This is a genomic window from Lacticaseibacillus boliensis, assembly GCF_054784775.1.
Genome location: NZ_BAAIHN010000002.1, coordinates 57672 through 114846, shown reverse-complemented (window position 1 = coordinate 114846; position 57175 = coordinate 57672). Strand labels below are relative to the sequence as shown.

At 54.7% G+C, this 57175-nt stretch carries 55 protein-coding genes and 1 riboswitch (1 of these 56 running past the window's edge); of the genes, 45 read left to right on the top strand and 10 right to left on the bottom strand.

Annotation, left to right across the window (positions count from 1 at the left end; all coding sequences use genetic code 11):
- Positions 1-7 precede the first annotated feature (7 nt).
- The 3 genes from ACYVRB_RS01675 (at position 8) to trmD (ending at position 1597) form a co-directional block, all read left to right on the top strand.
- Positions 8-262, top strand: a complete 255-nt coding sequence (locus tag ACYVRB_RS01675; protein WP_461213162.1) for a KH domain-containing protein — start codon at positions 8-10, stop codon at positions 260-262.
- A 74-nt stretch (positions 263-336) separates the two neighbouring features.
- Positions 337-855, top strand: coding sequence for a ribosome maturation factor RimM (gene rimM, locus ACYVRB_RS01670; RefSeq protein ID WP_461213160.1), 519 nt, complete (start codon positions 337-339; stop codon positions 853-855).
- Entirely contained in the window at positions 845-1597 is a 753-nt protein-coding gene (gene trmD / locus ACYVRB_RS01665) for a tRNA (guanosine(37)-N1)-methyltransferase TrmD (protein WP_461213159.1), read from the top strand. Before rimM ends, trmD begins: the two co-directional genes overlap by 11 nt.
- A gap of 46 nt (positions 1598-1643) precedes the next feature.
- Here the strand turns inward: trmD and ACYVRB_RS01660 are convergent, their stop codons facing one another.
- The 4 genes from ACYVRB_RS01660 to ACYVRB_RS01645 form a co-directional block, all read right to left on the bottom strand.
- Positions 1644-2726, bottom strand: a complete 1083-nt coding sequence (locus ACYVRB_RS01660) for a glycosyltransferase (RefSeq protein WP_461213158.1) — start codon at positions 2724-2726, stop codon at positions 1644-1646.
- Between the two features lie 139 nt (positions 2727-2865).
- Positions 2866-4182 (bottom strand): L-cysteine desulfidase family protein, encoded by a 1317-nt coding sequence (locus ACYVRB_RS01655; RefSeq protein ID WP_461213157.1) that lies wholly within the window; start codon positions 4180-4182, stop codon positions 2866-2868.
- Positions 4183-4195: 13 nt separating this feature from the next.
- Positions 4196-5530, bottom strand: coding sequence for an SLC5/6 family protein (locus tag ACYVRB_RS01650; protein WP_461213156.1), 1335 nt, complete (start codon positions 5528-5530; stop codon positions 4196-4198).
- Between the two features lie 17 nt (positions 5531-5547).
- Positions 5548-5919 (bottom strand): Rid family detoxifying hydrolase, encoded by a 372-nt coding sequence (locus ACYVRB_RS01645; protein WP_461213155.1) that lies wholly within the window; start codon positions 5917-5919, stop codon positions 5548-5550.
- A 233-nt stretch (positions 5920-6152) separates the two neighbouring features.
- Between ACYVRB_RS01645 and ACYVRB_RS01640 the strand changes: the two genes are divergently transcribed.
- The 14 genes from ACYVRB_RS01640 to ACYVRB_RS01575 all read left to right on the top strand — a co-directional run bounded on the left by ACYVRB_RS01640 (position 6153) and on the right by ACYVRB_RS01575 (position 19750).
- Positions 6153-6803 (top strand): helix-turn-helix transcriptional regulator, encoded by a 651-nt coding sequence (locus tag ACYVRB_RS01640; protein WP_461213154.1) that lies wholly within the window; start codon positions 6153-6155, stop codon positions 6801-6803.
- A 122-nt stretch (positions 6804-6925) separates the two neighbouring features.
- Complete coding sequence (gene rplS / locus ACYVRB_RS01635; RefSeq protein ID WP_461213153.1) at positions 6926-7273, top strand: 50S ribosomal protein L19; 348 nt, start codon at positions 6926-6928, stop codon at positions 7271-7273.
- A gap of 51 nt (positions 7274-7324) precedes the next feature.
- Complete coding sequence (locus tag ACYVRB_RS01630) at positions 7325-7498, top strand: hypothetical protein (RefSeq protein ID WP_461213152.1); 174 nt, start codon at positions 7325-7327, stop codon at positions 7496-7498.
- A 51-nt stretch (positions 7499-7549) separates the two neighbouring features.
- Positions 7550-7792, top strand: a complete 243-nt coding sequence (locus tag ACYVRB_RS01625; protein ID WP_461213151.1) for a DUF896 domain-containing protein — start codon at positions 7550-7552, stop codon at positions 7790-7792.
- A gap of 92 nt (positions 7793-7884) precedes the next feature.
- The gene (locus tag ACYVRB_RS01620) at positions 7885-8106 is read left to right on the top strand and encodes a YneF family protein (RefSeq protein WP_461213149.1); all 222 of its coding nucleotides are present in this window, start codon (positions 7885-7887) and stop codon (positions 8104-8106) included.
- A 173-nt stretch (positions 8107-8279) separates the two neighbouring features.
- Complete coding sequence (locus tag ACYVRB_RS01615) at positions 8280-9737, top strand: ABC transporter substrate-binding protein/permease (RefSeq protein WP_461213148.1); 1458 nt, start codon at positions 8280-8282, stop codon at positions 9735-9737.
- Positions 9730-10473, top strand: a complete 744-nt coding sequence (locus ACYVRB_RS01610; protein WP_461213147.1) for an amino acid ABC transporter ATP-binding protein — start codon at positions 9730-9732, stop codon at positions 10471-10473. The genes ACYVRB_RS01615 and ACYVRB_RS01610 overlap by 8 nt, the downstream gene beginning before the upstream one ends.
- A gap of 115 nt (positions 10474-10588) precedes the next feature.
- Complete coding sequence (locus tag ACYVRB_RS01605; RefSeq protein WP_461213146.1) at positions 10589-12124, top strand: PucR family transcriptional regulator; 1536 nt, start codon at positions 10589-10591, stop codon at positions 12122-12124.
- A 270-nt stretch (positions 12125-12394) separates the two neighbouring features.
- Positions 12395-14005, top strand: a complete 1611-nt coding sequence (locus ACYVRB_RS01600) for an OPT/YSL family transporter (protein ID WP_461213144.1) — start codon at positions 12395-12397, stop codon at positions 14003-14005.
- An 8-nt stretch (positions 14006-14013) separates the two neighbouring features.
- Positions 14014-14697: an AroM family protein gene (locus tag ACYVRB_RS01595; RefSeq protein ID WP_461213143.1), complete on the top strand. Its 684-nt coding sequence runs from the start codon at positions 14014-14016 to the stop codon at positions 14695-14697.
- Positions 14698-14710: 13 nt separating this feature from the next.
- Positions 14711-15646, top strand: coding sequence for a DUF1177 domain-containing protein (locus ACYVRB_RS01590; RefSeq protein WP_461213142.1), 936 nt, complete (start codon positions 14711-14713; stop codon positions 15644-15646).
- A 197-nt stretch (positions 15647-15843) separates the two neighbouring features.
- Positions 15844-16938 carry an MFS transporter gene (locus tag ACYVRB_RS01585; RefSeq protein WP_461213140.1) on the top strand — a complete coding sequence of 365 codons (1095 nt, stop codon included), beginning with the start codon at positions 15844-15846 and terminating at the stop codon, positions 16936-16938.
- Between the two features lie 45 nt (positions 16939-16983).
- The gene (uvrC, locus tag ACYVRB_RS01580; RefSeq protein ID WP_461213139.1) at positions 16984-18774 is read left to right on the top strand and encodes an excinuclease ABC subunit UvrC; all 1791 of its coding nucleotides are present in this window, start codon (positions 16984-16986) and stop codon (positions 18772-18774) included.
- Between the two features lie 115 nt (positions 18775-18889).
- Entirely contained in the window at positions 18890-19750 is an 861-nt protein-coding gene (locus ACYVRB_RS01575; RefSeq protein WP_461213138.1) for a TMEM175 family protein, read from the top strand.
- Between the two features lie 54 nt (positions 19751-19804).
- On the opposite strand, the gene ACYVRB_RS01570 is transcribed toward ACYVRB_RS01575, so the two are convergent.
- Positions 19805-20293, bottom strand: a complete 489-nt coding sequence (locus ACYVRB_RS01570) for a GNAT family N-acetyltransferase (RefSeq protein ID WP_461213137.1) — start codon at positions 20291-20293, stop codon at positions 19805-19807.
- Between the two features lie 115 nt (positions 20294-20408).
- Here ACYVRB_RS01570 and ACYVRB_RS01565 point away from each other — a divergent pair, with 115 nt between their 5' ends.
- Positions 20409-21416, top strand: a complete 1008-nt coding sequence (locus ACYVRB_RS01565; protein ID WP_461213135.1) for a GNAT family N-acetyltransferase — start codon at positions 20409-20411, stop codon at positions 21414-21416.
- Between the two features lie 67 nt (positions 21417-21483).
- On the opposite strand, the gene ACYVRB_RS01560 is transcribed toward ACYVRB_RS01565, so the two are convergent.
- From ACYVRB_RS01560 to ACYVRB_RS01550, 3 genes are read right to left on the bottom strand one after another with little or no spacing between them, the layout of a single operon-like run.
- A complete protein-coding gene (locus ACYVRB_RS01560) occupies positions 21484-23427 on the bottom strand; it encodes a PTS fructose transporter subunit IIABC (protein WP_461213134.1) in 1944 nt (647 codons plus the stop codon).
- Positions 23428-23436: 9 nt separating this feature from the next.
- Positions 23437-24354 carry a 1-phosphofructokinase gene (gene pfkB, locus ACYVRB_RS01555; RefSeq protein WP_461213133.1) on the bottom strand — a complete coding sequence of 306 codons (918 nt, stop codon included), beginning with the start codon at positions 24352-24354 and terminating at the stop codon, positions 23437-23439.
- A complete protein-coding gene (locus ACYVRB_RS01550; protein ID WP_461213132.1) occupies positions 24351-25100 on the bottom strand; it encodes a DeoR/GlpR family DNA-binding transcription regulator in 750 nt (249 codons plus the stop codon). The genes pfkB and ACYVRB_RS01550 overlap by 4 nt, the downstream gene beginning before the upstream one ends.
- 183 nt (positions 25101-25283) lie before the next feature.
- On the opposite strand from ACYVRB_RS01550, the gene ACYVRB_RS01545 reads away from it, so the two are divergent.
- The 11 genes from ACYVRB_RS01545 to ACYVRB_RS01495 all read left to right on the top strand — a co-directional run bounded on the left by ACYVRB_RS01545 (position 25284) and on the right by ACYVRB_RS01495 (position 38829).
- Positions 25284-26372 carry a DUF871 domain-containing protein gene (locus tag ACYVRB_RS01545; RefSeq protein WP_461213130.1) on the top strand — a complete coding sequence of 363 codons (1089 nt, stop codon included), beginning with the start codon at positions 25284-25286 and terminating at the stop codon, positions 26370-26372.
- A gap of 171 nt (positions 26373-26543) precedes the next feature.
- Entirely contained in the window at positions 26544-27830 is a 1287-nt protein-coding gene (obgE, locus tag ACYVRB_RS01540; protein WP_461213128.1) for a GTPase ObgE, read from the top strand.
- Positions 27831-27870: 40 nt separating this feature from the next.
- The gene (locus ACYVRB_RS01535; RefSeq protein ID WP_461213127.1) at positions 27871-29823 is read left to right on the top strand and encodes an acyltransferase family protein; all 1953 of its coding nucleotides are present in this window, start codon (positions 27871-27873) and stop codon (positions 29821-29823) included.
- A gap of 131 nt (positions 29824-29954) precedes the next feature.
- On the top strand, positions 29955-30905 hold the full coding sequence (gene rnz / locus ACYVRB_RS01530; protein ID WP_461213126.1) for a ribonuclease Z: 951 nt from the start codon (positions 29955-29957) through the stop codon (positions 30903-30905).
- A complete protein-coding gene (locus ACYVRB_RS01525) occupies positions 30892-31677 on the top strand; it encodes an SDR family NAD(P)-dependent oxidoreductase (protein ID WP_461213125.1) in 786 nt (261 codons plus the stop codon). Before rnz ends, ACYVRB_RS01525 begins: the two co-directional genes overlap by 14 nt.
- A gap of 17 nt (positions 31678-31694) precedes the next feature.
- Positions 31695-32030, top strand: a complete 336-nt coding sequence (locus tag ACYVRB_RS01520; RefSeq protein WP_461213123.1) for a LapA family protein — start codon at positions 31695-31697, stop codon at positions 32028-32030.
- Positions 32031-32140: 110 nt separating this feature from the next.
- Positions 32141-34750: an ATP-dependent chaperone ClpB gene (gene clpB, locus ACYVRB_RS01515; RefSeq protein WP_461213121.1), complete on the top strand. Its 2610-nt coding sequence runs from the start codon at positions 32141-32143 to the stop codon at positions 34748-34750.
- Between the two features lie 748 nt (positions 34751-35498).
- Positions 35499-35681 carry a 50S ribosomal protein L32 gene (gene rpmF, locus ACYVRB_RS01510; RefSeq protein WP_461213120.1) on the top strand — a complete coding sequence of 61 codons (183 nt, stop codon included), beginning with the start codon at positions 35499-35501 and terminating at the stop codon, positions 35679-35681.
- A gap of 101 nt (positions 35682-35782) precedes the next feature.
- Complete coding sequence (locus ACYVRB_RS01505) at positions 35783-36337, top strand: DUF1836 domain-containing protein (RefSeq protein WP_461213118.1); 555 nt, start codon at positions 35783-35785, stop codon at positions 36335-36337.
- Between the two features lies 1 nt (position 36338).
- The gene (locus ACYVRB_RS01500; protein WP_461213117.1) at positions 36339-37889 is read left to right on the top strand and encodes a bifunctional metallophosphatase/5'-nucleotidase; all 1551 of its coding nucleotides are present in this window, start codon (positions 36339-36341) and stop codon (positions 37887-37889) included.
- Positions 37890-37974: 85 nt separating this feature from the next.
- Positions 37975-38829, top strand: a complete 855-nt coding sequence (locus tag ACYVRB_RS01495; protein ID WP_461213115.1) for a hypothetical protein — start codon at positions 37975-37977, stop codon at positions 38827-38829.
- Positions 38830-38861: 32 nt separating this feature from the next.
- On the opposite strand, the gene ACYVRB_RS01490 is transcribed toward ACYVRB_RS01495, so the two are convergent.
- The gene (locus ACYVRB_RS01490) at positions 38862-39062 is read right to left on the bottom strand and encodes a YjzD family protein (RefSeq protein WP_461213114.1); all 201 of its coding nucleotides are present in this window, start codon (positions 39060-39062) and stop codon (positions 38862-38864) included.
- A gap of 84 nt (positions 39063-39146) precedes the next feature.
- On the opposite strand from ACYVRB_RS01490, the gene ACYVRB_RS01485 reads away from it, so the two are divergent.
- The 11 genes from ACYVRB_RS01485 (at position 39147) to ACYVRB_RS01435 (ending at position 51778) form a co-directional block, all read left to right on the top strand.
- Positions 39147-42434, top strand: a complete 3288-nt coding sequence (locus tag ACYVRB_RS01485; protein WP_461213113.1) for a DNA polymerase III subunit alpha — start codon at positions 39147-39149, stop codon at positions 42432-42434.
- A gap of 124 nt (positions 42435-42558) precedes the next feature.
- Positions 42559-43518: a 6-phosphofructokinase gene (gene pfkA / locus ACYVRB_RS01480; RefSeq protein WP_461213233.1), complete on the top strand. Its 960-nt coding sequence runs from the start codon at positions 42559-42561 to the stop codon at positions 43516-43518.
- Between the two features lie 58 nt (positions 43519-43576).
- Positions 43577-45340 carry a pyruvate kinase gene (gene pyk / locus ACYVRB_RS01475; protein ID WP_461213111.1) on the top strand — a complete coding sequence of 588 codons (1764 nt, stop codon included), beginning with the start codon at positions 43577-43579 and terminating at the stop codon, positions 45338-45340.
- A 782-nt stretch (positions 45341-46122) separates the two neighbouring features.
- The gene (locus tag ACYVRB_RS01470; RefSeq protein ID WP_461213110.1) at positions 46123-46584 is read left to right on the top strand and encodes a DUF441 domain-containing protein; all 462 of its coding nucleotides are present in this window, start codon (positions 46123-46125) and stop codon (positions 46582-46584) included.
- Positions 46585-46600: 16 nt separating this feature from the next.
- Positions 46601-47464: a CvfB family protein gene (locus tag ACYVRB_RS01465; RefSeq protein WP_461213108.1), complete on the top strand. Its 864-nt coding sequence runs from the start codon at positions 46601-46603 to the stop codon at positions 47462-47464.
- Positions 47465-47484: 20 nt separating this feature from the next.
- Entirely contained in the window at positions 47485-48366 is an 882-nt protein-coding gene (xerD, locus tag ACYVRB_RS01460; RefSeq protein ID WP_461213107.1) for a site-specific tyrosine recombinase XerD, read from the top strand.
- A 69-nt stretch (positions 48367-48435) separates the two neighbouring features.
- Positions 48436-48825, top strand: a complete 390-nt coding sequence (locus tag ACYVRB_RS01455) for an N-acetyltransferase (protein ID WP_461213106.1) — start codon at positions 48436-48438, stop codon at positions 48823-48825.
- Entirely contained in the window at positions 48803-49528 is a 726-nt protein-coding gene (locus ACYVRB_RS01450) for a segregation and condensation protein A (protein WP_461213104.1), read from the top strand. The genes ACYVRB_RS01455 and ACYVRB_RS01450 overlap by 23 nt, the downstream gene beginning before the upstream one ends.
- Positions 49528-50094: an SMC-Scp complex subunit ScpB gene (gene scpB, locus ACYVRB_RS01445; RefSeq protein ID WP_461213103.1), complete on the top strand. Its 567-nt coding sequence runs from the start codon at positions 49528-49530 to the stop codon at positions 50092-50094. Before ACYVRB_RS01450 ends, scpB begins: the two co-directional genes overlap by 1 nt.
- 50 nt (positions 50095-50144) lie before the next feature.
- The gene (locus ACYVRB_RS01440; RefSeq protein WP_461213102.1) at positions 50145-50885 is read left to right on the top strand and encodes a pseudouridine synthase; all 741 of its coding nucleotides are present in this window, start codon (positions 50145-50147) and stop codon (positions 50883-50885) included.
- A gap of 67 nt (positions 50886-50952) precedes the next feature.
- A riboswitch (FMN riboswitch) is annotated at positions 50953-51078 on the top strand.
- 97 nt (positions 51079-51175) lie between these two features.
- Positions 51176-51778, top strand: coding sequence for an ECF transporter S component (locus ACYVRB_RS01435; RefSeq protein WP_461213100.1), 603 nt, complete (start codon positions 51176-51178; stop codon positions 51776-51778).
- A 72-nt stretch (positions 51779-51850) separates the two neighbouring features.
- Here ACYVRB_RS01435 and ACYVRB_RS01430 read toward each other — a convergent pair whose 3' ends face one another.
- Entirely contained in the window at positions 51851-52081 is a 231-nt protein-coding gene (locus tag ACYVRB_RS01430) for a ferredoxin (protein WP_461213232.1), read from the bottom strand.
- 28 nt (positions 52082-52109) lie between these two features.
- On the opposite strand from ACYVRB_RS01430, the gene ACYVRB_RS01425 reads away from it, so the two are divergent.
- The 5 genes from ACYVRB_RS01425 to rpsA all read left to right on the top strand — a co-directional run.
- Positions 52110-53090, top strand: coding sequence for a helix-turn-helix domain-containing protein (locus ACYVRB_RS01425; RefSeq protein ID WP_461213098.1), 981 nt, complete (start codon positions 52110-52112; stop codon positions 53088-53090).
- Complete coding sequence (locus tag ACYVRB_RS01420; protein ID WP_461213097.1) at positions 53077-54489, top strand: RecQ family ATP-dependent DNA helicase; 1413 nt, start codon at positions 53077-53079, stop codon at positions 54487-54489. The genes ACYVRB_RS01425 and ACYVRB_RS01420 overlap by 14 nt, the downstream gene beginning before the upstream one ends.
- 56 nt (positions 54490-54545) lie before the next feature.
- Positions 54546-55184: a LysM peptidoglycan-binding domain-containing protein gene (locus ACYVRB_RS01415; protein ID WP_461213096.1), complete on the top strand. Its 639-nt coding sequence runs from the start codon at positions 54546-54548 to the stop codon at positions 55182-55184.
- A 620-nt stretch (positions 55185-55804) separates the two neighbouring features.
- Positions 55805-56470, top strand: a complete 666-nt coding sequence (gene cmk, locus ACYVRB_RS01410) for a (d)CMP kinase (protein ID WP_461213094.1) — start codon at positions 55805-55807, stop codon at positions 56468-56470.
- A gap of 83 nt (positions 56471-56553) precedes the next feature.
- A protein-coding gene (gene rpsA, locus ACYVRB_RS01405) for a 30S ribosomal protein S1 (protein WP_461213092.1) crosses the window boundary here: on the top strand, positions 56554-57175 show its start. The gene runs 662 nt beyond the window's last position; 622 of the gene's 1284 nt are visible here — the first part of the coding sequence; it begins with the start codon at positions 56554-56556; its stop codon lies beyond the right edge, outside the window.

Sequence of the window (57175 nt, the reverse complement as noted above, 5' to 3'; positions counted from 1 at the left end):
ACGGACTGTGGACATCGCAACGCTGATCAGAGCAATTGTGACCCCATTAGTTACCCATCCCGAAGCCATCGACATTCAACGTCATGAGACGTCAGAATATATGGCTTTCGACTTGACGGTGGCGCCGGATGATGTCGGCCGGGTCATTGGCAAGAACGGACGTGTTGCCCAAGCGGTACGCACAATCGTTTACGCAGTTAAGTCGCCGTACACCAAGCGTGTACGCTTAAATATCCTGGATGCTCCGCATCCAGGGAAATAAAAGTGGCCGGCTGATGCCGGCCGCTTTTTGCATCTTGAGGACGCTCATCTCACAATAAATGGAGTGAAAAAACTATGCCAACACTTTATCACGTCGGCAACATCGTCAACACCCACGGCATCAAAGGGGAGTTGCGGGTGATCGCGACGACAGATTTTCCTAAGCAACGCTTCGCCCCTGGGGCCAAGCTGGTGATCGACACCACGCCGCCCACCAACGTGACCGTTGCCAGCAGCCGCAAGCACAAGGGCTTCATCTTGGTCACCCTGACAGGCTACGCCGACATCAACCAAGTCGAGGCGTTCAAAGGCCACACCTTGAACGTCACGGAAGCAGAACAACAAGCGTTGACCGAAGGCGAGTATTATTACCGCGACATCATCGGGCTGCATGTGATCGATCAAAACGACACCGAGCTCGGGGTGGTTTCTGAGATCTTGAGCCCTGGTGCCAACGACGTCTGGGTGATCCCGCGGTCTGGGAAGAGTGACGTGTTGTTGCCATTTTTGAAAGACGTGGTAAAAAGTATCGATGTCGCCAACAAGGTGGCACACGTTGAGGTGCCGGAAGGGTTGATCGACGATGCGGATTGATGTGTTGAGCCTGTTTCCTGATATGTTTGCGCCGTTGACACAAAGCATTATCGGCAAGGCCGTCGATAACGGCTATGTCGATTTTAACGTTGTCGACTTCCGCCAATATTCGCACGATAAGCACAACCACGTCGACGACACCCCTTATGGTGGCGGCGCGGGCATGCTGTTGAAGCCGGAACCGATCTTTGAGGCGATGGATGCGCTCCAAGCCGCCCAACCCGGCCCCAAGCGGGTGATCTTGTTGGATCCGGCAGGGCGCAAGTTCGATCATGTCGCCGCCAAGGAACTGGCGCAAGAATCGCACCTGGTGTTCATTTGCGGCCATTACGAAGGCTATGACGAGCGGATCCGGACCTTGGTCACGGATGAGTTTTCGATCGGGGACTTCGTCTTGACCGGCGGCGAGCTGCCGGCAATGATGATGATCGACGCCACCGTGCGCTTTGTGCCCGGGGTCTTGGGCAACGTCGAAAGCGCGGCGACGGACAGTTTTGAAAACGGTCTGCTCAACTATCCGGAATACACGCGGCCGCCGGTTTATCGTGACCTGCCGGTGCCGGCGGTGTTGCAAAACGGCAACCACCAGCTGATCGCCGAATGGCGGTTGAAGGAGTCGTTACGCCGGACGCTGCAGCGCCGGCCCGAGTTGCTCGAGCAACTCGAGCTCGACGACCAGGCCAAGAAGCTGCTGCGCACTGTTCGCAACGAAGAGCAGGCGCGCGCCCGCGGTGAGCTGTGAGAGACAAAAAAGGAGGGATCCAGACGGATCCCTCCTTTTTTAGCGCTCAAGTTTCCAGAAGATCGAGCCACTGTTGCGTGATGTTGGCGAGCTTGAAGTCCGCCGCCCGCCGCAGGGACTGGTGGGCGTAGTGCTGACGCAAGGGCAGCGAGTCGATCATCTCATTGAGGTGGCTGACGAAGTCGTCGACGTCTGCCGGTCGGGTCAAGATCCCGAATTCGTTGTCACCAATGAATTCTTGTGAGCCGGTGTTGGCCATCGCCACGATCGGCAGGCCGGCCGCCATCGCTTCGCCGATGACCAACGGCATGCCTTCCCAGCGCGACGTCGACACAAAAATCGAGGCGTCGGCATAGTGTGCTTGCAAGGCGTCGTCATGCAGCGGTCCGCGGAAATCGATGACGTGATCGAGCGCCCAAAAGTTGCGCAGCTGGTTGAATACCGCCATGTCTTCAGGCGTGCCACCGCCGGCCATCGCGATCTGCCAGCCGGGGCGCAACCGGCGGGCAGCCGACAACAACAAGTCGACGCCTTTATGTTCGATGGCGATCCGGCCTGTGAAGGCAATGCGGTGGCTTGTCAGCGTTGCCAGACGTACTGGCTGCAAGGTGATGGGGTTGTAGATCTTAAGCGTGTGGGCGTTGAATTGGGCGTATTCTTTCAGGTCGCTTTCGGTCAAGACGACCAAGGCGTCGACCGCCGTTAAGCCATCGCGAAATTCGCCGCGCATGTGGCCGTAATAATCTTCTGTGTACGTGTGGAAGTTGTTGTGCATCCACCCGATCAGCCGGACCGCCGGCAAGGCTTTTTTGATCAGCGGGGCAAAGCTTGTCAGCAAGCCGGCAGGCAAAATCACCGCATCGACATGGCGAGAATCGGCGGTATCGATCAGCGCGTTGATCTGTTGTTCATAGACTTGATAGGGATGATCGCCGAAAAAATTCAGCAACTTCGGGTCCGCCGGTGGGTCTGCAATCAACAGCGGGGCGTCGAGCTTAAAGTATTGCGGCGCGTCTGCAAGGGAGAAATACAGCAAGTCGAGGTGTTGCGCCAAGGCGTTACCCAATACGGTCGAAGCGCGCTTGACGCCATCCATTACGACGTTTTCTAAGGCAATCATGACTTTCATGGCGAGGCCTCCTTGTTGTGCTAATTTTAAGTTAGCATTGCCATGGAAACCTTGTCAATTTTCACGCATTTGGCGGTTTTGTTTTCATAAAAAATCTATTAAAAAAGAGCGGCTAGCTGCCGCTCCGTTAAATTCATCGTTATGGCTTGACGGTCACGCGTGGTTCGTCCTTGTGCATCATGACATCAAGGACAGCGGCATCTGTGACCCGCATGCCTTCGGTGCCAAGATGCCCGATGCCGCGAATGGTTTCATCGATGTCGTCACAAACCATGCCATTGCTCGATGGAATGACAACACCTTGTAATGCCAAGTTGACTGAACGGTACATTGAGCTGACGGAAGTCCCAACCTTCATGGCACACGAGGCACCGGCCCCATCACAGACCATCCCGGGGGCGTCGCCGGCCATGTTCTTGATTGCCATGCAGGCGACATCGTAGCCCTTGTCAAGGAGATAACAGATCCCGGCTGCGGCACCCATTGCGGCGGTATCAGTCGCACAAAACGCACCGAGGACTGGTAAGAAAGCATGTGCGTAAATCGCCGTCAGGTGAGACAGCGTTTGTGCCCGAATCAGCTGTTCTTCGCTTGCCCCATGAGAACGCGCAACAACACTCACAGGCACTGTGGCTGAGATGCCTTGGTTGCCAGACCCTGAATTACTCATTGCAGGTAAGGAAGCCCCACCCATTCGTGCGTCACTGGCAGCGGTGGTGTATGCGAGGATCATATTGTGAAGATCCTCGGTGCCACTGCCAAAGTCTAATGCACGGGCCTTATCAAATGATTGGCCGAGACGCAACCCGTAATCATGTTGAAGGCCTTCTTCTGCGATTGCCCAATTGATCGTGTCTGCGTCTTTCATAAATGCGATGCCTTCAAGCGGTGTGGTTGTGGCAAAGTCCCAGACCCGTTTGAAGGTCACGCCTTGCATGTAGGTCTTAAGGTCTGATTTTTCGTGAGCAGCTGGACGCTCGTGATCAAGGATTCGTTGACCACCTTTTTCGACGCGGAAGATATTGGTGTGATCACCAGCAATATAGACTCTGACATCCCCACCGAGGGTCTTGATGCCCACTTCAACATAGAGATCATCGTCAACTTTAGCCATGCCGACATGAACTTTTCCGGAATGAGCGAGGGTTTTGATCGCCGGCAGTTGTTCAGGCGTGATGGCAGCGATGACACTTAACCCTGCGGTATGGTCGCCAGAAATCGCACCGGCGGCAGCCGCGATCTTGAGCCCGGGTTCACCAACACCTGGCACCATCACCGCCATGGCGTTCTTCAGCACATTAGGGGATACAGCGACATCGATTCTTTGGATTTCGTCATCTTCCAGATAGGCCATACAATTTGCGGCCGCAAACGCCACTGCGATCGGTTCTGTACAACCGGTTGCAGGGACGACACCAGCGTGCAAGTTTTCTAGAAACATTTCAGTATCATTCATGATAAGCTCTCCTTTACAAGAATGCTAAGAACGGTGAAACCATCAGCAAGATCCCGGTGAAGATGATCAAATAGATGGCAGGACTCTTCAGATCGCGTAATGATGGGACTTTATAAACAAGATAGGCAGGAACCAAGCAACCGATGATCCCAAAGATCGGACTGCAGATCGATGTGAAGCTTAGCACCGGTGCGTTCAAGACGATCGCACCCCAAGCAACCAGGACGGAAAAGACCAGGATCCCGAAGCTAAGCATTTTCTTGTTGATCTTATCTTCAGGGATGAACCGCTTGATCATATTGGTGGCAATTCCCTGGCAAGATTCGCGGAAACCTTGGAAAACGCTGAAGAATGCGGTCATGACAGCGAAAATGTTCAGGATAACGGACAAGATCTTAACCACATTGCCGGGCATGTTCTTGGCCGCAATGGCGAGGGTAGAGACGTTGTTGTTGTATGCTTCAACGGCTTGGTCGTGGCCGATTGCCAGGTTGAAGGAAACGGCGTAGAAGAAGACGACGAAGAAAAGGGTGAAGAAGGCGATGTTCATTGCCCGTTGTGACTTGTAGCGCGCAACTTCGATGTTGTCATTGTGTGACCGGAAAGAGATAACCATTGGGGACAGTGACTGGATAAACAGGATCGACGTCAAGGTGAAAGGCATCATGATGACGGTCTGCTTCAGCAGATAGCCCATGCTTGGAAATGCAGGGATGTTTTTGAGGCTCCAGAAGCCAACCATCACAACCCCCAGGATGAAGATGATGATCAGTTTTGTGCCAACCATGAAGCTGGAGATCTTGAACAGAATTTTTTCCGCCCGTGAAGCAATGGCAACTAAGATGATAACGATGGCCAGGCCATATAGCGGATTATGGGATAAGACCGTTTTTGTGATCCCAAATGAGTGTAAGTATGAAGCACTGTCGTTGGTGATCGCCGTCGAGTAAACGAAGACCCAGATCACCAACATCGCGAAGTACAAGAAACTGATGAATAACCCCCAGTTACGGCCAAGATAACCACTGATGACGCTGGTGTAGTCGGTACATTTCTTGGCCCGTGCAACCGTGTTGACAAATAGTCGCTGGAACAGGAACATCGCGGGATAGGCGATGATCGAGCTGGCTAGGAAGACCCAAATTCCGACCAAGCCGACCTGAACCGGTAAGAAGACGATGCCGGCGCCAATCGCCATCCCGATGCTCATGATGACCCAGCCAATATCGGTGCCGTCGAATTTGACCGCTTTTTGCCATTCTTCGACCGACATTCCTGCTTTGGCAGCGTGCCGTTGCGCACTACCACGAATCTTGCTGGTGCCTGTGGTGTCTGCAGTTGCTTTCATCACTCTTTCCTCCTAAATTAGTGACGCATTGCGATGGCTTCAATTTCGATCTGACCATTAAGTGGTAACTCGCTGATTTGGATGGCAGTACGTGCTGGGTAAGGGGGCTGAAGCAGATCAACGAAGGCACGGTTGACTTCGGCGAAATCGTATAGGTCTGCGAGATAGACGGTGAACTTGATGACGTCGCTGAGGGTGGCTTGCTCGTTGGCCAAGATGGTTTGGATGATCTGCAGACTTTGGGTGGCCTGCGTGTAGATGTCGCCTTCGATTAATTTGCCTGTCGATGCATCGATAGGCAATTGGCCAGAGGTGATGATGAGATTGCCAACGGTGCGATAGGCGCTATAAGGCCCGATGGCTTCAGGAATCTGAACTTGCTTCAACATAATTGCTCACTCCTTATCAATATTTGATTCAACGTAAGCATAGAGCCTTTTGTAACCGCTGTCAATAATATTTTTGCATTTTGATAATTTATTTTTATTAGGGCGCAATTCGCATGGGCGCACCGTTTGGCGCACCATTTCGCCGAAAAGCGCAAAATATTAATAATCTTTTATTATCATTTTTGACGAACACGTGTATACTGAACCCAACGATGTGAAAAGGGGGGTGGATTATGGCACAAACGTTAAAAGAATGTAAGGCATTGGTTAGTTTTCTGGGGACAACACTGACCGCGAATTACGAAGTGGTGTTGCACTGGATCGACGCACAAGGCTCTTACTATATCGCCGCAATCGTCCATCCGGAAATCAGCGGACGTAATCTGAATTCACCTATCACGGGCTTTGCGTTGGAATTGGTGAAAAACCATGTGTATGAGACGCAAGATTACGTGACGAATTACAAAGCCAAGGCTGGCAGTAAGATGATTCAAGGCTCAACGTTTTTTATCAAGTCAGACGATGGCAAGCTATTAGGATTGCTCTGCATCAACTATGATGGCAGTGAGTATGCGGAGATGGCAGAAAAGTTGGCGGTACTAGCTGGCCAGCCACTCAAGACACCGACGACAGAGGCGGCCAACGCACCCGTCAGTGAATTCTTGCATGCCAGCGTTGAAGAGATCATCCAGTCGGTGATCGAACCAGATCTGTTAAAGCCCGGGGTCACGCTGACGCAAGAAAAGAAGGTGGCATTGTGTGCGAAGCTTGACGAACGTGGCGTTTTCCAAATCAAAGGCGCGATTTCCAAGGTTGCCAAGGTGTTGCATGTGTCGGAGCCTAGTGTCTATCGCTATTTAAAAATGATAAATCGCGAGCGTTAAGGGAAAAGCCTTGATACGTGCCGGGTTCTATGCTAAACTAACAAATTGTGATAACTCACATAGCAACGATGTTCCGCTGGATCGGGAAGATTGTATGAATGTCGGAATAAGGAGAACTAATTATGAACCCATTGATTCAAGAAATTACCAAGTCCCAATTGCGTGACGATATTCCAGACTTCCGCCCTGGTGATAACGTTCGTGTCTACGCCAAGATCGTTGAAGGCGAACGCGAACGTATCCAGCTGTTCGAAGGCGTTGTGATCAAGCGTCACGGCGTTGGTGTCTCTGCAACCTATACGGTTCGTAAGATCTCCAGCGGTGTCGGTGTGGAACGTACCTTCCCACTGCACACGCCTCGGGTCGAGAAAATCGAAGTTACCCGTCGTGGCCAAGTACGTCGTGCTAAGCTGTACTACCTGCGGGCATTACGTGGTAAGGCTGCTCGTATCAAAGAAAAGCGCCGTTAATCCACTAAGAAAGGTCGCAGCCGCGGCCTTTTTGTATGCAAGGAGTTTGTGATGAATGATGTGATCTATATCGTGTACTATGCACACGCCCAAGATCCGGTGCGTGTGATCAAGGCGTTCCGCTCGCTGTCGCGTACCAAAGAATACGTGGGCATGTTGATGAACGCGCCGTATCCAGGAGAGTCTCCGGCCGGCTACACGTATTCTGCAATTCACCTGAATTAAAGCGGATTGACGCATGAGCGGCGACTGGCCGCGGGTTGAAAAGGAGAGAACATGGCGCAACCACAAGAACGACTTGATCGAATCAACGCATTGGCCCACAAGGCCAAAACCGTTGGCCTGACTGAAGCAGAAACCAAAGAGCGCGCGAAGTTGCGGGCGGATTACATCGCTGATTTCCGCGCGGGCTTCAAGCAACGGCTCGAAACCACTCAGTATTTTGACAAAAAAGGGCACGAAATCACGCCTAAAGCGATCAAAGACATCCAGCGTAAGAAGGGCTGGCGCAAAGATTAAGCGCGTCGGCGATATTTTAGCCGGTTAGGGCTTTCAAAGCCTGCTGGCGTTCTGTACAATGGTTATTGTCTAATAAGAGGAGGCAGTTTCGTATGTTATATGTTCTCGTATTCGTGATTGGCGCGGCCCTCGGTGTTGTCGGTGGCTTCTTCGGCGCCCGTTACTACATGAAGAAATACTTTCAAGATAACCCACCAATCAACGAAGATATGATGCGCACGATGATGATGCAGATGGGTCAAAAGCCGAGTGAGAAGAAGCTCAATCAGCTGATGGCGCAGATGAAAACCGCGCAAAAGCGGGCTAATAAGTAACAAATCAAGGCCTGGGAAGATCCCGGGCCTTTTTGTATGCAATGAATATCGGGAAAATGGGACGAGTAGGCGCTATCAGTGGCTTTTGACCGATTTTTTCGTGAATATTCATTGAATAAAAATAAATACTGGTGTATAGTATGGCCTATAGAAATTTGGGAGGATGGATTGTTTTGAAAAAGTTAATGCGTTGGTTCTTGGCGTTAGCCTTGAGCCTAGTCGCCTTGGTTGCCGTCTCCGGACAAACGGTGCATGCAGCCGATGACAGCTTGGCAAAGGTGAAGGCCAAAGGGACTCTGGTGATGGGAACCAGTCCGGACTACGCACCGTATGAATTCTTGGTGAACAAGAACGGAAAGAACCATGTGGTCGGCATCGATGTCGAGATTGCCAAGCAGATCGCGTCGGATCTCGGCGTGAAGCTCGTGATCAAGCAGATGGACTTCGATTCGTTGTTGGTCGGCCTTGAAACCCATAAGGTCGACATGGTGTTGTCGGCGATGACGCCGACGGCTTCGCGGAAGCAGAGTGTGGATTTCTCACAGATCTACTACACCGCCAGCCAAGATATCATCGTCAACAAGGCAGACGCGCATGTCTACAAGAGTGCAGAATCGTTTGTCGGTAAAAAGGTGGGGGCGCAAACCGGCTCGATGCAAGCTGATCTGGTCAAACAGCGGATGCCGGATTCAACGCTGTTGGGTCTGACCAAGGTCACCGATTTGATCTTGGCGCTGAAGTCACACAAGGTCGAAGGCGTCGTCGCCGAACACCCGGTGGCGCAAGCCTACGTCGACCACGATCCGCAGCTGGCGATCATCAAGTCCGGCTGGAAGCTCGACCCGCAATCTAACGGTCAAGCGATCGGTTTTGCCAAAGGCAGCGACAGTCTGGTGGCCGCGGCCAACCAGTCGATCAACAAGATCAAAAAGCAGAATCTGATCGCCAGCTACACCAAAGTCGCCGGCAACTACATGACCAAAAACACGGCGAATACCTCGATGTTCCATTATTGGACGTATTTTGCCAAAGGGATCGAATACACCTTGATCATCACCGCGGTGTCGGTCATCTTCGGGGTCTTGATCGGGACGATCATGGCGTTGATGCGCTTGGGTAAAAACAAGCTGCTACATACGTTGGCCGTCGCGTATATCGAATTTGTCCGGGGCACGCCGTTGATGATCCAAGTGATGTTCGTGTACTTTGGCATCGGGCTGTTCGTTGATGTCCCGGCCTTGACCGCCGGGATCATCGCGGTATCGTTGAACTCTGCGGCGTATGTCGCCGAGATCATCCGTTCCGGGATCGATTCGATTCCAGTCGGCCAAGCCGAAGCGTCACGGTCGCTGGGGTTGTCGACGCGCCAGACGATGACCAGCGTGATCTTGCCGCAGGCTATCCGCAACATCTGGCCGGCGTTGGGCAACGAGTTCATTTCTTTGATCAAGGAAAGCTCGATCGTGTCGATCATCGGGGTAACCGATCTGATCTATCAATTGAAGGTCGTGCAGACGGCTACCTACAAAGGGGTCGCCCCGATCTTTGTCGCAATGGTGATTTACTTCGTCTTGACCTTCACGTTATCGAAGATCCTAGGACATTTTGAAAGGAAGATGCAACATGACTAAACCCTTAATCCAGATCAACCATTTGGTCAAAAAATTTGGTGACAACGTCGTTTTAAACGACATTACGGAAACCATCAATCAAGGCGACGTGATCGTTGTCATTGGCGCTTCTGGCGGTGGTAAGTCGACCTTCTTGCGCAGCCTGAACCTGCTCAACGAACCGACCTCAGGCGAGATCGAATTCGAAGGCACCAACCTGGTGGGGCTGGGCGAAAAGCAGCTCGATGCTGTCCGCGAAAAGATGGGCATGGTGTTCCAGCAGTTCAACTTGTTCCCGAACATGACGGTGCTTGAAAACATCAAGCTCGCCCCGATGAAGGTCAAGAGCACCAACGACGCTGAAGCCAGCAAAAAGGCCCACGAGCTGTTGCAACAAGTCGGGCTCGACGACAAGGCCGATGCCTACCCGACGTCGCTGTCAGGTGGTCAAATGCAGCGGGTCGCGATCGCCCGGGCGCTGGCCATGGAGCCAGACGTGATGCTGTTTGACGAACCGACTTCCGCGCTGGATCCAGAAATGGTCGGCGAAGTGCTGAAGGTCATGCAAGACCTCGCCAAGTCGGGGATGACCATGGTCATCGTCACCCATGAAATGGGCTTTGCCCGCGAAGCCGCCGACCAAGTCTGGTTCATGGACCAAGGCGTCATCGCCGAAAAAGGCACGCCTGAAGAGATCTTCACGGCGCCTAAATTAGACCGGACCAAGGACTTTTTGAGTAAGGTCTTAGCCCAATAGGCATTATTGGCAGAGGCCAGAACAATATTGTTCTGGCCTCGTTTTGCTATCGATGAGTTGAACGCGGTGATTCTTTGCGTTGAGGTGACAATTTCCGGTCATCGGAGGTGGCAGCATGAGTGTAACAATTGCGGATATTTTGAAATTACCGGCGATGAAAGGCGCGACGGTCCTGACAAAACACAGTTCACTGGCGCAAGTCGTTACTAGCGCCACAGTGCTAGAGGTTGTCCAGCTGAATGGCGTCCAGACGCAACTCAAAGACCAGATCCACTTCAAAGGCAATGAGATCGTGTTGACCTCATTTTCTGCAATTGCCAATGACGTGTCAGCGCAGTGTGCAAATGTCGAGTTGCAAATCGAATATGGTGAAGTGGCGATGGTTTTGTATTACGTTGGCGTTGTGATGCCTCGCGTCGAACAGCGTCTGATCGAGACGGCCGATCGAGTGGGCATGGTGCTGATCTGTATGCCCCAAAACGACCTCACTTTAGCGTACAGTGACTTGATCAGCGAAACGTTTTCAGCTGTCCAAGAAGATGCGCAGCGCCAGTCGCAATTAACGATGGAGGTCTTGGACCAAGTGACCAAACTGCCCAAGCCGGAACAGCACCTTGGGAATGTGTTGGCCATCTTGAGTAAGCGGCTGCATATCCGCATGGCAGTGTTTGACGCACAGTGGCAATTGCGCTATCAGGCTGGGGAGCCTGTGGCGTGGGAGAAGCTCACCGACTTATCCGCGTTGAGTACGCATACGAGCCGCGTCATGCGTGTCAATCAAGGCCAAGATAATTTGTTTTATGATCGCTTGATGGTGTGGGAAATCCCGCATTATCTTTTGGTGACATGTGGCAAGATGGTCTTAAATACGGCCCAACACGCTCAAATCATGCAAATTATGCAAATGGTGTTGCGCTTGTGGCAAGCGCCTAGCGACCCAGCCTCTTCTGCGGTGTTAGTAGCAGATTTGATGAAAGGCGATGCTGCTCATGCGTTTCAAGTCGCGCACAAGCTGAACATTGATATCGGCAAGTATACAGGAATGTGGCTGGTACAAGGCGCGTTGCCAAAGGAAACATCTTGGCCGGCACTGAAAGAAGTCGTCAAGTTAGCTGACGCGATGGCATTATGTGAACGCTATGCAGATAGTGTCGTCGTGTTGATCGGCAGGCAACTGACTTATGGTGACGTTCAGGCATTGGCAGAACAATTGTTGGCTGTGGTGCCGAGCAGTACGGTAAGTTATTTCACACAGATTGGATCCCGTTCACGGTTTGCGGCGTTGTACCAATTAGCTGGCGATACGTTGCCAACCGCACGCGTGATTTTTCCTCATCAGCGGCTGTTTACCGAGCAGGAGCTTTTGTTTGCGCAACATGCGCACCAGTGTCGTGAGGCGGGGGATGCCGATATTGAACGCCAGCTGGAATGCTTGCAACCCTATCCTGAATGGTTGCACACGCTAGCCGTTTATTTTTTAGATGCCCACGGTGATATTAATGCGACCGCCGAGCAGACCTATGTGCACCGCAACACCATTAAGTATCGCTTGCGCAAGGTGGCTGATCTGCTGGGGACTGCGCCTGATCGTCAGCCGATGGCGGCGATGTTGACGCTGAGTATGGCCGTTCATCGCCTCCTTGACAATTAGACGGCATCTTTGTCGATTTAGACAAAGATGCCGTCTTTTTTTGTCTGTATGGCAATATACATTTTCGGTTTGCAATAAGATAATCAAATTGTGATTAAGAAATGATTAGCGTCTCCTTAGAGCATAGCAATTAAAGTCGTGGCGTTGCAGACGATTGTTGGGATCGGCGCTCTCGGTCCTAACAGGGCATGTATGCGCTAGGCGGGCCACGAGTAGACGGGAAATCAAAATCACAGGTGATGTTGTACATATAGAAAGTGAGGCGCTGTGATGACAGATAAGGACAAAGAAGCGCAGTTGCGTGAAGAAGAGATCCATCACCCCAAGACCTTTGAACCCGAAACCTTCGTTCTAGTCTTGATCACTGCAATCATTGGGACGGTAATCGGGATTCAGTTGATCGCGACGCTTGGCGTGACCCCAAACACGAGCATCATTGGCGCACTGATTGCGATGCTTTTAGCACGAATCCCACTGCGGACGTTGCAAAAATATCGTTCGATCCATCGTCAAAACTTGATTCAAACGTCAATCTCTTCTGCCACTTTTGGCGCTGCCAACAGTCTTTTCATTCCGATTGGCATTCCGTTCATTATGGGCAAGACCAACTTGATTTTTCCTGCTTTAATCGGTGCAGCGATGGCAATGTTCATTGATTCGTTTATGCTGTATCGGCTCTTTGATTCCAGTGTCTTCCCGGCCAAAGGAACTTGGGCCCCTGGCGTGGCAACCGCCAGCTCGATCCAAGTGGGCGAAAAAGGTGGTAAGCAAGCCGGCCTGCTCGGTGTTGGCGGGGTGCTCGGCGTGCTGGGCTCAATGTTTAGTTTTCCCATGTCTGCCTTCGGGGTGGCTTTCATCGGTAATGAAGTGGCAATGGGCATGTTTGGCCTCGGCCTGTTGCTGATCCAATATCAGCATCCTTTCTTTCACATGGATCTGTCGGCATTATACATCCCACATGGGTTGATGATTGGTGCAGGCATTGTCGCGCTGATCCAAGCCGGAGTCCTCATCTTTGGTAAACGTGAGACGCACGCTGGCGTTGAATCTGAGAATCAGATGACCCGGAGCAAGCAATCGGTGCGGCATTCGTTACTTTTGGGTTACGGGCTGTACTTGCTGACGACCGTTGTGATTGCTGTAGCCGGGGGCTTGTACACCGACATGGCGTTACCACAGCTCATCTTGTTTCTGTTTTATGCGGCCTTTGCCGCAATCGTTCATGAGATCATCGTTGGGATCGCTGCGATGCACTCTGGATGGTTTCCAGCGTTTGCGGTGGCGTTGATCACTTTGCTGATCGGGATCTTGTTGGGTTTTCCGCTAACCGCATTGACCGCTTTGGTCGCCTTTACCACTGCAACTGGGCCGGCGTTTGCAGATATGGGCTATGACCTGAAGACTGGCTACATCTTGCGCGGTAATGGCAAGAACAAAGCCTATGAAATCGAAGGACGCAAGCAACAGTATTACGCGGCCTTGATTGCCTTTACAACGGCGTTGGTCATTATTGCGTTCTCGTATCACTTCTTGTTTGCGCAAAAGTTGGTACCACCGGTCGACGCTGTCTATGTCTCGACGATCAAGGCCGGCGCGTCGCTTAGCATCGCCAAGCAGATGGCGCTTTGGGCGATCCCCGGGGCGATCGTTCAACTCATTGGCGGACCGACACGGCAGATGGGGGTCATGTTGGCGACTGGGTTATTGATTACGACCCCCAACGCCTGCTGGGCGGTACTGAGCGGTCTGCTCATTCGCGTGGTTGTCACCAAGATTTGGGGCAAGCGGTCGGAGCCACTGCTGGTCAATCTCGCCTCGGGCTTCATCGCCGGTGATGCGTTGTATTCCTTTGGCAGTTCGATGTTCAAAACCATGAAGTGAGGCCCATCATGAAGCAATTAACGATGATTACAATTGGCCAGGCGCCGCGTCAAGATGTCGGCCCAATCATAGAAAAATATCTCGGCGCACGCGTGACGTTGGTGCAGTCGGGGGCATTAGATGGTCTTGATGAAGACGAAATCAAGACCCGGTTTGCACCTGATGGTGATGAAGCCACACCATACTTACTGACTTCTCGGTTGACTAACGGTCAAGATGCTGTGATGACGCGCGCCAAGCTGGAGCCGGTATTACAAAATCGAATTGATAAGGCTGAAGCAGACGGCAGTCAGCTGATTCTGCTCTTATGTACTGGGGAGTTTCCCAACTTGACGACCACCACGAGCCGCTTGGTAGAGCCTGATCGTGTTTTGCCAACACTGATTAAATTGATCATTGGTGATAAACGCTTGGGCGTCGTGGTGCCGCTACCAGAACAGGCTGAGACGACCCGCGGCAAATTCACCCATGTGGGGATCGATCCGACATTCGTGTCAGTTTCGCCATATACTGGAACGCACGCCGAATTTGTCACGGCGGGTGCGAAGTTGCGGCAGTTGCCCGTCGATTATATCTTGATGGACTGCATGGGCTTTGATGAACAGATGCGCGCGGTCATCGCGGCTGAGGCGGGGAAGCCAGTGATACTGTCTAATGCGCTGATGGCCAAGATACTATCTGAATTTATTTGATGAGGTGAACAAAATGTTATTGAAGCAAGTCATGACAATTATGGAAATGATCGACGATAGTGCAGTTTCTGGAGAAGACGTTAAGGCATTATTCGCACCGTTCACGGGGGTCACGGTGACCACAACAAAGGTCGAAGGCGCGAAGGGGGCAACTGATTTCGTTCAGATGACGATTCCTGGATCCAGTGGTAAGCGCGCAGGCGGCACTGCCCCGACCCTGGGCTTGATTGGGCGGCTGGGTGGCATTGGGGCGCGGCCAAGCCGCATCGGTATGGTATCTGATGGGGATGGCGCCGTTGCCGCTCTTTCTACGGCATACAAGTTGGCGCTGATGCAGACCAAAGGGGATACACTTCCAGGAGACGTGATTGTGTCCACCCATATCTGTCCGGACGCACCGACGCTCCCACACGAACCGGTTGATTTTATGAATTCTCCGGTTGAAATGGCGGTCATGAATGAGTACGAAATTCATGCGGAGATGGATAGCATCCTGTCTATTGACACCACCAAGGGCAATAATGTGATCAATCACAAAGGGATCTCACTTTCCCCAACGGTCAAAGAAGGCTACATTTTGAAGGTCAGCGCGGATCTGGTTCGCATCGATGAGATGGTCACTGGACAGTTAACGAATGTCTTCCCGATAACGACACAAGATATCACGCCGTATTCCAATGGGGTTTATCACATTAATTCAATTTTGCAACCCGCCACCGCGACAGCAGTTCCGGTGGTTGGCGTGGCCATCACCGCTGTTAGTGCGGTACCAGGTTGTGCCACCGGTGCTAGTCATGAAACCGACATCGCAGATGCGGCAAGTTTTGCCGTAGAAGTGGCCAAAGCCTATACACAGGGGCAAATCAGCTTCTATGACCGCGATGAATTCGCCGAGTTGCAGCGCCGTTATGGGGATATGACGCGCTTGCAAACCAATGGTAACGCGTAAGAACGCAGTGAGACATTGTCTGGATGGGTAACGGTCGCAAAGAAATGGCGATTTGAACCATCTGTAAAGCCGGCCTTGTGCCGGCTTTTTTGCGGCCAAGGCGTTAAAATAGGCAAACGAAAACGCATCTGCTATGCTTGTTGTAGCGAGCTTCATTGAGAACTGGTGGCTGTTGCTGCGAGGGAGCGTGATGCGGGATGAAAACTGTCGCGATTTTGTCGTTATCGTTTTTTACGGTGCTGACCGGGGCGCTGTTGGCGCCGGCACTGCCAATGATCCAGCAAAGTTATCCGACCGTGCCGGCGTTTTGGTTGCAGATGTTGATGACGATTCCGTCGGTGGTCTTCTTGGCGATGTTGTTGGTCCTGATGCGCCTGCCGGGGACCAAGAAACAACAGGTCTTGGCCGGGCTGGTGGTCTATCTGGTTGGCGGCTTGTTGCCGCTGCTCCCGTTGGCGTTTGGCTGGCTGGTGGTGGCGCGGGGGTTATCAGGGGTCGGGCTGAGCTTGTTTGCCGGTCCGGCGGTCAGTTTGATCGGGGATTTTTATCCGCGCGCTCAGCGGCGCAAGCTGCTGGGGTGGGCGGCGGCGGTAACCAGTGCCGGCACGATCATCGCGGTGTCGCTGGCAGGCGTGCTGTCTGGCTACAATTGGCATTGGGTGTTTGGCCTCTACGCGCTGGCAGGTGTGCCGCTGGTTTTGGTGGCAGCGTTCGTCCCGGAAACGCCGGCAGTCGGTGATACCCGCGCCAAGATGGTAGTGACGCCGGCGCTGTTGCGGACCTACGCGCTGATCGCCGTATGGAACGGGTTATACTTCGTGTTGCCGACGACCTTGCCATTTTACCTGCGAGAGGTGTTGCACGATGGCAACGCCGCGCATGCCGGTACGGTATTGGCTGCTATCTCGGTGGTCGGGTTATTGGTCAGTGGCAGCTACGCGCACCTGCCAAAAAGCTTGCGATTAAAGGCGAGTGTCAGCTTTGCCGTGTTGACGGTGAGCGCCGGGTGTTTCTTGGCGGCCAATTGGTGGTTGCTGTGGGTGGGGATCGCGATCGCCGGCATCGGCGTCGGGATCTCGATGCCGGTGTTCAACGAGCGCTTGATCGCCCAAAGCCGCTCCGGACGCGATCATGTGTTGACGACCGGCAGTGCGATGACGTTCACCGGGCAGTTCTTGTCGCCTTTTGTATTCAGCGGATTGGCCCTCGACACGCGCTTGCTGGTGATCGCGCTGGTGGCGTTGGTCGTGGCGATCGGGGTGGCCTGGCGGCGGGTTGCTATGGCGCAATGAATTGATTACAATGTAAGACGAACATTTGTTTTGCAGGAGGCAGACATGGCATCTGAACACATCGAACACAAACTCGCGCTGCTCCCGGATCTGCCAGGTAGTTATCAGATGAAGGATCTCAACGGCAAGATCATCTATGTCGGCAAGGCCAAGAACCTGAAGAATCGGGTGCGCAGCTATTTCAAATCAGCCCACACCGGCAAAACCGCCCAGCTGGTCGCCAACATCGCCGACTTCGACTATATCGTCACCTCCAGTGACAAAGAAGCGTTCTTGCTGGAAATCACCTTGATCCAAAAGTGGCAGCCTTACTACAACATCAAGCTGAAAAAAGGCACCGGTTACCCGTATATCAAGATCACCAACGAACGCGACCCCAAGATGGAAATCACCGGGGACATCAAAAAAGATGGCGCCTATTATTTCGGGCCGTATCCGAATGTCTACGCCGCCCAAGAAACTATGCATTTTCTCCAGAAGGTTTACCCGCTCAGGCGCTGCAACGGCTATCAAGGCCGCCCGTGTTTGTATTACCACATGGGTCAGTGCTTAGGCGCATGCTGGCGTGAGGTGCCGGAAGAAGAATACGCCAAGCAGATCGCGAAGATCCGCAGTTTCCTCGATGGCAACACCGGCAAGGTCGTGCGCAGCCTCAACCAGAAAATGGCCAAGGCCGCAGAAGACCTCGAATTCGAGCGGGCCGCCGAGATCCGCGATCAGTTGCGCTACATCGACATCACCGTCGAAAAACAAAAGATCATTTCTAACGACAAGACCCAGCGCGACATCTTCAACTTTTATATGGACAAAGGCTGGCTGTCGATCCAGGTGTTCTTCATTCGCCAAGCCCGGCTGATGAAGCGCGAAAGCCGGCTGTTTCCGGTGACCGGCACAACGGAAGAAGAGTTCGAATCGTTCATTCTCCAGTTCTACCAGCGCAAAAACAACGTGGCGCCTAAAGAGGTGCTGGTGCCGGCGGGGCTGGACAACCAGTTGCTCGAAGAGGTGCTCGGGATCCCGGTGCGCACGCCGCAACGCGGGGAAAAGCGCTCGTTGATGGATCTGGCGCACAAAAACGCCAAGCTCAAGCTCGAAGAGAAGTTCCGGCTGCTCGAGTTAGACAACCGCACGACGATCGGCGCTAACAACGAGATTTTTGCCGCGCTGGGGTTGCCGGCAGGCCACGTGATGGAGGCGTTTGACCACAGCCACATCCAAGGGGCCGATCCGGTTTCAGCGATGGTGCAATTCGTTGATGGCCAAGCCGAAAAAACCAATTATCGCAAGTACAAGCTCGCCCAAGACGAAGGCGACCACAGCGCCAACGAAGACGCCAACACCCGCGAAGTGATCCGCCGGCGCTACACGCGGCTGCTCAAAGAGCACGCACCGCTGCCCGACCTGATCTTGATGGATGGCGGTGCCATCGAAATGAACGCGGCCAAAGACGTTTTAGAAAACGAGCTGAACCTCGATATTCCCGTGGCGGGGATGGTGAAGAACAACAAGCATAAAACCGCCGCCTTGCTTTTCGGCGACTGGGACGAACCGCGGGACCTCGATCCGAAATCCCAAGGGTTCTATCTGCTTGAACGGATCCAAGACGAAGTGCACCGCTTTGCGATCACGTTCCACCGGCAGTTGCGCAACAAGAATTCGCTGGCCAGCCGCCTGGAGACGATCAACGGCGTCGGCCCGAAGACGCGGATGAAGCTGTTGAAAGAATTCAAGACGATCAACCACATCAAAGAAGCCAGCGTCGAAGACATTCAGGCGCTGGGGATCGCCAAAAACGTCGCGCAGGCGGTCAAGGTATCGCTGCAAGCGGAGTCGTGAACCGCAACAAAACGCGTGGACAGAGCGTCCACGCGTTTTTGTTTTGCCGAAGGCCTTGTGCAGATGCCTGTTGATGCGTAAAATACGGTAGCAGAAACAATTTGGAGGTTGCTGGATGACGAAGTTAAAAAACCGGCTCGACGCGTTTTCAGATGCGATTATCGCGATCATTATCACGATCATGGTGTTGGATATTCCGCCGGTCTTACACGACAGTTGGCACAACTACCTGCTGTTGGGCAAACATATCGGAGTGTTTTTTATCAGTTTCATTTTTGTGGCCAATATCTGGTATCAGCACTCGACGGCGTTTGGGGAGATCGAGACGATGACCTATCGGATCTTGATCTTAGATGTCATCTTCCTGGCGTTTTTGTCGCTGATGCCGCTGTTGACCAACATGATGGCAGCCAACACCACGCCGGTGACGGTGGTGTTATACGGCGTGTTGCAGTTCTTCGTGAACCTGTTGTTTCGCCAGCTGTCCAAGACCATCATTCATCTCAGGTATACCGACAAACAGGCGATGGAGAAGGTTTATCAGAAAATCTATGGCAACGCCAATCACATCTTGGATGGTCTGTCGATCGTGGGGATCTTCGTCGGGTGGTTTTTCCCCGAAGTGGCGCTCATCTTCTATCTGGCGTATCCGGTGTTGACGTTCTTGTTGAACGCCCAGGCGCGCCAGGAAATGTATGATGTCGAAGTGCTGCCAGAAGACCAGCAACAAGACGTCGCTGATTTCAAGGCAAGCGAGCTGAAAGACTTTCAAAAGGCGCAACAAGCCATCATGGGTCAGACATCAGCAGAAGGCCGGCCCGCCAACTGGCAAGGTTGGTTAGATCAAAACATTGATCCGAAAAAACGCCGGCAGATCATGCAACGCTACAAGCGCTCGACGCCGGAACAACAAGAACGCCTGCAGCAATGGTTCGCCCAACACCGCCAGGCCAATCCGCGGCACGGCCGCCGTTAATTTAAAAATGCCGCGTTGGCGACCCAGTTGGGTGCTGACGCGGCATTTGTTGCATTATTTGATTGGCAAGTCTTTGTTCATCAGCAGTTCGTCGTGGATGGGCAGGCCATAGTTGCCAATGGTTGGAACGGATGGTTTCATCGTCCGGGCGGTGTCGACAGAGCCGCGGATGACTTTCGTGAAGCGATAACCGTGTTTTTGGTAGAACCGCATCGCATCGAGGTTATCGTTGGTCGTGGTGGCGACCATCTTGGTCAACTTGGTGGCCTGCGCGCGGGCTTCTGCGGCGTCCAGCAGCTTGCCACCGATGCCTTGGTGGGGTTGGGCTGAGTTCAACGAAACGACTTCCATCGCGTTGCCGTGAACGGTGTAGGTCACCAACCCCACCACCTCGTCGGATTCGGTCACCGCAACGATGCCGTTGAGGTCAGCAAGCCGGTATTGCCCAGAGCTGACGATCATCGTGTCGGTTTGCCAGTGATCTTTGAAGAACGCCTTGGCCTGATCGGCCCAGGCATCCATTTTCTCATAGCGAATGTTCATGACACTACTCCTTTCGCGATAGGCTCAGTATAGCACACAAATACGCGGGTTAGCGCTTGTTATCTGGATATCATCGTGGTAACGTATGGACTAATAATTAGAAAATGGTGATAAAATGACGCATCCGCAGGCAACTAACCGTATAACGTTTTCACAATGGCGTGCAACCGATCGATACTGGGCCAACTTGTTGTGGGGTGACCCGCAAGTGACGCGCTACATCAGCCGTAACGGGTTCGATCAAGCCGCCATCACGAACCGCCTGGCGCTGGAAGTGACCTCGCAAGAAGCAGATGGCGTGCAGTACTGGCCGCTGTTGACTGAAGACGGCAATTTGATCGGTTGTTGCGGCTTGCAGGCGCGCAGTGATGCCGGCGTCTATGAGCTCGGGTATCACTTGCGGCCACAATACTGGGGCCAAGGGTTGGCGAGCGAGGCCGCTGATGCCGTCGTGACCTTCGCCCGCACAACGCTTCACGCTTCGGCGTTGGTGGCCCGCCACCATCCGGAAAACGCGGCATCGCGTCACATCATCGTCGATAAGCTCGGGTTTGCGTTCACGCACAACGAAGTTTATTCGCCAACGGGGTTGGTGACGCCCACGTACCGCTTGTCATTGCGGCACCCGCAGGCAACGACGCGATTGCGGTTTGGCGTTTGGCAGGCCGGGCAGGCGGCGCTGGCCGAATTGCTGTGGGGCGATCCGCAAGTCACCGCGTTGCTCACCGCCAACGGGTTCACCCAAGCACAGATCCAAGAACGACTGACCGCGGAAGTTGCGTCGCTGGCCGAAGACGGAGTGCAGTACTGGCCCCTATATGCCCAAGACGGCGCCTTAGTCGGCTGTTGCGGCCTGCACGCGCGCGCCCAGGGTGAATACGAACTGGGCTATCACTTACGGCCGCAATACTGGCAGCAAGGCCTGGCGACGGAAGCGGCGACGGCGGTGGTGGCGTTTGCCAAGCAGGTGTGCCACGCCCCAGGGCTGATTGCCGGACACAATCCCGCCAACCAGGCCTCTAAGCATGTCTTGGCTAAGCTGGGGTTTCGCTACACCCACGACGTCTTCTACGCACCAACCGGCAAGAACAGCCCGATGTATCATCTGGATCTGATGAATTGAGCACTGCATCGGCAAACATCAAAACAGCCCGCAAGCGCTTCGTTCGCCTGCGGGCTGTTTTTTGGTTTTAACGGTTTTCTTTTGCGACAGGACGCCAGACGCCAAGGATTAACCCGGCGATGATGGCCCCGATCAGCAGGGACATGATGAACCCAAATTTCTGGTTGGTCAAGGCCAGCGCCACGATGCCACCGTGAGGCGCAGGGACGTTGACGTGCCACAGCTGGCTGAGACCGCCGGCAATGGCAGAACCGATGACGCTAGAGCCGATGACATGCACCGGATCGGTAGCGGCAAACGGGATCGCGCCTTCAGTGATGAAGGTCAGGCCCAAGACATAGTTGGTCAGCCCGGAGTTGCGTTCGGTTGCGGTGAATTTCTTCGGGAAGAAGGTCGAAGCGATCGCGATGGCCAAAGGTGGGATCATGCCACCGATCATGACAGCAGCCATCCAGCGGCCGTCTTTGAAGTTAGAGGCTTGATAGATCCCGATGGCGAACGTGTATGCCGCCTTGTTGAACGGGCCACCCATGTCGATAGACATCATCCCGGCTAAGATCACACCGACGAGGATCGCGTTGTCAGTCCCCATGCCTTCCAGGAAGCCGATCAAGGCACCGTTGACGGCGGCGAAGATCGGGTTGACGATGAAGAACATAATCAAGCCCATCAAAGCCAAACCGACAACTGGGTAGATCAAGATGGTCTTTAGGCCATCCAAAGAGTGGGGCATCCCGGCAAAAAGCTTCTTCAAGCCGACAATCATCCACCCGGCGATGAACCCGGCGGCTAAGCCACCGATAAAGCCGGCAGGGTTTTGGGCCTTAACCACTGAAGCGGCAGTCAAGGTGGCCATGTAGCCCCCAACAAACCCTGGCATCAACGCCGGCCGGTCCCCGATGGAAACCGCGATGTAAGCGGCCAGGATTGGAACCAAGAAGCTGAAGGCGTAGTTACCTAAGTTGTTGGTGAAGGTGAAGGCCAGCGAATGGACGCCCAGCCAGTTTTCGAAGATGAAAGACAGCGCCATGATGATCCCACCACCGACAACGAACGGTAACATGTTGGAAACGCCGTTCATGAGGTCTTGGTAGATCTTGTTCCAGGTGCTCTTGCCTTCAGTGTCTTCGCTGTCAGTGGTAGCAACACCGCCTTCAGCGTGGAAAATTGGGGCCTTTTCATCGATCGTGTCTTGGATCAATTCCTCGGGCTTCTTGATGCCGTCGATCACCGGCCGGTTCAGCAGGTGTTTGCCGTCAAAACGGGCCATTTCGACTTTTTTGTCTGCGGCGACGATGACGCCCACGGCGCGATCGATGTCGCTGGCGGAAAGCAGGTGCTTGACGCCTTCAGAGCCGTTGGTTTCGACTTTGATGTCGACGTTCATCTTCTCAGCAGTTTCTTTTAACGCTGCTTCGGCCATGTAAGTATGGGCGATCCCGGTTGGGCAGGCGGTGACGGCGACGATGTAAGGCTTAGTTGCAGGGGTGGCTGCAGCCGCGGCGGCTTCTTTGGCTTTTTGGGCGTCTTCGTCTGCTTTGTCCTTGGCTTCTTTGACCGTTTGGGCGTCTGCAAAAAGGCGTTGAACGTCGTCAGGGGTCTTGGCTTGCTTGAGGGCAGCGACCAAGTCCGGGTTGATCAAGAGGCTGGACAAGGCGGCCAAAGCTTGCAAATGCGTGTTGTTGGCGCCTTCTGGGGCGGCGATCATGAAGAATAAATGCACCGGCTGGCCGTCGAGGGCGTTGAAGTCGATGCCGGCGTCGCTTTTGGCAAACAACACGGTGGCCCGCTGGACGGCCGCGTCTTTGGCGTGGGGCATCGCAATGCCGTCGCCGATGCCGGTGGTGGATTCGGCTTCACGCTTCAAGATGTCGTTGCGATAAAGTTCAAGATCAGTGATGATGCCTTGTTCGTGGTACTTGGCGGTCATTTCATCGATCGCAGACGCCTTGTCGGTTGCCTTGAGATCCATGATCATGACGTCTTTAAGTAATAATTCTCGAATGTCCATGCTGTCCTCCTATAATTCGTCGATCGTGATGGTGGCCAAGACCTCATCGATCTTTGCTTTGTCCGCCAGATCGATAGAAAATGCGGTGGCGCTGCCGCAGGCCAAGGCCACTTTGAAGGCCTCAAGGGCTGAGCCGGTTTGGGTCAAGGTACCGGTGAAGCCAGCCAGCATCGAATCGCCAGCGCCAACGGAATTTTTCACCGGGGCGCTTTTGACGTAGCCGTGGTAGGCGTGATCTGCCGTGATCATCAGACCGCCTTTGCCTGCCATCGACACTAAGACGTGCTGGGCGCCTAACTCGAGTAATTTGCGCCCGGCGGCAACGGTGGCTTCCAGCGTTGGGTATTCCGCATCGCCAAAGAGCTCGGCCAATTCGTGATGGTTGGGTTTCACGACCAATGGGTGTGAGCTCAAGGTATCCATCAAGGCCTGGCCGGTGGTATCGATGACAAATTCGGCGCCGGCTTGTTTGATGTCCGGAATCAAGTCGCGATAAAAAGTTTCAGGCAGGCCGGTTGGCAATGAGCCTGCCATCACAACGATGTCCTCGGGTTGCAGGCGCTGGCGCAGGGTGGCCTTGAAGGCAGCAATTTCGTCTTCATGAATGGTCGGCCCGGCGGCGTTGAGCTCGGTTTCTTGGTCGGCTTTAAGCTTGACGTTGATCCGGGAATCTTCGGCGATCGGGGTGAAATCGGTTTGCAGGCCCAAAGCGGCGAGACAATCGGTCAAAAACCGGCCGGTGAAGCCGCCGGCAAAACCTAACGCGATGGAAGGCACGGCAAGCTGCTCCAGAATCCGTGACACGTTGATGCCTTTGCCGCCGGGAAGCTTGTGTTCACTGGTCAGACGATTGACCAGGCCAAGCTGAAGTTGGGGTAAGCCGATCACGTAATCAATCGACGGGTTTAAGGTCACTGAGTAAATCAAGGTTGAACCTCCTGAATGTTGGGGTAACCGGCGTAAACCGGCGAAAGTGAGCCGATATCTGTCGTTAAGATGGTGACTTGCGTGATCGCCGCAAACACGGCGTTGCTCACGGTGCCGAATTTACTCGGATCGGCGAGGACCACGGTTTGATGGGCCTGGTCGATGGCGGTTTGTTTGACGATCGCTTCTTCTGCATCAGGCGTCGTCAACCCAAACTTGGGTTGGATGCCGTTGGTGCCGAGAAAGGCAAAATCAAAGTGCCGCTGCTGCAGGCTGTTGACGGTTTCCGCGCCAACGGTGGCCTTGGTGGCAGATTTGATCTTGCCGCCGAGGATATACGCATCGATGTTGGCATCGGCTAAAGCCGACGCGTTATCAACACCGGTGGTGACGACGGTGATGTCGCGGTTGGCCAGCAACGGGATCATCTGCGCCGTCGTGGTGCCGGCGTCGAGAAACACGCAGGCGTGTGCCGGCACCATGGCCGCGGCCGCTTGGGCGATCTGGCGTTTGGCCGCCAGGTTCTGCGCGGCTTTTTCGTGGACGCTGGCTTCGATTGGCGCGGTGGCTAAGCGTTCCGCGCCGCCATGGATGCGGCGGAGTTTGCCAGCCTCTTCGAGTTCACCCAAATCGCGGCGAATCGTGGATTCAGAGGCGTTCAGCGCCTGCATCAAATCTTTGAGCTTAACGACCGGTGTCGCTTGAAGTTGATTAAGAATGTAACGTTGACGTTCTTCTGTAAGCATTTGCACTCACCTCACAACGAACAGTATACGCTAAAAACGGTCACAATCAACCTGATTCTTTCAAAAACATTCAAAAAATCGTGCATAAGCGTTCAGTCACATTTTTTGTACCTACAAATGTCTGTAACCCCTTTCATTTGTGGGAACAAATATGGTACATTATCTGGGAAGGGGGAATCCACTATGGGCAAATTAGGCATCTCAGTTTATCCGGAACGTTCAACTTATGAAAAAGATGCGGCTTATCTTGAACTGGCCGCTCAACATGGTTTCAAGCGCGTGTTCACGTCGCTGTTAGAGATCAAAGGTGACGCAGATGTGGTCGTCGCCAACTTCAAGCGGGTCATCGCCAAGGCCAACGACCTCGGGCTGGAAGTGATGGTCGACATCAACCCGGCCCTTTTTAAACAGCTCGGCGTTACCTATGATAATCTCAAGTTTTTCCACGACCTGGGTGCGTGGGGGGTCCGCTTGGATCTGGGCTTCACCGGGGCGGAAGAAGCGGCGATGTCGCGCAATCCGTACGGCTTGAAGATCGAAGTCAACATGTCGCAAGGTACCCATTACATCGATAACATCATGAGCTTCAACCCCAACAAGGGTAACTTGCTGGGGTCGCATAACTTCTATCCGCACCGCTTCTCCGGCCTCGGACAAGCCTTCTTCGATCGGGCAACGGCGATGTACACGCGGTATAACCTCAACACCGCGGCGTTTGTCAACGCTCAGGCCGCCACCTTTGGGCCGTGGCCGACGCAAGACGGGCTGTGCACGCTGGAAGCTCACCGCGGACTACCGATCGCCACGCAGGTGAAGCATTATGTGCTACTCGGGACGATCGATGATGTCATCATCGGCAACGCCTATGCGTCTGAAGCCGAATTGGCCGCGGCCCAAGCGGCATTCACCGCGGATTACCCGAGCCTGCGCGTGGTGCCGGACGCGACAGCCACGGCCTTGGATAAAGAGTTGTTATTTGCCAATGCGCACAGCTATCGTGGCGATGCTTCCGAGTATCTGTTGCGCTCGACACAAACGCGGGTCAAATACGCGGATCGCGATTTTGCCCCCCACCACACGGTCGCTATCGTCCGCGGGGATGTGTTGATCGATAACAACGGCTATGGCCAGTACAAAGGCGAAACCCAGATCGCGCTAAAGCCGATGCCAAACGATGGCCGGGTCAATGTTGTCGGCCATGTCCATCCAGACGAACTTTTCTTATTAGATTACCTCAAACCGTGGAGCGGGTTTACGATGACTGAAGCCTGAATCCGCCGCCATGGCACCGTTACCAGACAAACAGCCTCGCCAAGAATCCTTGGCGAGGCTGTTTGTCTGCGCTTGTGGCTGGTATAATGAAACGAGTATGGTCGCATTGCAATGCAGCTTAGTTTTCGTTATGATATATAGACTATAAACACGGGCTAACAGGAGGATGTTATGTTTGTCGATCAGGTGACAGTTGAAGTACAGGCCGGCAAAGGCGGCGACGGCATGGTCGCTTTTCGGCATGAAAAGTTTGTGCCGTTTGGCGGACCTGCCGGCGGTGATGGCGGCCGCGGAGGAAGCATCATCTTCTATGTTGATGAAGGGCTACGGACGCTGATGGATTTTCGCTATCAGCGACATTTTAAGGCCAAGCACGGCGGCAACGGGCAAGGCAAGTCGATGTACGGGCGCAAGGCAGAAGACCTGCGCGTGGCGGTGCCGGCTGGCACGACGGTCACCGACGCGGACACCCATGAGCTGATCGGCGATCTCACCGAACCCGGTCAAGAGCTGGTTGTCGCGCGCGGCGGTCGTGGTGGGCGAGGGAATATCCATTTTGTCTCGCCTAAAAACACGGCGCCGGAAATTGCCGAAAACGGCGAGCCGGGCACGCATCGTTACGTCCAGCTCGAGTTGAAGGTGTTGGCCGATGTCGGGCTGGTGGGTTTTCCTTCTGTTGGGAAATCGACGTTGCTGTCAGTGGTCACGTCAGCCAAGCCCAAAATCGCGGCTTACCAGTTCACGACACTGGTGCCTAACCTAGGCATGGTGCAACTTGACGACGGCACGGATTTTGTCATGGCTGATCTGCCTGGTCTGATTGAAGGGGCCTCGACCGGGGTCGGTTTGGGAATCCAGTTCCTGCGGCACGTTGAGCGCACGCGGGTCATCTTGCATCTGGTTGAGATGGATCCTAACTCCGGTCGCGAACCGATTGAAGACTACCATCAAATTCGCCAAGAGCTGGCGACTTATGATGATACGATCTTAGAGCGGCCACAGCTGGTGGTGGCGACCAAACTCGATCTGCCTGGCGCCCAAGAGCGTTTTGCTGAATTCAAGCAGGCGTTGTTGGCCGAAGGCGTCGATGAAGGTGACATCTTTGAGATCTCCAGCATCACCCACGCCGGCGTGACGGATCTGATGCACAAAACGGCCCAAGCCTTGAAAACGGCGCCGGTCTTTGTGCCTAAGGCGATCCAAGAAGCCGCTGACTATCAGTTTGAAGATCACACCGCTGATATTCATGTCGAACGCGACGATGACGGCGTGTTCGTCTTGACAGGCGAGAAGCTCGAACGGGCCTTCCAGATGGCTAACTTGGACCATGACGATGGGGTCGTGCGCTTTGCTCGCCAGTTGCGTGGGCTCGGTGTCGACGACGCTTTGCGGGCGGCAGGCGCCCAGCAAGGTGATCTGGTGGCGATCGACGACTTTACATTCGAATTTGTAGAATAATCACCCAATAGGGGGGTGATTAAAAAAGGCGGGTTACAAATTGGCAACTAACAAAAGGAAACCGCGGCGGTATATCACCGGCTTTGACGGCTTGCGGAGCCTTGGGGTCTTTGGGGTGATCTTGTATCACCTGCGGCCGGACCTATTCCGCGGTGGTTATCTGGGTGTTCCTATCTTCATGGTGGTGTCGGGTTATCTCATCACCGATGGCTTATTGACGCAGCTTGATCGTTCTGGCCGCATCGATCTGAAGACGTTTTTCCTCAAACGCATTCGCCGGCTCTATCCCGGCTTGGTAGCTGTGTTGTTCGCGACCAGCGCTTATATCGCGCTGTTTGCCCACAACCTGTTACATAACCTGCATCTGGTGGTGCTGGCCAATCTGACGTATGTCTATAACTGGTGGCAGATCGCCCACGGGGAATCGTATTTCGCCAGGTTTGCCGGCGCTTCACCGTTCACCCATCTGTGGACGCTGTCGATCGAAGGCCAGTATTATCTGATCTGGCCGTTCATCGTCTGGGGCCTGGTCTTCTTGGTCAAAAACCGTAGCCGGATCTTCAACACGGTTTTCTTACTGGCGGTGATCAGTGCCGTGTGGATGTTCATCTTGTATCATCTGACGATGACCGGTCCGACCAGCGATCCCAGCCGGCTGTATTACGGCACCGACACCCGTGCTTTTTCGATCTTGCTAGGCGCGGCGTTGGCCTTCATCTGGCCGAGCGCACACTTGTCACTGCACATTGGCAAACGCCAAACCCAGATGCTCGATGGCATCGGAGCCGTGGCGTTGGTCGGGATGCTGGCGATGGTGTTGTGGCTGAGCGACCAAAGTGCCTTCTTATATCAAGGCGGGATGTTCTTGTTCTCAGTCTTGACCACGTTCTTTGTGGCGGTGGTCGCCCATCCCGGTGCGCACTGGAACCGGTTCTTGACGAATCCGGTGTTCACCTGGATCGGCCGGCGCAGTTACGGGTTGTATTTATACCAGTTTCCAGTGATGATCTTTTGGGAAAGTCGGTTTCAAAATGCGGCTGACCACCAGCTGCTGTATCCGGTGTGTGAAGTCATCATCATCGTCTTGTTGACGGAGTTGTCATATCGCTATATCGAAACGCCGCTGGCCCACTTTGATTTCCGCCAGACCAAGACCTTCTTGGTGAACTTTGTCCATGGCAAGACTCACGGGGCCGCGCGCGTTGTGCCGGTGGTATCGGCGTTGATCATGCTCGTCGGGGCGGCTGGATTGGTCATGGCGCCTGGCGCCAAGTCGACGGCAGATTCATCGCCTCTGGCCAAGCAACTGAAGAAAAATAAAACGGCAACGAAGGCCAAAAAGGCCGAGCTGGCTGAGGCGCGCTCGCGCAACTCGGCATCGGCTTCGCTGGCCAAAAACCGCAAAGCGTCGTTGAGCTTGTCGATTTCGGCGTCGAAGACGGCGGAATCCAAGGCCAAGACGCATCCGGTCAACCGCGAGTTTGAGCGCTACGGGCTGTCGCAGGTCCAGCTCCAAAAAGCCCAAACCTTACAGGTCACCCTGATCGGCGACTCGGTCATGCTCGACGGCAAACCCTTGTTGCAACAGCTGATGCCTCACGCGTTTGTTGACGCGGCGGTATCCCGGCAGATGGTCGATACGATCAGCACGGTGTCGCAATACGCCGCCAGCGGCGCTTTAGCCGACAAGGTCGTGATCGGGCTGGGGACCAACGGCCCGTTTTCCGCGGCGGATTTTGACAAGATGATGGCCACGATCGGCAGCAAGCGGCAGGTCTATTGGATCAACGTGCATGTGCCGACGCGGACTTGGCAAAACCAGGTCAACGATTTGCTGCACACGGAACAAAACAAGTATCACAACCTGCATGTGGTTGACTGGTACCATGTGGCGACCGGCCATCCCGACTGGTTCTACAGGGATCAGGTACACATGAATCCAACCGGCAATCCGTACTATGCCACCACGGTGGTCAAGGCGTTGCTGAAGTAAATGTCGAAGACGGTGGGGGTGTGGCGCAATGAAGCGGCCATGCCCCTTTCATTGCGCCTGAGGGAAGGCGCGACTGCCACGCGGTGTGGTACACTGGATGCAAATGAAATTTATAGAATAGGAAGTACAGCATGGAAATCGAATTCTTAGGCACCGGCGCCGGTTCGCCTTCTAAAACGCGTAATGTGTCGAGTCTGGCGTTGAAGCTGCTCGATGAGCGCAACGAGGTATGGTTGTTCGATTGTGGGGAAGGGACCCAACATCAGATCCTCAAAACCACGATCCGGCCGCGCAAGGTGACCAAGATTTTTATCACACATCTGCATGGCGACCACATCTTTGGACTGCCGGGATTCTTGGCGAGCCGCGCCAATCAAGGCGGCGAAGCGCCGCTGACGATCTACGGCCCTGAAGGCATCGAGCGCTTCGTCCGCACGAGCCTGCAGGTGACTCAAACCCGGCTGCCATACAAACTGAACTTCAAGCTGTTGGCCAATCCTGGCTTGGTGTTTGAAGACACGACCTTCAAGGTGACGTTTGACACGCTGGATCATCGCATCCAGAGTTTTGGCTTCCGCATCGAAGAAAAGCCGCACGAAGGCGTGCTGCTGATCGATAAGGTGAAGGCCGCAGGGATTCCGAGCGGGCCGGTATACGGGAAGCTGAAGGCCGGGTTGACCGTGACGCTGGCCGACGGTCGGGTCGTCAATGGGCAAGATTTCATCGGCCCGACCCAACCCGGCCGCACGGTCGCGATCTTAGGCGACACCCGCAAAACCGCCCACACGCTGGAATTGGCCGCAGACGCTGATGCTTTAGTGCACGAAAGCACCTTTGGCCCGGATGAAGCAAAGCTGGCCCACCAGTATTATCACGCGACGAATATCCAGGCGGCCAAGCTCGCCAAAGAGGCCAACGTCCATCAACTGTTGTTGAACCATATCTCCGCACGTTATGTGGGCAAAGGGTCGGCAATGCTGGAAAAGTCTGCGCAAAAGATCTTCGCCAACACGCATGTCGTGCATGATCTGGAAGCCGTTGAGATCCCATTCCACAAGGAGGTCCCTCATGTCGTTAGCTGATCAAGTAGTCGTCGTCACCGGTGGCTCATCGGGGTTGGGCAAAGCCATCGGCCTGGAAGCCGCCAAGCGCGGAGCCACTGTTGTCTTTTTGGCCCGGCGGCGAGAGCTGTTGGGCCAGGCGCAGGCAGAAGCCAGCGCGTATTCCGGCAAGCCTGCGTACGCTTATGCCTTAGACGTCGGGGACCCAACGGCGGTGGAAGCGGTGGTTGGCAAGTTGCAAGCCACTGTCGGCCAAGTCGATGTCTTGGTCAACGCCGCGGGGTTCGGGCATTTTGCCAACGCGTTAGACACGCCGATGCCGCTAGTGGAAGCGATGCTGCGCACCAACGTTTTGGGCACGATGTACATGACCCAGCTGGTCGGCAAGCAGATGATCACGGCCGGCCACGGCCATATCGTCAACATCGCCTCGATGGCAGGCAAAATCGCAACGCCAAAATCGGCGATCTATTCCGCGTCGAAATTTGCGATTGTTGGTTATTCCAACGGCTTGCGGCTCGAGCTACGGCCGTATGGGGTGCGGGTGACGACGGTCAATCCAGGCCCGATCGCCACCGAGTTTTTCAAAGCTGCCGAGGCGCTGGATTACTTCAAGTCGGTTGACGCGATCGCGCTGGATCCACAGAAGCTGGCCAAGCGGATCGTCAACGCGTTCAACCGCCCGGTGCGTGAGATCAACGCGCCTGCGATCATGAGCTTGGCGGCGGCTGGGTATACGTTGTTCCCGCATCTCGGGGATTGGCTGGCTGGTGGGGTCTTTAACCAGAAATAAGGGTTTGGAGGAGACAGATGAAAAATCAACAGCGTTTGATTGTCGGCATCGTGCTGGCGCTAGTCTTGATTATTTTTGCGTTACTCAACGGGCAGGCTGTTACCGTGAACTTCTTCGGGGCGATGGTCCACTGGCCGCTGATCGTGGTCATCGTGGTGGCGGTGTTGATTGGCGCGTTGATCGCTGTGCTGATCACGACCACCAGCAACGCGAAAAACCGCAAGGCCTTGAAGCAGTTGCAGGCCGAAGTCGATGCGCTGCACACAGACGTCGACAAGCAGATCGAAGCAGCGACGGCGCCTTTGAAGGCAGAAAATCAGAAGTTGCAAACGCAGCTTAAGGCTAAAGACTGAGATAAAATCGACCGGGAGACCGGCCGATTTTTACGTTTCTGACCTTTACTGACTATTACGAAATTGTTACAATGATAACGATAAGAAATGTCAAGAAGGGAGCACTCTCCATGAATCCAGATAAGTTCACCCAAGCGGTCACCGAAGCCTTGGCGGCCGCCCAACAGATCGCGCAGGTACGGCACCACCAAGAAATCGATGTGCCGGAAATGTTCAAGGCGATGGTTCAGCCCAATCAATTTGCCAGCCAGGTCTATCAAGAAGCCGGCATCAACCTTGACGGCTTGAACGCCGTCATCGACAAGGCGCTCGATGATGAGCCTGTGGTCGAAGGCGCGACGCAATACGGGCAAAATGCCAGCCAGAGCCTTTATCAGCTGTTTTCTGCCGCAGACCGCGTCCGTGAACAGCTTGGGGACGAATATATCGCCACCGAGGCCGTTTTGCTTGCGTTGTTCGATCAGCAATACTTAGCCATCACCAAGTATCTACTGGATAACGGCTTGACCCAAAAGAAATTGCGCAAGGTCGTCGACAAGCTGCGTGGTGGGGCCAAAGTCACCTCCAAGACGGCAGAAAACAACTACCAAAGCCTGAAAAAATACGGTACTGATCTGGTTCAAGAGGCTCGCAGCGGCAAGATGGATCCGATCATCGGCCGCGACGATGAGATCCGCGATGTGATCCGGATCTTGTCGCGCAAAACCAAAAACAACCCAGTGCTGATCGGCGAGCCCGGGGTCGGGAAAACCGCGATCGTCGAAGGCTTGGCGCAACGGATCGTCCGCCAAGACGTGCCGGACAACCTCAAGGATAAGACGATCATCAGCTTGGATATGGGTAGCCTGCTTGCCGGGGCCAAGTACCGCGGCGAGTTTGAAGAACGCTTCAAAGCCGTGCTCAAAGAGGTCCAGCAGGCGGAAGGCCAGATCATCTTGTTCATCGACGAGATCCACACCATCGTCGGCGCCGGCAAGGCCGAAGGGGCGATGGACGCCGGCAACTTGCTCAAGCCCATGTTGGCACGCGGCGAGTTGCACCTGATCGGGGCGACCACCTTAGACGAGTACCGAGAAAACATCGAAAAAGACAAGGCCTTGGAACGCCGCTTCCAGCGAGTGTTGGTCCAAGAGCCAAGCGTCGAAGACACCATCTCGATCTTGCGGGGGCTCAAAGAGCGCTTCGAGATCTTCCACGGCGTTCGGATCCACGACGCGGCCTTGGTCGCCGCGGCGACGCTGGCGGATCGCTACATCACCGATCGCTTCTTGCCCGACAAGGCGATCGACCTGGTCGATGAAGCCAGCGCCAACATCAACGTCGAGATGAATTCCCGGCCTACAGAACTCGACGTGGCCGAGCGGCGGCAGATGCAGCTGGAAATCGAAGAACAGGCGCTGACCAAAGAAACCGATGCGGCTTCGCAAAAACGCCTCGAGCAACTGCGGCACGAACTGGCAGATCTCAAAGAGGAAACCAACCGGCTCAAGGCTCAGTGGGACGCGGAAAAGAAAGACATCAACGCCGTCAACGACAAGAAGGCTGAAATCGACAAGGCCAAACACGAGCTGGAAGACGCCCAGGCCAAATACGACCTTGAAACTGCTGCGCGCCTGCAACACGGTACCATCCCGCAACTGCAACAAGAGCTTGCGGATATGGAAAAGGCGGACCGCCCGGATGAATGGCTGGTGCAAGAATCGGTCACGGAAAATGAAATCGCCGCTGTGATTTCGCGGCAAACCGGGGTGCCGGTCGCCAAGCTGGTGCAAGGCGATCGCCAGAAGCTGATGCACCTGGCAGACAATCTTCACAAGCGGGTCGTCGGCCAAGACGAAGCGGTGACCTCGGTCGCAGATGCGGTGCTGCGCTCTCGCGCGGGGTTGCAAGACCCGAGCCGGCCGCTGGGGAGCTTCTTGTTCCTCGGCCCGACCGGGGTCGGTAAAACCGAGCTGGCCAAGACGCTGGCGGATGCGTTGTTTGATTCAGAAAAGCACATGGTCCGCATCGATATGTCTGAATACATGGATAAGATCAGCGTTTCGCGGCTGGTTGGTGCCGCACCTGGGTATGTTGGGTATGAAGAAGGCGGACAGCTGACCGAAGCCGTCCGGCGCAATCCCTACACGATCGTGTTGCTCGACGAAATCGAAAAAGCCCATCCAGACGTGTTCAACATTTTGTTGCAGGTCTTAGACGACGGCCGGTTGACCGACAGCCAAGGGCGCACCGTGAACTTCAAAAACACGATCATCATCATGACCTCCAACCTCGGTTCGGAAGCCTTGCTCGACGGGATGGCGCAAGACGGCACGATTTCAGACGAGCGCCGGGCGCAAGTGATGAAGCTGGTCCAAGGCCACTTCAAGCCAGAGTTCTTGAACCGGATCGATGACATCATCATGTTCAACCCGCTGCGGTTGCAAGATATCGAAAAGATCGTGATGAAGGATCTAGAGCACCTCAATAAGCGCTTGCAACAACAAGACATCACGCTAGACGTGACGCCGGCGGCCGAAGAGTGGCTGGCAGACAAAGGCTACGAACCCGCCTACGGGGCGCGGCCGTTGCAGCGTTTGATCACCAATGCGGTTGAAACGCCGCTGGCCAAGAAGCTGATCGACGGTAGCATCTTGCCGCAAAGCACCGTTTCCTTAGGCGTCGAAGAGGGGAAACTCACCTTCGCCACCAAGGCGCGTGAGGCCCAGCCGGAAGACTGAGCGATCTCCAAAAAATAAGCGTACCGACATCTCGCCCAAGTGGTGGGAGATGTCGGTACGCTTTTTTAGGCACGACAAAGACACGTTTTGAGGTACCAAAACGTGTCTCGGCAGGCCAATTCTTGCCTAGCTCTTCGTTGCTTTTATTCATCTTTATTGGTGGTACGGTTCGATTACCCTGTCCTTGCCGTGGTATGGTCACACAGCTTCATGGCGCGTGCGCTCTGGGTAGTAGGATCCCGGCACGAGGCCGACGAACCCGATCCAGTATGCCCCCAAGGAAGCAAGCGACCCTGCAGTGCCGCTTCAAGGAGACACGATGAATTCGTTATCAAGATAACACGTGTACAATCTAAATGCAAGCGTTTTGACGAAAAAATTTAGATTGGTCTATGTGTCGTCAATGTCGAAATATCTGAATATTTCGGCATAAAAACTCAAATTATATCAAATTGGTTTATAGTCTTGATGGTATTGGTGAATAACAGTAACCACGGCTGATACCGACACGAGCGGAAATCTTGAAGCCCGGCGAAAACAGCGGCCTGCCGAGGCGTGAAGGCGGATCCAGTCACTGTTGGCGGAAATCTTCTGTTAAGGTCTTGCCTTGACGGCCATTTTCTAGTAATATAAGGGTTGCTGTGATAGTCTATTGATTATCCAATGCGCCGGATGCAGATTTGCCTTGCATTTTCTGAATTGTCCGGTATAGTAGAAAAGAAATCTAATACAAAGGGGTTTTCCGCTCATGGCAGTTCCAGCACGCAGAACTTCAAAGACCAAAAAGCGTATGCGCCGTGGCCACATCAAGTTGAATGTGCCTAATTTGCAATTTGATGCAACGACCGGCGAATATCGCGTTTCTCATCACGTATCACCTAAGGGTTACTACAAAGGTGCCCAAGTGATCAAGAAAGACACGAACGCTTAGTCAAAAATACCAGCCCGACGGTTGGTATTTTTTTGTGCAATTGGACAATCTGGTTTTATGTACCAGCTAACATGGTATACTGGGTACAGGAGATGATCAATATGGCAACACAAGCAGCATTTGAGACTTATCTGGCCAAGTTGCAACAGGCCAATCTACCGCGGTGGACGGACCTGCCGCAATTTGATCTGTATATGGATCAAGTCGTCCAGTTCGTCAACGAGATCGTGACGCCTTTGGGCCTGGATCCGTTGACGGCGACGATGGTGAACAACTATGTCAAAAAAGGCGTGATTTCGGCGCCGCTGAAGAAGAAGTATCACCGCGGCCAGTTGGCCAATATTTTGGTGATCGCGATCTTGAAGCCGGTGTTTAACCTCGACACGATCGCGGCAGGGATCAAGTATCAGCTGATCGATCGCCAACCCGCCCAGGCCTTTGACGCGTTTATTTTGGCGTTCATCGGGGCCGTGCAACAGGCCAATTCTGATTTTACCGGGGAAGTCACGATCAACCGGGTCAACAAGGAAGACACGACCAACATCCAAAGCGCGATGGTGGGTTTGGCGATCAACGCGGTGTTGGAGAAGTTGTTGGTGGAAAGCATGGTGGCGACGGTCGCACCGGCACCGACAGTGAAGAAAAAGAAGGCATAACATGCAACTGACCATTCTGTCGACAAGTGATACGCACGGGTATGTGTTACCGACGAATTACGCGACGCGCGCTCAACACCAACCGTATGGGTTGAGCCGCGCGGCGACGGTGGTTGGCCAGTTGCAGGCCGCATCAGAAGCGGCGCTTGTACTCGATAACGGCGACTGGTTGCAAGGGTCGCCGTTGGCGTATTACGCCGCCCGCGTTGCCAAAGACCCGCAAGTGTTGACTGCGGCGTATGCACCGATCGGCTATGATGCCGGCGTGTTGGGCAACCATGAGTTTAATTACGGACTGCCATATTTGCGCCAGGCACTGGCACAGCTGAATTATCCAACGCTGTGTGCGAACATTTTGCATGCTGGGCAGCCGGCGTTCGGGCGGGCCTATCAGATTTTCGTCAAAAACGGGGTCCGCATCGCGGTGCTCGGGTTGACGACGACGTTCATTCCACATTGGGAGCTCCCGGCAAATATCGCCGGTCTGCAGTTTGTCGACGCGGTTGCGTGTGCGAAAGAATGGGTGCCGCGCCTGCAGGCCCAAGCGGATGTCGTCGTGGTGGCCTATCACGGCGGGTTCGAGCGGGCGCTTGAAACTGGGCGGCCGACAGAAAAGCTCACCGGTGAAAACGAGGGCTACGCCTTGACCCAGATCCCAGGCGTCGACGCCTTGATCACCGGCCATCAACACCGCGAACTGGCAGGCGTCGTCAACGGGGTGCCAGTGACGCAACCCGGCCAGCGCGGGAGCAATGTGGGCGTCATCACGCTACAGTTGCAACAACAGGCCAATGGCTGGCAGGTCGCAGGCGGGACGGCACGGTTGGCGCCAACGGGTTCGGCAAACAGTGCACCGGCGATCGTCAGCACGCTTGCGACGACCCAGCAGCAAGTCGAATCCTGGCTGGATTCGCCGCTGGGTCATGTTGTCGGCGACATGCGGATTACCGACGCGTTTGCCGCGCGGGTGCAGGAGACGCCGTATGTCGAGTTTGTCAACCGCGTGCAGATGGCGGCGGTGGGGACGGATATCGCCGCCACGGCGCTGTTTAGCAACGAAGGGCAAGGTTTTGGCGCCACCATCACCATGCGCGATGTGGTGACTAACTATGTGTATCCCAACACGGTGGTGCGTATGCAAGTCAGCGGGGCTGATCTGCGTGCCGCGCTGGAACAAAGCGCCAAGTACTTCAGCCTCGACCAGGATGGCAAGCTGATCGTCACGCCGCGCTTCATTCGGCCTAAGCCGCAACATTATAACTACGACATGTATCAAGGCCTCGATTACACGCTGGATATCACCCAGCCTGTCGGCGCGCGCGTCACCAAGCTGACTTATCATGGCCAACCGGTGCAGTCCGCGGCCACGTACCAGATCGCGCTGAATCAGTATCGCGCCAGCGGTGGTGGCAACTATCGCATGTTTGATCCCAGCAAGATCGTCTTCGAGAATCAAACCGACATGACGGAACTGATCGCCGAGTGGTTGCGCAAGCATCCCGAGCTGAAGGCGACTGTCGATCATAATTATCACGTGCTGCCGAAAATGTGACAACGAGTCACATTGGGGTTGTATTCGGTTTTGACGCGCTGTATTCTTGAGTTCAGACTTTACGATAAAGGGTGAAACAATTCTAATGAAGAAAATCTTCTCAGTTGCCCTCGGCCTGCTGGCGGTCATCAGCCTCAGTGCCTGTGGCAAACAACTTTCAACGTCCAAAACGACATACAAAGCGACTGGCATGGTCGCAGTGATCAAAGGCGATGCCAACGGCCATCAGCGCGTGCATTATGACGCGCCGACAGCCACCGGCTCCGCTAAGGTCAATTCCGGCAAGTTCGTGATCACCGTGCCAATGAGCACGAAGGCGCAAACCGTCAAGCTGAGCGCTGACAGCCAAAAACGGCAGGTGACCGTCAAGAAGGCGGAGCCGATCAGCTCGTATCAACAGTTTGCCAAGACCTTCAACCAGGCGGTCGTCGCCACCGCTTTGCCGGCTTCTGTGCAGAAACAGCTGCAACAAGCCGCCACAAAGAAGGCGCCGACTGCAGCTGCCGTTGCCAGCATGCCGCCTGCCCAACAAGCGGCCTACGCCAAGCAACAACAGGCACTACAAGCTGAAATGGTGAAGGCCCAATCCGCCACCAAAGACCGGCAGTTGCCGACCACGATCTCCGGACTCAAGCAGGCCTTAGCCACCGATGGCGGTAAGGTGCGGGTGAACGTCCAAAACGGGCAGCTGATCAGCGCCACCGACGTGGTCAGCGTCAAGGCGCTGAAGACCAAGTCCGGCAAGGCGGCCTTTGGGACCCAGTTCGGGTTGTTGGTCAACGCCACCGGCGCCGATGCCAAAAAAGTCGGCAACGCCTTTTCCAAGCAGGTCAAAGACGCCAAAAGCGGCTCGACCACGACTAAAACCATCCGCGATCACGGGGTGAAGTTCAATCTCGGGTTGTCGGCCGATCATCTCTACATCTACATGACAAAATAGGTCAAAAAAAAATCGCCAACCGGCGATTTTTTTTATACTTCACGTTGTTTAGGGGTTTCTGCAGGTGTCGAAGCCTTGAAGATCGGTGGTAAAACCCACAAGATTACGACAAAGATCGCAGAAACGATCAGGCTAAGCGTTGGGTTGTAGGGCGCGTTGTTCAACGCACCGATCAAAAAGCCAATGACTTGGCCGAGGATGAGTCCCCAGAAAATGGTTACGATATAGCGCATAGGATCCCTCTTTTCTTACCTCATCTTATCACCGTCGCAAGAGATTGCCAACATTTTCGGGTATAATTAAATCGAGGTGAAACCATGACGTTCACACACTTACAAGTGCAAAGCAGTTATTCATTATTACAGAGTCCGCTGACGATCCAAGCGCTCGTTGCCACCGCCAAGGCGCGGGGGTATTCGGCGATCGCCTTGACAGATACCAACGTGATGTACGGGGTGGTGGACTTTTACAGGCAGGCCCAAGCGGCAGGGATCAAACCGCTGCTGGGGTTGAAGATCGTGGTCCCAGACGCCACCTTGCTCGCCATTGCAGAAACCACCGCCGGCTATCATCAGCTCTTGAAGGTCAGCTCGGCCATCAAGCTGGCGGCGACGCCACCACGGCTGGCGGCCTTGCCGGCGTTTGACGGGATCGCGGTGATCGTGCCTGGGGCATATTTGTTGAGCACCGCGTTCAAAGACACCTGGCAAAGCGCAGACGACTTGCTGGCGGCGGTGAGAAGCAAACAGCCCGCCAGCCTGGCGTTGGGGCTGACGGCCGAAGAACTTGGCGGCGAGCTGCCAAACTTTGCCGCCGCGCGGGACTTGCCGCTGATGGCGCTTGGGGATGTTGCCTATCAAGAGCCTAACGACGCCTTTTCGCGCAAGGTCATGCAAACCATCGCCGCCGGCACCCAGCTGAACCTGCGGGATCCGACACTGATGGACCCCGGTCCCCAGTGGTTGACGCCACCGGCTGTCGCCGCCAAGCCATTCTTGGAGGCCGGCTTGACCGCCGCGGTCGCCAACACCACCGCGCTGGCAAAGCGCGCGAATGTGACCATCGAGTTCAAGCAGCCGCAGCTGCCGCATTACGCGACGCCTGACGGGCAGCCCGCCGCGGCCTATCTCAAGCAGCTCGCGTTTGCCGGGTTGAAGCGCCGGTTCAAAGACGAGCCGGTGCCAGCTGACTATACCAAGCGCCTGGATTATGAGCTTGGCGTTATCAGCCAAATGGGGTTTGATGATTATTTTCTGGTCGTGTGGGATGTGATGAATCACGCCCATGAAGTCGGCATCATGACCGGTCCCGGGCGGGGGTCTGCGGCTGGGGCGCTAGTTGCCTACGCGTTGGCGATCACCGAGGTCGACCCGATCGCTTACCATCTATTGTTTGAACGGTTCTTGAACCCCAACCGGGCGAACATGCCGGATATCGACTTGGATATTCCTGACAACCGTCGCGGCGAGCTGATCCAATATGTGCACGAGCGCTACGGGGATGACCACATGGCGCAGATCATCACCTTTGGGACATTCGGGGCCAAGCAGGCCTTGCGCGATGTCTGCCGGGTGTTTGGCCTCAGCCAATTTGAAAGCAACAAGTGGAGCGCGGCGATCCCCAAGGTGTTTCATATCGATCTGCAAACCGCCTACGAGAAATCCCAGCCGTTGAAAAACCTGGTGGGGGACTCGGAGCAGAATCAGACGCTTTTTGCCACCGCCTTGAAACTTGAAGGCCTGCCGCGCCATGATTCGACGCACGCTGCCGGGATCGTGTTGGCCCAAGAGCCGCTGACCGATACGGTTGCGTTGCAAACCGGCGGGGATGGCATCGCCCAGACGCAGGTGCCGATGGGCGACGTTGAGGCCCTGGGGTTGTTGAAGATGGACTTCTTAGGGCTGCGCAACCTGAACATCTTGGCGACGGCGAGCTATTGGGTGCAACGGCAAACCGGCAAGCCGTTTGCGCCCAAGGCGATCCCGCTGGACGACCAAAAGACGCTGGCGCTGTTTGCCCGCGGCGACACGAACGGGGTCTTCCAGTTTGAATCCAGCGGCATCAGGCGGGTCTTGCGGCAGTTGCAGCCGACGGCGTTTGAAGACGTCGTGGCCGTCAACGCCTTGTACCGGCCGGGACCGATGGAAAACATCGATCACTTCATCGCCCGCAAGCACGGCAAAGAGCCGATCACCTATCCGGCAGAGGCGCTGGCGCCGATCTTGGCGCCGACCTATGGCGTCTTGGTATATCAAGAGCAGGTCATGCAAGTCGCCAGCGCGATGGGCGGCTTCTCGCTTGGCGAAGCTGACCTGTTGCGGCGGGCGATGAGTAAGAAAAAAGCCGCCGTCTTGGCCGAAGAGCGCGCCAAGTTTATCGCCGGGGCCAAGGCCAAGGGGTATTCGCAAGACGTCGCAGAAACTGTCTATGCGTATATCGACCGGTTTGCCAACTACGGGTTCAACCGTAGCCATGCGGTGGCCTATAGCATGATCGCCTTTTGGCTGGCGTATCTGAAGTGTCATTTTCCCGCGGCGTTTTTTGCAGCCCTCATGAATTCGTCGTTGAGCAATCAAGAAAAGCTGCGGGTGTATGTGCAAGAACTCAAGCAGCGTAAGTTGCCGCTGTTGGGGCCAGACGTCAACCAAAGCGCGCGGTATTTCACCTTGGAACAAGGCGGGATCCGCTTCGGGTTGGCGACGATCAAAGGGGTGCGGCGCGATTTTGTCGATGCCGTGCTCGCTGCGCGCAAAAACGGCCCGTTCAAAGATCTCCGCGATTTCTTGCAGCGGCTGGATCCCAAGTGGTTGAAAGTCGAGACGCTGACGCCGTTGGTGTATGCCGGCGTGTTTGACCGCTTCTCAGATAACCGGGCGGCGACTTTGGCGAACCTCGGGGAGCTGATTGAAAGCATCAAGCTGGCAGGCAACGACGTCACGCTGTTTGCGGTGTTGGCGCCGAAACCGACAGTGGTGCCGGAGATGCCAGCCATCGAACGCCTGGATCAAGAAGCCGCGGTACTCGGCGTGTATCTCAGCGGGCATCCGGTCGATCGCTACGTGACGGCGTTGGCACCGTATCAAGCGGTGACGACCGCCGCGGAGTTGCAGGCGGACACGACGGTGACGGTGGTGTTGGTGATCCGCCGCATCAAGCGGATCCGCACCAAAAAAGGGCAGGAGATGGCTTTCATCGACGGCCAAGACGCCACCGGTAGCGTCAGCGTCACCGTTTTTCCCCGGGTGTATCCGGTCATGCGCGACTTTGAAGCCGGGCAGGTCGTGGTGGTGACAGGCAAAGTCGAGGCCAAAGACGGCCTGCAGATCTTGGCGAATCGACTGGAGCTGGGGGATGCGGCCTTGGCCAAGTTGCCACAAGCCAAACTGTTTGTGCAGCTGCCTGCGGATTTTGACCCAACCAGTCAGGCGGCTTTGCTGAAAACGCTAACGTCATTTTCCGGACCTGTACCAGTCATCACCGTGGTGGCGGCAACCCGTGAAACCACGCTGTTGGCAAAACGTTATTGGGTCCAGCCCAGTTCGGCCTTGGAGCACGCGCTGTCGGAACTGGTCGGTGATGCCAATGTGGTTCTGCAGCAACGATGATAAACTAATGAAAATCGCGAAAAAAGATTGAAATTTCGCGACATGATTTCTGAAAAGTGGTAAACTTATGGAGTATTTGAGATCGAGTCGCTGATCTTAATAAGATTACGCATGAGGTGAAATGATGAAACGCATTGGGATTTTGACCAGTGGCGGCGACGCCCCTGGTATGAACGCCGCTGTTCGTGCCGTGGCGCGTAAAGCCATGCACGAAGGTTTGGAAGTCTACGGGATCAACTACGGTTATGCCGGCTTAGTTGCAGGGGACATCTTCAAGATGGACCTGCACTCAGTTGGGGATAAGATCCAGCGCGGCGGAACCATGCTTTACTCCGCTCGCTACCCAGAATTCGCCCAAGAAGAAGGCCAGCTCAAAGGGATCGAACAGCTCAACAAGTTCGGTATTGAAGCGCTGGTCGTCATCGGTGGCGACGGTTCCTACCATGGTGCTTTGCGGTTAACTGAACATGGCTATAACGCCATCGGTTTGCCAGGGACGATCGACAACGATATCCCTTACACCGACTTCACGATCGGTTTTGACACCAGTGTCAACACGGTTGTGGAAGCCATCGACCGCCTTCGCGACACCGCGGCTTCTCACGAACGGACCTTCGTCGTGGAAGTTATGGGTCGTGGCGCCGGCGATATCGCCCTTTGGTCAGGGGTCGCAGGTGGTGCGCAAGACGTCATCATTCCGGAACACAACTTCGATGTGAAGCGCGTTGCGGACAACTTGCGCAAGTCTCGTGAACTCGGCCAAAAGCACGCCATCATTGTGTTGGCCGAAGGCGTGATGCATGCCAGCGAATTTGCTAAGGAACTCTCTGCTTATGGGGACTTCCAACTGCGTTCCACCGTTTTGGGCCACGTTGTTCGTGGCGGTGCACCAACCGCCCGCGACCGCGTTTTGGCTTCCCAAATGGGTGCTTATGCAGTCGAACTCTTGCTTGAAGGCAAGGGTGGTTTAGCTGTTGGCATTCAAAACAACAAGCTGAGCACGCATTCCATGCTCGACTTGTTCGAATCCAAGCATGAAGCTGAGTTGTCACTGTACGACTTAGCTCATGATCTGTCTTTCTAACTTAGTTTAAACTGACGTCCAGTCGTTTAAAAAAATTGTCAAAGGAGCGATTTCTTTTATGAAAAAAACCAAGATCGTTAGCACGCTCGGTCCTGCATCTAACACGACCGATATTATCGTCAAGCTGATCGAAGCGGGGGCTAACGTTTTCCGGTTTAACTTCTCTCATGGTGACCATGAAGAACACCTTGCGCGTTTGAACATGGTTCATGAAGCAGAAAAGATTACTGGCAAGACCGTCGGCATCATGCTCGATACCAAGGGTGCTGAAATTCGGACCACCGTCCAAAAGGGCAACAAGTTCGAACTCCACACCGGTGACGTGATGCGTATTTCGATGGATGATTCCATCGAAGGTACGCCTGAAAAGATTGCCGTAACCTACCCAGGTTTGTACGACGATACTCACGTTGGTGGCCACGTTCTGTTTGATGATGGCTTGATCGATACGTTGATCACCGAAAAAGACGAAGCTAACCGCGAATTGGTTGTTCGTGTTGAAAACGGTGGCTTGCTTGGCTCCCGTAAAGGTGTCAACGCCCCTGGTGTTGGGATCAACTTGCCAGGGATCACCGAAAAGGATGCCAACGACATCCGCTTCGGCCTCGATCATGGGATCAACTTCATCGCTGCATCCTTCGTTCGTAAGCCTCAAGATATCTTGGACATTCGCGAACTGCTCGAAGAAAAGGACGCCTTGAACGTCCAGATCTTCCCTAAGATCGAATCCCAAGAAGGTATCGACAACTTCGATGCTGTTTTGAAGGTTTCTGATGGCTTGATGGTTCCTCGTGGTGACATGGGTGTCGAAATTCCTTTCGAACAAGTGCCGCTCGTTCAAAAGACCATGATCAAGAAGGCTAACGCCGCTGGTAAGCCGGTTATCACCGCTACCCAGATGCTTGATTCCATGCAAGAAAACCCACGCCCAACCCGTGCGGAAGTTTCTGACGTTGCTAACGCCGTTTACGACGGTACCGATGCCACCATGCTTTCTGGCGAATCCGCTAACGGTGACTATCCTGTTGAATCTGTTGCCGCAATGGCACGGATCGACGAATACACCGAAAACGCAATGGAAAACAGCGATACATACGCGCTGAAGTCCTTTGCTAACAAGGAAAACGTCACCGAAGCTGTTGGCCAATCCGTTGCCTACACCGCACGTAACCTTGGTGTTAAGACCATCGTTGCTGCTACGGAATCCGGCTTCACGGCCCGCATGATCTCCAAGTATCGTCCTAAGGCTGATATCTTGGCGATCACCTTCGACGACAAGACTCGTCGTGGTTTGACGGTCAACTGGGGTGTTTATCCTATCGTTGCTGAAAAGCCAGAATCAACCGATGCCATGTTCGAATTGGCTACCAAGAAGGCGCAAGAACTCGGCTTTGCTGAAGAAGGCGACCTGATCTTGATCACCGCCGGCGTGCCGGTTGGCGAAACTGGTACGACCAACGTCATGAAGGCGCAATTGATCGGCTCCAAGCTGGTTGAAGGCTCCGGTGTTGGCGACGAATCCACCGTTGGTAAGGCTGTCTTGGCTTCCGACGCTGACGAAGCGATCGCTAAGATGGCTAAGGGTGATATCCTGGTTGTTAAGACCACGGATAAGGACTACCTGCCAGCAATCGAAAAGGCTGCTGCCTTGGTTGTTGAAAATGGCGGTTTGACCAGCCATGCCGCAGTTGTCGGCATCGCTATGGGGATCCCTGTTGTTGTCGGTGCTACCGGCGCAACTGACGCCATCACCGATGGTCAAGTGATCACCGTTGATTCCCGTCGTGGGATCGTTTACAAGGGCGCTACCAACACCCTGTAATCCGGTTACCATCGAAGAAGCCTACGCGAATGCGTAGGCTTTTTTGGTGTCTCCGGCATTTTGTTGGCGGCCGGGCGCGGGTGAAGGCGACTCCAGCAGGACAAGCTGTCGTGGAGAGGGTGCTCGGCGGAGCTAACTTCGTCTGCGACAAAGTGGATCTCCACCTGCGCTTGGCTGTAAGCGACTCGTCGCCAACAGCCATCTCACCACGTCAGCTCGTCCTGCTTCCGTCGCCTTCACCCACGCCCTGGATTCTGCGTACTAGGAATGAATGCATGATGGTGGGCATTGGTTAGTGTTAGATGCCATTGAGGATAAAAAAGTTGGTATATTGAATGGTCAATCATACGTTAGCGTTGTGAATTGATGTTGGTTTTGAAATGAAGCGGATCTGGTTCCTTTGTGTTCTACCTTTTGTGACCACCAATAGTTCTATGCCATCCTGATGTTTTGCAAATTGCCACAGCGGTCTACCTGGCAAATGGATGCCAGGGTTCGGTGGGTACGGGGCGAGAAGGCTCAGGCGCGTCGTTTCCGTTAGCGGCCTGCCGCTTACGGAAAGGCCAAGGAGATGATCCACTCAGGCTTTGCCTGAGTTAGCACCGACGCCGTGCCCGCACCGGTCCAGCCTTCTCGCCCCGTACCCACCAGACCCGCGCGCTAACACAATCTGACCGGGTTCAAATCGCAAAATCACGAGTCGAGTTAACATAATTCCGGAATTGACTGTTCATTTGACCAATTTTCGGGTAAAGTGGATAGAGAAATTACAGGAGGGCAACATGGAGAGTTGGGTTTTTCTAGCGGTCGTATTTGTGATCGCGGCGCTGGCTAAGAACCGGTCGTTGATGATCGGGGTCGGTTTCGTGATGGTGCTCAAGGCCTTGCCGCCATTGCAACCATTCTTGAAGACACTGCAGTCGCAGGGGATCAACTGGGGCGTGACGGTGATTTCTGCGGCGATCATGGTTCCGATCGCAACCGGTGAAATCGGCGTTAAGGAGTTACTGCGGGTCTTCCGCGAGCCTGCCGGCTGGATCGCCATTGCGATGGGGGTTTTGGTGGCGGTGCTGTCTGCCAAAGGCGTCGGTTTGTTGGCGCAAAGTCCGGAGATGACCGTAGCGCTGGTTTTTGGCACCATCATGGGCGTGGTCTTGTTGCGGGGGATCGCGGCTGGGCCGGTGATTGCAAGCGGCATGACGTATGTGTTGCTCACGATCTTTAATTTGGTTCCGCAACATTGATAAGGAGATTTTTTTAATGAAATTGAACGGACAGTTATTGACGGCCAGTGTGACCGACCATAACGACAAGCAGGTTTTCGCCCAGTATCAAGGCGAGACCTTTGCCATCGACGCGACAGAGTTCGAGACCGTGCCTGAAGAAGGCACCGAACTACACGGCTTCGTCTACGAGAACCAACACGGTGATGCGCGCATGACCACACATATCCCAAAGGTCGGGCACGATCATTATGCTTGGGCGACGGTGGTCGAAGTGCGCCATGATCTTGGCGTGTTCGTCAACATCGGGTTGCCAGACAAAGATATCGTGGTGTCGTTGGACCAACTTCCCGAGCTGAGCCGCTTGTGGCCGGCGCGCGGCGATAAGTTGATGGTCGCGCTGACGATCGACAAGAAGCACCGTTTGTGGGGCAAGCTGGCTGATGAAACCATCATCAGCGCGGTCGCCAATTTGGGGAAGCCCAAGCAGATGAATGAAGACGTCACCGCGACGGCCTACCGTCTGAAGATGGCAGGGACGCATGTATTGACCGACGACTTTTTCTTAGGGTTCATCCATCCCAGTGAACGTGAGATCGAACCGCGTCTAGGCGAGGTCGTGCACGCGCGGGTCATCGGGGTCCGACCAAACGGCGAGTTGAACCTCAGCTTGAAGCCGCGGGCGTTTGAGGCCATTTCTGATGACGCGGCGATGGTGTTGGCAGTATTGGAGCACAGCGAAGATGGCACGATCGCTTTTACCGATAAAAGCGATCCAGAAGCGATCACGGCGGCGTTTGGCATCAGTAAAGGGGCGTTTAAGCGCGCGCTTGGCAACCTGATGAAAGCCAAGAAAATCCGCCAGCATGACGGCGTCACCGAACTGGTCCAAAAGGATTAATGTTATAAAGCAGGTGCAATATGGAACAATTAATTGCAGATTTTGTGCATTATCTTGATGTTGAACGAGGCCTGGCCCCGACGACACAGGTCAGCTACAAGCAGGATCTGCGCGAGTTTGCCGCTTGGCTGACTGACGAGCAGATCGATGAGTTTCCCAGTGAGCTCGCTGTTATTCAAGAGTTTCTGCGGGTGCAAACGACGCTGAAGGCGGCCAGCTCGATGAGCCGGATGATTTCTGCGATGCGCAAGTTTTACCGGTATTTATTGCGCGAAGAAGTGATCGTCAGCGATCCGATGACACTGGTGGCTTCCCCTAAACCCGCACAGCACCTACCAGCGACGCTGTCTGCCAACGAGATCGACCGCTTGATGGCGGCGCCCAACGTCGCCAAACCGCTGGGCATGCGGGACCGGGCGATTTTTGAATTGATGTATGCCACCGGGTTGCGGGTCTCAGAAGTCGTCAACTTGCGGTTGGACCAGCTACACTTGACACTGAATCTCTTGCAGGTCACCGGTAAAGGCGACAAGGAGCGGATCGTGCCGATCAGCCCGCAGGCAGTCGAGTGGGTGCAACACTACTTGCAAGAAGCGCGGCCATGCTTGATCAAAAACGCGGCGCCTGAGCAGGTCTTCGTTAATTTTCACGGACACCAGCTGACGCGACAAGGCATCTGGAAGAACCTCAAAGCCTACATCGACACCTTGGGCATCGAAAAAAACGTGACGCCGCACACCCTGCGGCATAGTTTCGCCACGAACCTGTTGGCCAACGGGGCCGACTTGCGGGTCGTTCAAGAGCTGTTGGGTCACAGCGATATCAGCACTACCCAGATCTATACGCATCTGGATAATTCCCAGCTGATCGCGGTTTATCACAAAGCCCATCCTCGCGGCTAACAGAATATTTGTCCTTGTCAGAGGGATATGATACAGTAGCCTCTGAGAGTAGTTAATCTGGAGGCTATTATGCTGACAAAATATAAACACGATTACGCGAAGATCGCCATGGGCTTTTTATCGTTCATTCCTGACCTTAAAGACATGGATCATCTGCAAACGGAGCTGCGGTTATACACCGAAGATCCGACCCATGTCTTGTATCTCTACCGTGAAAACCGCGACGCGGATTTTGAAGGTGTCGTCGGCGTCGAATCGGCTAACGATTTCGTGATGCTGCGGCATTTAAGCCTATCGCCATCAGCCCGAGACACGGCGACTCAGTTCGCTGCGTTGAGTGATCTGGTGGCTTTGTATCCGCAACAGAAATTAATGGGGTCGATGGAAACCGCCCCCTTAGTCGCAAAGTTCAATCAATATAGAAAAGAGGGTCCCCATGGCACTGACACTGGTGCTTGATGACTTTTCTGGACCGTTGGATTTACTGTGGCATTTGATCCGTACCAATGAAGTCGACATCTACGATATTCCGATTGCCGAGATCACTAGCCAATATCTCGATTACCTGCATCAGATGCAGGAATTGCGCTTAGATGTGGCTGGTGATTATTTTGTTATGGCCGCAAGCCTGATGGCACTGAAAAGCAAACTCCTATTGCCGCAGCCGGAGCCGGAACTAAGCGAAGACGGCGACGCGTTCGATCCGCGGGCCGATCTTGTCGCGCAATTGTTGACGTATCAAGTCTATCAAGAAGCCGCCAAGCGCCTCCAAGAGCGCGAGCAAAAGCGGGCGCTGTCCTTTGCCAAAGAAGAAACTCTGCCGCCGAGTGACCTTGCTGTGCGAATGGCGCCAGGAGCCGTGAAACTACGAGACCTGGTGCAGGCCATGAGCACTGTGGTTGCCCAACAAGTCGCCACCGCCCGGACGATTGCTCACATCGAAGCGGAACCGATCTCGTTGAGCGAGCGGATAGGCGCGGTGATGGCGACGCTGACGGCACGCAAATGTTGCGAGTTCTCACAGCTTGTTGCCAAACCGTCTGTCGATGGGGTCGTGTCCACGTTTTTAGCCATTTTGGAATTAATGAAGTCTGATCAAATCGACTGTGAGCAGGCGGCGCCTTTTGCCCCGATCACGGTCAGCTTGAAGGAGGTCGCCTGATGCAGCCTGTGATCGAAGCGGTGTTGTATACCGCAGGTACTGCCGGGGTGGCGTTGACCGATTTTGCTGGGATCCTCAACATCAGCCCCGCCGCGATGCGCCAACAATTAGAAGCTTACCAGCAGACGCTCGACGCGGATTCCGCGCGCGGATTGATGCTGCGGCAAAGCGAAGACCGCTATTATCTGCTCACCAAACCCGAACACGCCCAGACGCTGCGGCGGTATTTCGCTGGGCCACCGGCCCAAGGCCTGTCACAGGCGGCGCTGGAGGTCTTGGCGATCATCGCGTATCAGCAGCCGCTGACGCGCATCGAGATCGATGAAGTCCGCGGCGTCCAGTCTAGTGGCGCGCTGACAACGCTGGCCAGCCGCCAGCTGATCAAAGAAGCCGGGCGTAAAGACGCGCCGGGGCGGCCGATCTTATACGCAACGACGCCGTTTTTCTTGGATTATTTCGGGCTGAAGAGTCTCAAAGAATTGCCCCCGCTGCAGACGCAACAGGCGCCTGAAGAAGTCGACTTGTTCGCAGATTTCAACGCGGCCCTCGATTCTGACGACAACTAATACGCAACAGATCGCGCTGTTTTGGCGGCGCGGCTAAAGGAGAATTGATAATGAACGAAGAAACAGAACGCCTGCAAAAGGCGATCGCTAACGCTGGGGTCGCTTCGCGTCGCCACGCGGAAGAACTGATCGCCAGCGGCCATGTGACCGTCAACGGGGCAGTCGTGACCGAAATGGGCGTCAAAGTCTCGCCGCACGACGACGTGCAAGTCGACGGCGTGCCATTGAGCAAACCGTTGGCGCGACACTACCTTTTTTATAAGCCGCGTGGTGTCATCACCGCGGTCACCGACGATAAGAAGCGCAAGGTCGTCACCGATTATTTTGAAGGCGTGCCGGAACGCCTTTATCCCGTTGGCCGGCTGGACTATGACACGTCAGGGCTGTTGATCATGACCAACGACGGCGATTTCGCCAACCAGCTGATGCATCCGCGCTACAACATCGAAAAGCACTATGTGGCCAAGGTCGAAGGCATCCCGAGCCGTATGGATCTGGCCCCGCTGCGAAAAGGCCTGAAGATCGATGGTAAGAAGGCGGCGCCTGCGCGCTACAACATCATCTCTACCGACAAGACCAAGCGCACCGCGATCGTCGAGCTGATGATCCATCAAGGCATGAACCATCAGGTCAAGAAGATGTTCAAGGCCGTCGGGTTTCCTGTGATCAAGCTGTCGCGGCCGCAGTATGGCCCGATCACGCTGGAAGGTTTGCAGCCAGGCGAGTATCGTCCGTTGAAGCCGCGGGAAGTCGACGCCTTGCGGAAGCTGGCCAAAGGCGAGCAGATCTAGCATTTACTTACTTTTTGTTGACAGCCCATGTGAAAGCTGTTACAATGTGCTTGTAATTAAATATATGGTTCGTCTTCAGGGGCAGGGTGTAATTCCCGACCGGCGGTGATAGTCCGCGACCCAAGCTCGTGCTTGGTTGACCAAGGTGAGATCCCTTGACCGATAGTTAAAGTCTAGATGAAAGAAGATGGGGCTTATCTTGAATCCTAACATTCATGTAAGGCCTGTTTGCCCTTGGGTAAACAGGTCTTTTTAGGCTCTTCTGAAGCGACCGCATGGAGGAATGTTCTATGTCAGGTTCTAAGGTTCACCGCTTAGTCGGAATCGCATTGTTGTCCGCCGTCGGGTTTATTCTCCAGATGTTTTTGGCATTTCCGATCTTGCCGATGTTTCCGTTCTTGAAACTCGACTTGTCGGATCTTACCGTGTTGCTGGGTGGGTTGTTGTACGGTCCACTTGGTGGCGTGTCAGTGGCGTTTGTTCGTTCGCTGGTCCATTATGTGATGACCGGCGGAGGCGTCGTCAACTTGATCGGCGACGTTGCCAGCTTCATTGCCAGCGTCGGTTTCATGTTGCCAGTGGTCGCGATGATGAAGTCCAAGAATTCGTTCGGGCGCCAGGTCGGTGGCTTGTTAGGTGGGACGGTCAGCTTGACGGTCATCATGAGTCTGCTGAACTGGGTCGCCATCATGCCAATGTATTTGGCGGTGATGAACTTCCAGTTGGGAATGTCAACCACCAAGTATGTGTTGATCGGGGTCGTCCCGTTCAACTTGATCAAAGGGGTGGTCGTTTCCGTCGTCTTCTTCGTTTTAGCCAAGGCGTTGATGCCATGGCTGGACAAGCAACACGCGATCCAAGCTCAGCGCATGCAACAGCGTTCGCTTAAATAATCAAACAACAACGGCCGGTAAAACCCAGATTCGGGTCTTGCCGGCCGTTGTTGCGTTGGCGAAAAGGCGAATTTAACTGGTGAAAGGTTCATTGCTGTGTTCGATGGCACCGGTAGGGCAGCGGCTGAAGGCGATCTTAAAAGCGGCCGTCGCTTGATCATCCAGTGGCAAGGTACCCGTGTTGTGATCGGGGGTGTAGCTGGCGATGCCGTCGACGTTGTAATTGAATAACTTCGGGGCCAACATTTGGCAAAGCCCACAGGCGATGCAAGCATCTTGATTCACGTGCGCGTATAATGACATCATGAATTCCTCCCAGGTGGTGAAAATTGTGTTAGACGACTTGCTCATTCAGTTCTTCGATGCTCAGGCGCGACGGGAAACGTCGGTGTATCTGTTATTAATTGGTAAAAAAACGTTATCGATCCTTTATGCGGCACTGAGCCATCACCAACTGCAATGGCTTCAATTGTACCCTACGCTCCAGCGCGCGGATTATCAAGCAGCAATCGCCAGGCTGGTGGCCGAAGGGGCGCTGAAAGCCGGCGCTAACGGGCTGGTGCTGGCGGATGAGGCGGCCAAAGCCGCCGCGGCGCAACGCGTGCCGCTGCCCGAACATTACCGGCCGGACTTGGCGGTCCATGATTCTGTCCCGAAATTCCAGCTAGCGGTGCAAGTCCTGTCCGAAGCTAGCTATCACGAGCGGCGGTATCGCCCGGTCGTTCAAGACTGGGCGGTGCAACAAGCCGTCCGGCGCTGGTGGCAGGATTGCGACGTGCCATCGGCAACTGCGGCGTTAGAAGCGGCGTTTGCCACTTTGCCCCAAGCCAGCGCCGACGCGTTGGCACACCGGCTGGTTGGACATGCGTATGTGGGTGATGCTAGGCCCGCAGACCTGGCGGGGTGGTTGCATGGAATCGATGAGCTTGCGCAGTTGATCAGTGTGATCGCGACCAGCCCAGCGACGTCTGCTTGGTATCGCCTCTGGGGCGGCCCCAAACCGTTGGGTACCGCCAGCGCCTATCAGGTGTTGGCACTGATCACACAAGGGAGATCCAAGGCCCAAGCCGCCGCGCAGTTACGCTTGAAGCCGTCGACGATCAACGAGCATCTGCTCACGGTGGTGATCGAAGGGGCTGACCTGCCGCTGACGCAGTTTTACACAGTCGAGCAGCGCCAGGCGCTGTCGCAACAAGATGCCACAGCCGGCTATAGCGCGTTGATGGCGGCGGTGCCTGATTGTGATTTCTTCCAGGTGCGACTTTATCAGATCTTACGATTACAAGGGAGGTGGCCGGATGCCAACGCTTGAAGAAACACTCCAACAAGATTTCGGCTTTACCGCTTTTCGTCCCGGCCAGCGTGAGTTGGTCGAAGCCGTGCTTGCCGGCCACGACGCGCTGGGGATCTTGCCGACCGGTAGCGGGAAGACGCTGTGCTATCAGCTGCCGGCACAGTTGCTGGGCGGGCTGACCGTGGTCGTGGAGCCGCTGTTGGCGTTAATGGATGATCAAGTGGCCCGGCTACAAGCGCGAGGGGAAAAACGGGCGGTGACGCTGTCCAGCCGGCTGACGCCGCAGGATTTTGCTTGGGTCGTGGGGCATCTTGGCGCTTATCGCTTCTTGTTCGTGTCGCCGGAGACGCTGCTGCGTCCAGACGTCCAAGCGGCGTTGCAACGGGTGAGCGTGGCGTGTTTGGTCGTCGATGAAGCCCACTGCATCTCGCAGTGGGGGCCTGATTTTCGCCCGGCTTATTTGCGCTTGGCCCAGATCAAGGCGGCCTTGGCACCGCGTTGCACCTTGGCACTGACGGCGACGGCGCCCAAGCGGGTCCAGCAAGACATCATTACCTCGTTGCGCTTGAATGCGCCGCAAGAGGTGATTACGAGCGTCGACCGGCCGAATATCTTCTTGGGTGTCGAGATGGTCGCCACGCCTGCCGCCAAGCGTGAGCGCGTGGTGGCGCTGGTCCAACACTTGCAGGCACCGACGATCGTGTATTTTGATCGCCGGGCAGAAGCAGAAGCATGGAGCGATGCGTTGGTTACGGCAGGGGTAGCGGCCAGTTATTACCATGCCGGGCTTGATGACGCCAGCCGCGCGTTGATTCAACGCCAGTTCATGGCCGGCCAGTTGACGGTGATCTGTGCGACTAGCGCGTTTGGCATGGGTATCGACAAGGCCGACGTGCGCTTGGTGGTTTATACCTATGCACCAGAATCGCTTGAGGCGTATTCGCAGGGCATCGGTCGCGCCGGCCGTGACGGGCAACCCAGCGCCAGTTTGGTCGTCGTTGCCCCAGGAGACTTGCAAAGGGCCGCCCAGTTTGCGCAGGCGCTACCGGACCCGCAACTGATCGCGACCGTTTTTGCCCACCCAGAAGCGTATGAAGGCGCGGATGATCCGCAGATCGATCTGGTGCTGGCATACGCGAAGGCACGTTTTTCCCAGGCGCAGGTGCAACAGCGTTTGGCGGCGCGTAGCGAGGAGAAACTTGCCGGGGTCCAGGCGGTGATCGAATATCTCACCCACACTGGGTGCCGGCGGGCGTTGTGGTTACGGTATTTCGATGCCCCGGTGCGAGCGCACGATGATTTTTGTTGTGGCGCGCTGAATGATGACGTGGTTGCCAAAATTGCACCGGGCGAATTGACGCCGGCAATTCAAGGTGATTGGCGACAAGTCTTTCGTCAGTTATTTAACGAAGTCTAAAACCTTTTGAGGCGCAGGTATGATACAATAATGCCAGAATGTGAGGGGGGATCGGTTTGCGTAAGAAAACCACCAAGAAAGAGGAATCAGTCGAAAACGACGCTTCCGACCAAACCAAGCCTTGGAACAAACAGTTTGATGATGACCGTGACGACGATGGCAATCTGTCTCGACTCGCAACGCGCAAGAAAAAGCGCGGCGGGTCGATCCTAGCCATCGTGGTCTGGGTCGCCTTGGCGCTGGTAATCATTGTTCCTGTTGCCTGGCAGGCGATCCGCAGTAATACCGTCAAGTCCGGCGGTGATTATACACAAAATAAAATCACCGTGACATCGACGAGCAAAAAGGCCAAGCCTTCCAGTGAGTCATCGAGCAGCAAGCCATCTTCTAGTCGCAAATCTAGCAGCACTAGTAGCAAGGCTTCATCAAGCTCTAGTGTGGCTACAAGCAGTTCCAGCAGCCAGGTCGCAACTTCATCAAGCCGTGTACCAAGTAGCAGTAGTAGCAGTGTCAGCTCTAGCGTCTCTTCGAGCTCTAGTTCGACTAGCGCCACGGGCACTTACACGGTCAAGGCCGGCGATAACTTGTATCGGATCGCGGTCAACCACGGGATGACGTTGAGCGAGTTGTTACAGGCCAACGGTTTATCGACCGGGGCCAGAATCTCATCCGGCCAAGTGCTGAAGGTTAAGTAAGCCAAGAGTTGAGTCGGAAACGGCTCAATTTTTTATGCCCAGAGCGAAAAAACCAGAGCGAAGCAGGACGGTTTTAGGCATGTGCATAAGACGGCTTGGGTGCGTGCTGGCAGCGCCAGCGCGTGACCGAGACGACTTGTGCGCAATGCCGTTGCCCGGTGTAGCTCGACGAAGAAACCAGAGCGAAGTGGCGCGCACTTAGCGGGTCGGGTAGCCTAGCGAGCACACTTGGGGCGTTTTTTGCCCCGAGTGTGATGGCGTAGCTAACCGCACCCGCCGTTGCGGCACGCAGCTCGACGAAAAAACCAGAGCGGAGGGCGCGTATTTTGGTGGGAGTCTAAGATGGCTTGGTCAGGGTGCGGCGTAGCCGTGCCATGGCCGGGACAGCTTAGACAGCCCGCCATTGCGGCACGCAGCTCGACGAAAAAAACCAGAGCGGAGGGCGCGTACGCAGCGTATCAGACATTTGCGCAATGCCGTTGCCCGGTGTAGCTTGAGGTCGACCCACGTAAAGTAAACCAGTTTTACCTGGCAGTCTGAGTCAGCTTAGACATGCCAATCAAAATTTCAAGGCCACTGTTGTCCGGCAACGGTGGCAAACAGAGGAGTTCGTAAACAACATGATACAAATTGCAATCGATGGCCCGGCAGGTTCTGGGAAAAGCACGATCGCGAAGTTAGTTGCCACCAAGTTAGGCTATATTTATTGTGACACCGGGGCGATGTATCGCACGGCCACAGTGATGGCGTTGCGCCTAGGCCTGGCTTTAGACGACGAAGACGCGATCATGGCGCATTTGCGTGCCTTGGATATCACATTTAAGCCTAGCGCCGACGGCCAGCTGGTGTTCATGGATGGCGAAGACGTGACGCTGGCGATCCGCGAACCGGAAACCACCAACAACGTTTCCCAAGTCGCGGCCTTGCCTGCAGTGCGTGAAGAGATGGTGCGCCGCCAACGGGACATCGCCGCCAGCAACAACATTGTCATGGATGGGCGCGATATTGGCACCACCGTGCTGCCTAACGCTCAGGTCAAGGTCTTCATGGTCGCTTCGGTCGAAGCACGTGCGGCCCGGCGCCATAAAGAAAATGTTGAAAAAGGGATCATGACCCCAGTGGCAACGTTAGAAAAAGAAATTGCTGAACGTGACCGTAAAGACTCTAGCCGCGCGGTTTCGCCGCTGCGCAAAGCCGCAGATGCGGTCGAGATCGATAGTACCAGCATGACGATCGATGAGGAAGTCAACCAGATCATCGCACTTGTCAACGCACAAACTGAATAATTTTTGACAAAGTATTGGCAATTTCAACCAGAGTTAGGTACAATAAGGGTTGTATGACAGTCGTATAGGAGGATTTATTTGGCATGAGTGAAAACAACGTAAACGAAAACGCCCAAACGATGGCGGACGCTTTAAACAGCGTCGAAACCGTTCATATCGGTGACACCGTAAAGGGTGAAGTATTAGCCGTTGAGGATAAGCAGCTGATCGTCGGTATTGAAGGCACCGGTGTAGAAGGTGTCGTTCCTCTGAAAGAATTATCTACTCAGCCAATCGATGATATTCACTCGGTTGCTAAAGTCGGCGATGAGATTGACTTAGTTGTCATTTCGACGATCGGTAAAGATAAAGAAAATGGCCAGTACTTGCTTTCTAAGCGTCGCTTGGAAGCACAAAAGGTCTGGAAAGAAATCCAAGCGAAGTTCGATGCTGGTGAAACCATCACCGCACCTGTTACTTCCGTGGTTAAGGGTGGCTTAGTCGTTAACGCCGGCGTGCGTGGATTCGTTCCTGCATCTATGGTTGAAGACCACTTCGTTGAAGACCTTTCCCAATATAAGAACCAAGAACTCGAATTCAAGATTATTGAAATCGAACCAAGCGACAACCGTCTGATCCTTTCCCATCGTGCGATTGTTGAAGCCTCTAAGGCCGAAGCACGTAAGGAAATCTTCAGCAAGTTGCAAGCCGGCGATACGGTTGAAG

What these genes read in the sequence shown, in the direction of transcription:
- ACYVRB_RS01605 (WP_461213146.1), top strand. Translation starts at nt 10,589, where the DNA reads ATGAGTGTAACAATTGCGGATATTTTGAAATTACCGGCGATGAAAGGC.
- ACYVRB_RS01485 (WP_461213113.1), top strand. Translation starts at nt 39,147, where the DNA reads ATGACGTTCACACACTTACAAGTGCAAAGCAGTTATTCATTATTACAG.
- ACYVRB_RS01610 (WP_461213147.1), top strand. Translation starts at nt 9,730, where the DNA reads ATGACTAAACCCTTAATCCAGATCAACCATTTGGTCAAAAAATTTGGT.
- ACYVRB_RS01640 (WP_461213154.1), top strand. Translation starts at nt 6,153, where the DNA reads ATGGCACAAACGTTAAAAGAATGTAAGGCATTGGTTAGTTTTCTGGGG.
- ACYVRB_RS01595 (WP_461213143.1), top strand. Translation starts at nt 14,014, where the DNA reads ATGAAGCAATTAACGATGATTACAATTGGCCAGGCGCCGCGTCAAGAT.
- pfkA (WP_461213233.1), top strand. Translation starts at nt 42,559, where the DNA reads ATGAAACGCATTGGGATTTTGACCAGTGGCGGCGACGCCCCTGGTATG.
- ACYVRB_RS01570 (WP_461213137.1), bottom strand. Translation starts at nt 20,293, where the DNA reads ATGAACATTCGCTATGAGAAAATGGATGCCTGGGCCGATCAGGCCAAG.
- ACYVRB_RS01625 (WP_461213151.1), top strand. Translation starts at nt 7,550, where the DNA reads ATGGCGCAACCACAAGAACGACTTGATCGAATCAACGCATTGGCCCAC.
- ACYVRB_RS01600 (WP_461213144.1), top strand. Translation starts at nt 12,395, where the DNA reads ATGACAGATAAGGACAAAGAAGCGCAGTTGCGTGAAGAAGAGATCCAT.
- pyk (WP_461213111.1), top strand. Translation starts at nt 43,577, where the DNA reads ATGAAAAAAACCAAGATCGTTAGCACGCTCGGTCCTGCATCTAACACG.
- ACYVRB_RS01465 (WP_461213108.1), top strand. Translation starts at nt 46,601, where the DNA reads ATGAAATTGAACGGACAGTTATTGACGGCCAGTGTGACCGACCATAAC.
- ACYVRB_RS01565 (WP_461213135.1), top strand. Translation starts at nt 20,409, where the DNA reads ATGACGCATCCGCAGGCAACTAACCGTATAACGTTTTCACAATGGCGT.
- cmk (WP_461213094.1), top strand. Translation starts at nt 55,805, where the DNA reads ATGATACAAATTGCAATCGATGGCCCGGCAGGTTCTGGGAAAAGCACG.
- rpmF (WP_461213120.1), top strand. Translation starts at nt 35,499, where the DNA reads ATGGCAGTTCCAGCACGCAGAACTTCAAAGACCAAAAAGCGTATGCGC.
- ACYVRB_RS01630 (WP_461213152.1), top strand. Translation starts at nt 7,325, where the DNA reads ATGAATGATGTGATCTATATCGTGTACTATGCACACGCCCAAGATCCG.
- ACYVRB_RS01545 (WP_461213130.1), top strand. Translation starts at nt 25,284, where the DNA reads ATGGGCAAATTAGGCATCTCAGTTTATCCGGAACGTTCAACTTATGAA.
- ACYVRB_RS01660 (WP_461213158.1), bottom strand. Translation starts at nt 2,726, where the DNA reads ATGAAAGTCATGATTGCCTTAGAAAACGTCGTAATGGATGGCGTCAAG.
- ACYVRB_RS01590 (WP_461213142.1), top strand. Translation starts at nt 14,711, where the DNA reads ATGTTATTGAAGCAAGTCATGACAATTATGGAAATGATCGACGATAGT.
- ACYVRB_RS01450 (WP_461213104.1), top strand. Translation starts at nt 48,803, where the DNA reads ATGGCACTGACACTGGTGCTTGATGACTTTTCTGGACCGTTGGATTTA.
- ACYVRB_RS01495 (WP_461213115.1), top strand. Translation starts at nt 37,975, where the DNA reads ATGAAGAAAATCTTCTCAGTTGCCCTCGGCCTGCTGGCGGTCATCAGC.
- ACYVRB_RS01550 (WP_461213132.1), bottom strand. Translation starts at nt 25,100, where the DNA reads ATGCTTACAGAAGAACGTCAACGTTACATTCTTAATCAACTTCAAGCG.
- ACYVRB_RS01440 (WP_461213102.1), top strand. Translation starts at nt 50,145, where the DNA reads ATGAACGAAGAAACAGAACGCCTGCAAAAGGCGATCGCTAACGCTGGG.
- ACYVRB_RS01525 (WP_461213125.1), top strand. Translation starts at nt 30,892, where the DNA reads ATGTCGTTAGCTGATCAAGTAGTCGTCGTCACCGGTGGCTCATCGGGG.
- ACYVRB_RS01455 (WP_461213106.1), top strand. Translation starts at nt 48,436, where the DNA reads ATGCTGACAAAATATAAACACGATTACGCGAAGATCGCCATGGGCTTT.
- xerD (WP_461213107.1), top strand. Translation starts at nt 47,485, where the DNA reads ATGGAACAATTAATTGCAGATTTTGTGCATTATCTTGATGTTGAACGA.
- trmD (WP_461213159.1), top strand. Translation starts at nt 845, where the DNA reads ATGCGGATTGATGTGTTGAGCCTGTTTCCTGATATGTTTGCGCCGTTG.
- ACYVRB_RS01505 (WP_461213118.1), top strand. Translation starts at nt 35,783, where the DNA reads ATGGCAACACAAGCAGCATTTGAGACTTATCTGGCCAAGTTGCAACAG.
- ACYVRB_RS01575 (WP_461213138.1), top strand. Translation starts at nt 18,890, where the DNA reads ATGACGAAGTTAAAAAACCGGCTCGACGCGTTTTCAGATGCGATTATC.
- ACYVRB_RS01430 (WP_461213232.1), bottom strand. Translation starts at nt 52,081, where the DNA reads ATGTCATTATACGCGCACGTGAATCAAGATGCTTGCATCGCCTGTGGG.
- ACYVRB_RS01560 (WP_461213134.1), bottom strand. Translation starts at nt 23,427, where the DNA reads ATGGACATTCGAGAATTATTACTTAAAGACGTCATGATCATGGATCTC.
- ACYVRB_RS01650 (WP_461213156.1), bottom strand. Translation starts at nt 5,530, where the DNA reads ATGAAAGCAACTGCAGACACCACAGGCACCAGCAAGATTCGTGGTAGT.
- rimM (WP_461213160.1), top strand. Translation starts at nt 337, where the DNA reads ATGCCAACACTTTATCACGTCGGCAACATCGTCAACACCCACGGCATC.
- ACYVRB_RS01420 (WP_461213097.1), top strand. Translation starts at nt 53,077, where the DNA reads ATGCCAACGCTTGAAGAAACACTCCAACAAGATTTCGGCTTTACCGCT.
- ACYVRB_RS01655 (WP_461213157.1), bottom strand. Translation starts at nt 4,182, where the DNA reads ATGAATGATACTGAAATGTTTCTAGAAAACTTGCACGCTGGTGTCGTC.
- ACYVRB_RS01435 (WP_461213100.1), top strand. Translation starts at nt 51,176, where the DNA reads ATGTCAGGTTCTAAGGTTCACCGCTTAGTCGGAATCGCATTGTTGTCC.
- scpB (WP_461213103.1), top strand. Translation starts at nt 49,528, where the DNA reads ATGCAGCCTGTGATCGAAGCGGTGTTGTATACCGCAGGTACTGCCGGG.
- ACYVRB_RS01620 (WP_461213149.1), top strand. Translation starts at nt 7,885, where the DNA reads ATGTTATATGTTCTCGTATTCGTGATTGGCGCGGCCCTCGGTGTTGTC.
- ACYVRB_RS01585 (WP_461213140.1), top strand. Translation starts at nt 15,844, where the DNA reads ATGAAAACTGTCGCGATTTTGTCGTTATCGTTTTTTACGGTGCTGACC.
- ACYVRB_RS01470 (WP_461213110.1), top strand. Translation starts at nt 46,123, where the DNA reads ATGGAGAGTTGGGTTTTTCTAGCGGTCGTATTTGTGATCGCGGCGCTG.
- rplS (WP_461213153.1), top strand. Translation starts at nt 6,926, where the DNA reads ATGAACCCATTGATTCAAGAAATTACCAAGTCCCAATTGCGTGACGAT.
- rnz (WP_461213126.1), top strand. Translation starts at nt 29,955, where the DNA reads ATGGAAATCGAATTCTTAGGCACCGGCGCCGGTTCGCCTTCTAAAACG.
- uvrC (WP_461213139.1), top strand. Translation starts at nt 16,984, where the DNA reads ATGGCATCTGAACACATCGAACACAAACTCGCGCTGCTCCCGGATCTG.
- ACYVRB_RS01520 (WP_461213123.1), top strand. Translation starts at nt 31,695, where the DNA reads ATGAAAAATCAACAGCGTTTGATTGTCGGCATCGTGCTGGCGCTAGTC.
- obgE (WP_461213128.1), top strand. Translation starts at nt 26,544, where the DNA reads ATGTTTGTCGATCAGGTGACAGTTGAAGTACAGGCCGGCAAAGGCGGC.
- ACYVRB_RS01645 (WP_461213155.1), bottom strand. Translation starts at nt 5,919, where the DNA reads ATGTTGAAGCAAGTTCAGATTCCTGAAGCCATCGGGCCTTATAGCGCC.
- clpB (WP_461213121.1), top strand. Translation starts at nt 32,141, where the DNA reads ATGAATCCAGATAAGTTCACCCAAGCGGTCACCGAAGCCTTGGCGGCC.
- ACYVRB_RS01490 (WP_461213114.1), bottom strand. Translation starts at nt 39,062, where the DNA reads ATGCGCTATATCGTAACCATTTTCTGGGGACTCATCCTCGGCCAAGTC.
- ACYVRB_RS01500 (WP_461213117.1), top strand. Translation starts at nt 36,339, where the DNA reads ATGCAACTGACCATTCTGTCGACAAGTGATACGCACGGGTATGTGTTA.